This is a genomic window from Rathayibacter sp. AY1D9, from assembly GCF_002932395.1.
GTDB lineage: Bacteria > Actinomycetota > Actinomycetes > Actinomycetales > Microbacteriaceae > Rathayibacter.
The window spans coordinates 54134-105151 of record NZ_PSVQ01000005.1; the positions used below are offsets into that span (position 1 = coordinate 54134).

Below are 51018 nucleotides of genomic sequence, written 5' to 3' on the forward strand. Positions count from 1 at the left end.
CGTCAGGTTGCTTAGCGTCCATGGTCGCATTACAGGCCGCCACCACTCTATTTAGCTCAACGGTGATGTCGGTTGGTGCTAGCAACATGCATTCCGTAAGTTGCACCTTTAGGGTCATCATCAGCTGCATTCGGGACGCGGTCAGCTCGTTGGATTGCTTGATAGTTGCGAGCACGTTGGTCGAATTGGAGATGAGCCGGAGACTGACAGTTCTGTCGAAGATCTGTTCAGTGGTGGACAGCAGCTCTGTGACGAGACGTACGGTGTCTCGCTCGAAACGCAGCGCGTCCTCACGAGCGCTGTTTCGCTCGTACACCTGGCGCTCGTCTGCGCGCGCGAAACGACGGTTGATCACCGTTGTGAGGAGTGTAACGGCGAACGTGACGGTCGCAGTCAACAGGATCGTAATCAGCTGAGCAAAGTCAGTCACAGTCGCAAGCTCCAAGAATCGGACAAGGTAGATAAGTGCTTAGTCAGTTGCGGATACACTCGGACTCCACATGGATGTGCCAGCGGCATCGATGTGCAGGATGGTGCGAATTGTGGAGATGAATTGTCCCTGCGCTGCGCCCACGGCGTCAGAGATGGCTTGCTCTGTCTCCGGAGTTGCCCTCATCAAAGACTGCGTAGCGTCACCGAGCTTTTCGGCTGCGACATATAAGGCATCGGGGGCGTAAATCATCATGGCGGCTCTTGCGTTACCAAGAATTATGAGTTGTTCTACGAGTTTGAGCAGGCTGTCGTGCTCGTCAGGGCCAGGCTCGTCGACAATCTTCATCCGGGATCGAGCGATCCACCGCCCAGCAGAAAGCGCTTCGTTCGAAGCAGCGAGCGTCTCGATGCCCATCTGTCGGATGTCGGCGATCCATCGAAGCTCATCTGCTCGGTCGTGCTCGACCTTGGCATCCTCTTTCGCACTTCTACGGTCGCGCTCATAGACAACGTCGGCTCGGCGGTTGTTGCGCCAACTGAGGAACAGAGCCGTCCCTAGACCGATTAGTGCACCACCTGCTACCGGCGTTATTGCGGTGAGGAACTCCCAGAATGAGCTGTCCCAGAAAGCGTCGATCGTGAGTCCCCTTTGTGTGTTCAATGTCGGGTCAATGTGTTTTATTAGGAGGTAGATGGAATTTGATTCTCACGGCAACTTAGCTCAGTCTCTCCTGGCCGCCGTGCCAGTGGAACGAGTGACGGGCACTGCCTTCAAGGTCTCGCCCGGCGACGGCCAGCTCTTCGCTCCCAACATGCCTGTGACCCTAGCGCCGTACGGCAAGGACCCGAGCTACGACAACGCTGAGATCGCACGGATCACTTCAGTCAGCTGCGACAGCCTTGTACTCGAACGTGGGACAGAGGGTTCAATCCCGAAGATCGTGCAGGTTGGGTGGGTCATCGCAGGAACCGTGACAGCAGGCACCCTCGAGGCGATCGAAGACGCGGTACTTACGAAGGCGGACCAGACGTACGTCGACGAGCTCGTTGATGGGCTCGATCTACGCGGCGACGTGCGCACAGTCGCCGGCCGCACAGGCAACGTCGTCCTCTCCAAGGCCGACGTCGGCCTCAACCTGGTCGACAACACGTCTGACGCAGCGAAGCCCGTTTCCGCGCCCGTACAGACGGCTCTGAACGCGAAGTACAACGCGAGCAACCCGGCTGGGTATGTAGACGCGTTCCAAGCCGCTGCATCCGCGCCCGTACAGACGGTCGCGGGCAGGCAGGGCGCCGTCACCCTCGCGAAGGGTGACGTGGGGCTCGGCAACGTGGACAACACCAGCGACGCGAGCAAGCCGGTGTCAGTGGCGACGAGCAGCGCACTGGCGCTCAAGGCTCCTCTGGCATCACCGGCGTTTACCGGGACACCCACCGGCATCACGAAGGCGCACGTCGGTCTCGGGAGCGTCGACAACACCAGCGATGCGGCGAAACCGGTCAGCACAGCGCAGGCGACGGCGATCGAAGTACGACGAACGGTCACCCGGACAGTCGACTCAGCGGGCGCGGACGTCATCGTCACGGGCGCTGCTGACCAGACGCCCGTCAACGCCGCCATCGCCGCCTTGTCATCAACAGGGGGAGAGGTCCTCGTCCGAAGGACCCTCTACTTGACCGCGCCGATCGTGGTGAACGTGTCGAACGTGAAGCTCCGTCTGATGACGGGAGCACGAATCATCGCAGCCACTAGCTTCTCGGGCGGCCTGATCGAGCTGAACGGGCAAGTCGGCGGCCTGGTCAACGTCGTGATCGAGGGAGATCAACAGTCTCTCGATTGCGGCGGGTTCGCGAACGTCCAGGCGATCGTGATCAAGGGCGGCACCTACAGCCCGACGACGTTCGTGGACAACGTATTGATCCGTGGACTCAAGTTCACCAATGGCGGGACCAACGCAGGGAACGTCGGCCACGTGACGGTTTACAGCGGGAGATCCATAACGGGTGGTCAAGATCGCGGCGCGGTTGCGAACCTGACCTTTCGCGAAGTCGATTTTGGCGGCGCCTCGAAGTACCACGTGTTTGTGCAGGGGAACTCCGTCCGCGGCCTGTATTTCTACAGCTGTCGCTTCCACGATGGCCTGACGCCTTTTAGCTTCGGATGGAATCAGCCGGCGAAACGAAACGACTCCTTGTCTGGCGTCCGCTCTAATCGTGATCTCCTTTTTCACGAGTGCGAATGGTTCTCGATGAACAGTTCGAGTGTCACCGGTTTCACCATCAACGACGTGGCTCGAACAGGCTGGCGTAACATGCGCTTCGTGGGTGGCAGAGCGCAGGGCCACGGCATTGATTTCTCTTCGGCACCCATCCCAGCCAACCAGGAGTTCTTCGCGAACGTTCACAGTGCCTTGAATCTACAGTTCATGGGGTTCAGCTGGGTCGATGTTAAGACGATCTTCTCGATTGGCCAATCAAACAATGGCAACTACTACCAAGCAGATCCGACCGTTGCGCTTCAGATCAAAAATTGCTTCATGTATCACTGCTACAACTTCATGGACGAAGATGCAGCAATCGCAGTTGACATCGACGGCCTATATGTCTACGAGATGTACCTGAACCTTAACTTGGGCTATTCGCGCCATTCTCCTACTCGACTGCGCAACGCATTTATCTACAACCCAGTGGTGAAACTGACAGCGGCGCCGGAAGTCGCGAGTATAGAGACTGCGGCAATCTACCTGACGCCTGACAATCACGAGATCTCCAACGTGATCATCAAGGACGATCGGCTCCTGCCAAACCCGACACTTGCCCCGGTGCTTTCGGCCGTCACTTTGAGTGGTGCCCCTGGAGGAACCTTTTTCTTTGCTTACAGCTGGACGAACGATACTGGCGAGACGGTGATAAGCAGTCTGTCTAGCCTCACGGTTGCCTCCGGACAGACGGTAAAGGTCACACACCCATACTCCTCGACCTATAGCCCGCCATCAGGTGCGAAGCATGTACGGATATACGGCCGTCTCACGTCCAGTGTGACCGCTCAGGACACGATCCCGGTTCCGTGGCACCTCGAGTACGAGTCGGACGTTGCAACCACTGGTGCTGCGCTGAACTGGAACCTCCCACTGTCCGGGTTGGTCGCGGGCGTAGACGCACCTCTCGCGAACACGACCACGACGCGGGTGAAGGCTGGGATCTGGGAAGTGAGCGGAGGCAACACGACGGGAATCGCTTCGCGCTACTTCAGCAACGCCTTCTACGGCATCGCTGGGGCGAAGGAGATCGTCGAGGTTGCTGGATACTCACGCAAGCGCTGGGACAACATCAGCAACCCGACACTCATCGCAGGCGACGACGTCTTCCTCGATTTCGACTACAACTCGCCCACTTTCAAGGGCGCGATCGCGACCGCCGTCGCGGCTCGCTCCGCTGCCACCACCCTCGACGCCACTCACTGCTCAGTCGAGCTGAACACGACCGCCACCCAGACCCTGCCAGCCCTCGCGACCTGCCAGGGCCGCATGTACGAGTTCGTCAACATCAACGCCGCCGCCGCGACGATCAAGGGCAACGGCTCCGAGCTGATCGGCAACGTGACAACGGCCAACACCTACACGCTGCCGTCCGGCGCAACGGTGACGCTGAAGGCGTTTCCGAGCGCGTGGCGAGTCGTCTAGCCCGCTACGGTGGGCCCATGGTCGATGGGGGAAGTGCCGCTGACTGGATCGCGGCCGTTGGTACAGCAGGCGCACTGCTGTGGGGTGTTTATATCTATCGAGGCAGTCAGAAGTCTGCTGAGCGAGAGCAGGCGGATCAAGTCTTCTTCAACGTAGGGGTTCCCGAGAAGGACATGAGCGCAGTCGACCTGAGCGTTTTCAATGCATCGTCGCAAAGGATCACCAATCCATTCTTCTTGAAGGTCTCCTCTAAGTCGCTCAAGTGGCGCGTCGGAATCCATAAGCCACTCGGGGCGCAGTTCATCGGGTACCCGGAATGGCGCCAAAAGCGTGATGAAGTAATACAAAGCATGCCAGAGCATTCTCGACCGGCCCCAGTAGCTATCGAAAAGCCAAGGACATTCTGGCCCAACTATCGCGGCTCGACCCGATTCCGCGGCCGCTCGGTCAGTGACTATCGTGACGATTCGGCGGTCGTCTTTAAAGATGTACGCGGTCGATTCTGGATCCGTCATTTCATGCTCGAGCAGCCGATCCGTCTTACACGCGCTCAAGCTGAGCATTTGTTGCCGGACCCGGACCTTAGCTGACGAACTCAGTCGAATCGGGCGCGAAGTTCTTTGTGCCTCGCTCGCATCGCCTTCCAGTACGGCCCATCGTGCGCGAACACATCGTTCAGCGGCGGCATCAGGTCGCCCACGATCAGCCGCTCATGCGCTCCCGGCTCTGGAGTGTCGTGCCACGTCACGTGCAGGTTGTTGCCCATCCAAAAGTTGAGGAGCGAATCGCCCTCTGCTGTGAGCCCGAACTTCTGCCCTGGCCCGGGCACGATCTGATCCCGTAGCTCCAACTCGTCGACGAGCAGCGCGACGAGTGACCGCCTCAGCGTGGAAATCCGCGTCGTCTTGAGGTGCATCCCTCCACCACGCACCGCGAGCGTCGTCCTGGCGATGCCGACGTAGAGCGGCCGGCTCGTGACGACGTCGGGGAAGCCTGTGGGCCAGAACTGCGTCGGCGCTCCGTCGAGATCCCACCAGGCGTAGATGCTGGGGGAGCGCAGGTCCCGCAGCGCATCGGGAACTGCAGGGACGGCGCCGAGGAGAGCGTCACGCTGGTCGGTCCAGTCCATGCGAGCAGTGTAGAGGCCGCTACGGTGGCGAGGTGGATGAGTTGCTTGCGGGAATCGGTAGAATGCTCGGCTCGATGGAACTGGGTACGTTGGGAGAGTGGGTAAGTGGGATGATCGCTGGCGCAGCACTGCTCGTTGCGGTGACGACTCAAAGGCGTCAATCCCTCGAATCCGCACGCGAAGAAGCTGGGTCGCTTCTCGCAGATCTTCAGGTGGTTTCCTACGATGGCGATCCGTTCAACGGTGTCGTGGTGTTGGGTGCGAAAATCACGAACGACTCAACAAGAAGCAAACGCTCAGTGCAGCTTGTCGTCGGTTCCATGATGTTGGACGAGCCATGGAATCCGATTGGTCTTCGCCCACATACGGACTATCTGAGAGGCTATGACGTCGTTTCGCGGACCTCGGACGACCGGGGTGACGGAGTGCGTGCGCACGTCCGGCTGGTTGAGGGCAATGCAAAAATTGCGATGGTTGTTTTCACGCGCGAAGTTTTTGGTCGAGACATTTACCTGCTGTTCACCGACTCGAAGAATCGGCGTTGGAGACGCGATCTCCTAACGGGTGGGTTGCGACCGGCGATAGCGAGCGATGAGGAGCAGTATGCGCGCCAAGCGTTGGTCTCGACTCGACGTCCCTTCGGTTTTCTGAAGCGTCGGCAGAACTAGGCGATCGCCTTGCAATATTCGTGCTCATTGCCTATAACTAGAAACATAGGTTCACCTTGGAAGAAAACTCGCGGATTGGTAATGGCTCATGATGGGTTCTTTCGCATTCGGCTCATTTAGCTTCGCGTCCTTCCGCTGCTTCACAGCCACGCGCGCTCTCGCGGAGCACACGCTAAGCATCACCCTGCTCCGAGACACGCCCGCGCTAACCGTAATCAGGTCCTCGTGACCGAAGGCACCACATGGCAACAACCCTCAAGATCCAGTCATTCGTCGAAAGCAACATCCGGGAACGTGGAGAGCTAGCCGCTGCCGCTCCAGTCGGTGCAACCTCGCTCACGGTCCGCAGCACCGAAGGGTTCCTGCCCGGCCACACCATCTACGTCGGAGCGCTCAGCCGTGAGGGTTGCGAGCGCGTGGTCATCGCCAACGCGACTGATCCGACCGTCCTCACCCTGCTTACGCCGCTGACGCTGAACCACTCCCAGTTTGAGCCCGTCACGTCCGTCGTTGGTGACCTGATCCACATCTACCGCGCGGCCAACATCGACGGCTCCGTGCCGGCCGATGATTTCTTTACCGTCCTCGCCACGCGAAATATCGATCCTGACCAGCTCTCGAGCTACTACACGGACGCTGGAGGCTCCAGTGCGTTTTGGTATCGATCGACCTACTACAACGCAACCACGAACGACGAGACGGCCCTTTCCAACTCGGATCCCGTGCGCGGCGATGACTTCGGCCACTACGCGACCATCGCAGCGATCCGCAGCGAGGCAGGCTTCGGCCAGGCTCACAACCTCAGTGACCTTGGCCAGCTCGTGCTCATCCTGGGTCTCGTCACCACCGCGGCCGGAACCTTCGCCGCGCTCGGGAAGCAGGGAGAGAAGCTGGACACGGTGGTCCGTCAGACCAACGGGCAGCTCCACTCGAAGGAGCAGAAGATCGCGGAGTTGCAGGCAGCCCTGGACGAGGCGCACAAGCAGATGCCCCCGACCTCCTCAGGGCGTCACTCCGCCGAGGCCTGACCCTCCGGCTCCACGGGTGGCAGATTCTTCAAGAAATCTGCGTAGGCCTGTGCCGCTGTCTTTGCCTCGCTCAACCAGGCTTTGGCTTGCAGCTTGAACTCGATGTAGATGGCAACGTCAGGGGTGTTATCGGGGCGGGCAGAGGAGGCGACCTTGCTGATCATGAGCCCCATCGGGCTCGAACTCCCTTGCAAGAGGGACACGAGCTTGAAGTCGAGCGACGCAAGCTGAAGCACCTGGTCAATTCTCTCGTAGCCGGTGTGCCTACCCGTGTAGACCGACTGTGCGACCTGCTGGAACTCGATCATCAGGTCACGGATGCGCTCGCGCTCCTGCCTCTTGCGGTCGGACCGGTCCCGCAGCCACGGGAAGATGACGGTCCCTACGAAACTGCCGAGGAAGCCGACGATGGTCCCTCCGACAGCGATCAGGGCAATGAGGACGGTCTCGTTCATGCGGCGACCCTAGACCACCCTCAGGAAGCCTGACGCGCCCACGCATACAACCGCCATTTTGTCAGCGCAACCGCCTCATCGCCGCCTCCACCGCGGGCACCGTCGTCGTCGAGGCCGGCGCCCGCTCCGGCTCCCTCAACACCGCCGGCCACGCCGCCGCCCTGGGCCGCCCCCTCGGCGCGGTCCCGGGCCCGGTCACCAGCGCCTCCTCCGCCGGCTGCCACCGGCTCCTCCGCGAGTACGCGGCGACCTGCGTCACCTCGCCGGCGGATGTGCTCGAACTGCTCGCCGTCGGCGACACCGACGGATCGTGCCGAGCGCTGACCGCGGCTGAGGCGCGAGTCCTGGCCGTCGTCGAATCCGAAGGAGGCTGTGACGCCGCAACCGTCGCCCGGCTCTCCGGGGATTCGCTCGACTCGGCACTGTCGGCGCTGGGTGCGCTCCTCGCAGACGGACGCGTCCACCGTTCCGAGGACGGGGACTGGGAGCGGGCACCCGGGTGAGCGGCCCCGCCGCCGCGGCGCTGTCGGCGGTCCGCCCTACGCTGAAGGGGCATCGGCGAGGGGAGCGGCATGGACGCCACGGCAGCAGGACACGGCGGAGAGCGCCCGCAGCTCGGGCACTTCCGCGCCGCCGACAGGGTCATCGCGCATCTGAGCGACACGCACCTGCTGGCCGACGGCGCTCCGCTCTACGGGAAGGTCGACACGGTCGCCCGCCTCGCGCAGGCGGTCGGCCGGCTGGCCGAGCGCGGCGGACGCCTGGACGCGATCGTGGTGACCGGGGACGTCGCGGACCGCGGCGAGGAGGACGCCTACCGGCGTGTGCGCGAGCAGCTCGACCCCGTGGGCGAGCGGTTAGGCTGCCCGATCGTCTGGGTGATGGGCAACCACGACGAGCGCGGAGCGTTCCGGCGGGTGCTCCTCGAGCAGGACCCGGCGGGCGCGGGACCCGTGGACCAGGTCGTCGACCTCGGCGGGCTCCGGCTCATCGCGCTCGACAGCGCGGTGCCCGGCTTCCACCACGGCGACCTCACCGACGCCCAGCTGGCCTGGCTGAAGGACGAGCTCGCCGCACCGGCCCCGCTGGGGACGATCCTCGCCCTGCACCACCCTCCGCTGCCCACGCCGCTCGGCGCGATGACCGTGCTCGAGCTGCGGGGGATCGACCGCCTCGAGGAGGTGGTGCGCGGAACCGACGTCCGCGCGATCCTCGGCGGCCACCTGCACTACCCCACGGCTGCGACCTTCGCGGGCGTGCCCGTGCTCGTCGCCGGCGCCACCAGCTACACGATGGACCTCGGAGCGCCCGAGCGGGAGCTCGCCGGCGTCGACGGAGCGCAGAGCCTCTCGCTCGTCCACGTCCACCCGGAGACGGTGGCCGCCTCGTTCGTGCCGACGGCACCGGCCCCGATCGCGACGCGGTTCGGCACCGACCTGATCGAGCGGCTCGAGGGGCTCGACGAGCAGGGGCGCATCGACCTCTGGTCGCGGATGCCGGACGGATCATGACCGGCGAGACGCTCGCCGACTCGGTCGAGCACTTCCTCCGGTACGTCCTCGACGAGCGGTCCCTCTCGCCCGCCACCGCGAAGGGCTACCGCTCCGACCTGGTGCGCCTGATCGCCCACACGGAGGAGAAGGGGCGGCTCCTCACCGCCGAGCTCGACCTCGAGCTGCTGCGCGACTGGCTCTGGCGAGAGTCGGAGTCGGGGATCGCCCGCGCGACCCTCGCCCGGCGCACCGCGGCCGTCCGCTCCTTCTCCTCCTGGGCGCAGCGGACCGAGCGGCTCCCCGTCGACGTCGCCGCACGCCTCAAGACGCCCAAGTCGGGACGGACACTGCCGCGGGTCCTCACGCTCCCGCAGGCGGAACAGGTGCTCGACACGGTCGCGGCGCGAGGCGCGACCGAGGACCCGGTGGCGCTGCGGGACCTCGCGATCGTCGAGCTGCTCTACGCCTCCGGCATCCGCGTCTCCGAGCTGGTCGCCGTCGACCTGGGCGACGTCGATCTCGGCAGGCTCACCGTGCTCGTCACCGGCAAGGGCGCCAAGCAGCGGGTCGTCCCGTTCGGCGTCCCCGCGAAGGAGGCGCTCGTCGACTACCTGGAGCGCGCCCGACCCTCTCTCGCCACCGGCGACGGGAGCGGGGCCCTGCTGCTGGGACGGCGGGGCGCGCGCCTCACCCCGCGCACGGTCTACGGCGTGGTGGCGAGGCTCCTCGACGGCGGGCAGGGCTCCGGACCGACCGGTCCGCACACCCTCCGCCACACCGCGGCGACCCATCTGCTCGACGGGGGAGCCGACCTCCGCGCCGTCCAGGAGCTGCTCGGCCACGCGAGCCTGGGCACCACGCAGATCTACACCCACGTCTCGACCGAGCGGATCCGCGACGCCTACCGCCTCGCCCACCCCCGCGCCTGACCGGACGCGCGAGTCGCTGGACGCACCCTTCCGCGCCACTCGCTGAACCCCCTGCGCCACGTCGTCCATCGGCAGAAGCACCGCCCGGGGGATCCCGCCGAAGAACCGCATCGGCGAGACGTAGTCGCCACCCTCGCGGACGCCGAGGTGCACGCACCTCCCGTCGCAGTGGCCGCCCGCACCCACTGCTCCGACGGGCTGGCCCGCGGTGAGGACCTGCCCCGCCGTCACCGATCCGTCGACCGGCTCGACCGTCGAGACCAGACCGTCCGCGTGCACGATGCTCACCACGGACCGGTCGACCACCCTGCCCGAGAACGACACGGTACCCGCAGCGACGGCGACCACGGGCTGCCCGGCCGCTGCGGCGAGGTCGATCCCGCGGTGCCCGGGGGCGTAGCGGTGCGCTGGCGCGCCCCACGGCTCCACGACGGAGAAGCCCGCGACGGGGGAGGTCCACCGCGGGTCGGACCGGCCGGGGGACGAGGTGCCGGAGGGCGAGGCGCCGAGAGGCGCCCCGACGAGCAGAGCGGCGAGGGCGAACACGCCCGGGCGCAGGAGTCGGGATCGGAGCATGCGGCCACCCTCCTGGAGCCGGTCCGAGACCGGTGGTCGGCCGAGCGGATCAGGGGAGGAGAGCGCGACGGGCCCGGCTGTGGAGGGAGGACATCGGCCGGGGGAGAGCGCAACCCGTCCCGGCGGTGCCGCGGCGAGGAGTAACGTGCCGGTGATCCGGCTCGGGAGCGGCACCCCGCCCCCACCGGCGGCGAGAATCGGAGACGACCATGACCAGCGGACGATCTGACACGACCAGCGGGAGAGCGGACATCCCGAACCCCTCGGCGGCGAAGCTGAAGAGGAAGGTGATCGGCCTCGCGATCGCGGCGGCGGTCGGCGGCTTCCTCTTCGGCTTCGACTCGTCGGTGGTGAACGGTGCCGTGGAGGCGGTGCAGGGCGAGTTCCAGCTCTCGGCCGCCCTGATCGGCTTCGCCGTCGCCTCCGCGCTGCTCGGCTGCGCACTCGGCGCGTACCTCGCTGGGCGCCTGGCCGACCGCTGGGGCCGCATCAAGGTCATGCTGCTCGGCGCCGGGCTCTTCTTCATCTCCTCCATCGGCGCCGGCGCGGCGTTCGCGGTCTGGGACCTCGTGCTCTGGCGCGTGGTCGGCGGCCTCGGCATCGGCATCGCCTCCGTGATCGCTCCGACCTACATCTCGGAGATCGCGCCCAAGGCCATCCGCGGAGCCCTCGCGTCGCTGCAGCAGCTGGCGATCACGCTCGGCATCTTCGCCGCACTGCTCTCGGACACCCTCATCGCGAACGGCGCGGACGGCGCCTCCGAGCCCTTCTGGTTCGGCGTCGCCGCCTGGCGCTGGATGTTCATCGCCTGCGCCGTGCCGGCCGTCATCTACGGCCTCCTGGCCCTGACCCTGCCGGAGTCGCCCCGCTACCTCGCGACCCGCGGCCGCTCCGAGGACGCCCGCGCGGTGCTCGCGACGGTCACGCCGCGCGACGAGGTCGACGAGGCGCTCGCGGACATCCAGAAGAAGATCGACGAGGACTCCGAGAACGCGAAGCGCTCCAGCCTCCGCGGCCCCGCCCTCGGCCTGCTCCCCGTGGTCTGGGTCGGCATCCTGCTGTCGGTGTTCCAGCAGTTCGTGGGCATCAACGTGATCTTCTACTACTCCACCTCGCTCTGGAGCGCGGTCGGATTCGACGAGTCCAACTCCTTCGCGATCTCGGTCTTCACCTCGGTCGTGAACGTCGTCGTCACCTTCGTGGCGATCTTCCTGGTCGACAAGGTCGGCCGGAAGCCGCTGCTGCTGGTCGGCTCGGCCGGCATGGCCGTCTCGCTCGCGCTGATGGCCATCGCCTTCAGCCAGTCGACGATCAGCGGAGAGGACGTCTCGCTGCCCGGCGCGTGGGGGCCGATCGCCCTCGTCTCGGCGAACGCGTTCGTCGTCTTCTTCGGTGCGACCTGGGGCCCGCTCGTGTGGGTCCTCCTCGGCGAGATCTTCCCGAACCGGATCCGGGCGGCCGCCCTCGGCCTGGCGGCCTCGGCCCAGTGGATCGCGAACTTCGCCATCACGGTGACCTTCCCGATCCTCTCGCAGGACGTGTCGCTCACCCTGGCCTACGGCCTCTACGCCGCCTTCGCGGCGATCTCGTTCGTCTTCGTCTTCATGTTCGTGCCCGAGACCAAGGGCCGCTCGCTGGAGGAGATGGACACCCTGCACATCCGCACCGTGATGAAGTCGGCGCGCAAGTAGCACCGGCCTCCCGCGCCCCGACGGCCGCCCTCCCGCAGCAGCGGGGGAGGCGGCCGTCCTGGTGCTAGACTCCACGGAGCACCTCGCTCGTCGGGGTGACTACGCGCGCCCATTCGGCCTCCGCTCCCCACGGTCCCTCTCCGCTCACGCGGCCGGGGCGGGAGTGCGCCGGGCGCCAGGGCGACGTGCCGACCGGCCGTCGCAGACAACCGAACGGGAGTTCGGCGCCGTCGTGCGCCCAGGCCCCGAGACAAGGAGAACGACTCATGGCAGTCGTCACCATGCGCCAGCTGCTCGACAGCGGCGTCCACTTCGGGCACCAGACCCGTCGCTGGAACCCGAAGATGAAGCGCTTCATCCTGACCGAGCGCTCGGGCAGCTACATCATCGACCTCCAGCAGTCGCTGGCCTACATCGACAAGACCTACGACTTCGTCAAGGAGACGGTCGCCCACGGCGGCACCATCCTCTTCGTCGGCACCAAGAAGCAGGCGCAGAACGCGATCTCGGAGCAGGCGACCCGCGTCGGCCAGCCCTACGTGAACCAGCGCTGGCTCGGCGGCCTCCTGACCAACTTCCAGACGGTCTCGAAGCGCCTCGCCCGCATGAAGGAGCTGGAGGAGCTCGACTTCGACGACACGTCGAAGAGCGGCTTCACCAAGAAGGAGCTCCTCATCAAGAAGCGCGAGCTCGACAAGCTGCACAAGTCGCTCGGCGGCATCCGCAACCTCTCGAAGACGCCGTCGGCCCTCTGGGTCGTCGACACCAAGAAGGAGCACCTCGCGATCGACGAGGCCAAGAAGCTGGGCATCCCGGTCATCGGCATCCTCGACACGAACTGCGACCCGGACGAGGTCCAGTACCCGATCCCGGGCAACGACGACGCGATCCGCTCGGTGAGCCTGCTCACCCGCATCGTCGCCGACGCCGCGGCCGAGGGCCTCATCCAGCGCCACCAGAAGCCCGAGGCCGAGGGCAACGTCTCCGCCGTCGAGCCGCTGGCCGAGTGGGAGCAGGAGCTGCTCTCCACCGGTGCGCCCGCCGCCGACGTGCAGGAGCCGAACGAGCAGGCCGGCGCGGAGACCGAGAAGGTCGCCGACGCCGAGGCCGAGACCGCCGACGAGGCCGTCGTCGAGGCCGAGACCCCCGCCGCGGAGGAGGCCCCCGAGGCCGACGTCGCCGCGACCTCGACCGACGAGACCGCCACCGCCTGACACCCCGTTCCGTGACGGGGGTCGGACGCCGCACCCGCGGTCGTCCGGCCCCCGCTCGGTCGGTGCACGTTCACCACGAGTAAGAACCGCCGTCACCTCGGCGTGCTGGGCTCCTCCCGTGAGCCCGCCGCGAGTGACGGCGCCACAGGGTTTCCGAACCAAGAGGAGTTCCGAGAACATGGCAAATTTCAGCCTCGCTGACGTCAAGACGCTGCGCGAGCAGCTCGGTACCGGCATGGTCGACACGAAGAACGCGCTGGTCGAGGCCGACGGCGACCTGGACAAGGCGGTCGAGATCCTCCGCCTCAAGGGCGCCAAGGGCAACGCGAAGCGCGCCGACCGCTCGACGAGCGAGGGCCTCGTCGCCGCCGCCGAGAAGGACGGCGTCGCCACGATGATCGAGCTCGCCTGCGAGACCGACTTCGTCGCCAAGGGCACGAAGTTCATCGCCCTCGCCGACGCCGTGCTCACCGCGGTGGTCGCCGCCGGCTCCACCACGGTCGAGGCGGCCCTCGCGGCCCCCGCCGACGGCAAGACCGTCGCCGACCTCATCAACGACGAGGCCGCGATCCTCGGCGAGAAGGTGGAGCTGCGCCGCGTGGCCTCCGTCTCGGGCGAGCACTTCGCGATCTACCTCCACAAGACGAACAAGGACCTGCCCCCGCAGGTCGGCGTGGTCGTCGGCTACGCGGGTGAGGACGCCGAGACCGCGCGCTCCGTCGCCCAGCACATCTCGTTCGCGAACCCGTCCTACCTCTCGCGCGAGGACGTGCCGCAGTCCGAGGTCGACAACGAGCGCCGCATCGTCGAGGAGATCTCGCGCGGCGAGGGCAAGCCCGAGGCCGCCCTGCCGAAGATCATCGAGGGACGCGTGAACGCGTACTTCAAGCAGGTCGCCCTGCTCGACCAGGACTACGCGAAGGACAACAAGCTGTCCGTCAGCAAGGTCCTGAGCGACGCGGGCCTGACCGTGTCGGGCTTCGCCCGTTTCAAGGTCGGCGCCTAACAGCACTGCAGGAGGGAGTCCGGGTCGTTCAGTCGACCCGGGCTCCCTTCGCTCTGCCCGGGGCGGTCCCGGGCGTGGTCGCGGGGCCCGCTCCGCGCGGGATAGGTTTGTACGGGTCTACGGGAGGAAACGTCCATGACGGAGACGGATGCGATGACGACGGGCAAGCGCCGCAGGGTGCTTCTGAAGCTGTCGGGGGAGGCGTTCGGAGCCGGCACGCTCGGCGTGAACCCTGACGTGATCAGCGCCCTGGCGCGCGAGATCGCCGATGCCGCGACCGAGGTGGAGATCTCGGTGGTCGTCGGCGGCGGCAACTTCTTCCGCGGAGCCGAGCTCTCGCAGCGCGGCATGGACCGCGGCCGGGCCGACTACATGGGCATGCTGGGCACGGTGATGAACGCCCTCGCCCTCCAGGACTTCCTCGAGCAGGCGGGCGCCGAGACGCGCGTGCAGTCAGCGATCGCGATGACGCAGGTCGCGGAGCCCTACATCCCCCGCCGGGCGATCCGGCACATGGAGAAGGGCCGCGTCGTCATCTTCGGCGCCGGCGCCGGACTCCCGTACTTCTCGACCGACACGGTCGCCGCGCAGCGCGCGCTCGAGACGCACGCCGACGTGGTCCTCGTCGCCAAGAACGGCGTGGACGGCGTGTACGACGCCGACCCGCGGACGAACCCCGACGCGAAGAAGCTCGACGCGCTGACCTACCAGGAGGCGCTCCAGCGGGGCCTCAAGGTGGTCGACTCCACCGCGTTCAGCCTCTGCATGGACAACGGCATGCCGATGCAGGTCTTCGGCATGGAGCCCTCGGGCAACGTCGCGAAGGCCATCCGCGGCGCCGAGCTCGGCACGCTCGTCTCGAACTAGACTGACCACTTCCCTCTCTTAAGGAGCTCCCTGTGATCTCGGATGTACTGGCCGACGCGAAGACCAAGATGGGCAAGGCCGTCGAGGTCGCCAAGGAGGACTTCTCCACGGTCCGCACCGGACGCGCGAACCCCGGCATGTTCCAGAAGGTGCTGGTGAGCTACTACGGCACCCCGACGCCGCTGTCGCAGCTCGCCTCGATGCAGAACCAGGAGGCCCGCACGCTCGTCCTGACGCCCTACGACAAGGGCTCGCTGCGCGACATCGAGCAGGCCATCCGGGACATGCCGAACCTCGGCGCGAACCCGACCAACGACGGCACGATCATCCGCGTGACCCTGCCGGAGCTCACCGCCGAGCGCCGCAAGGAGTTCGTCAAGATCGTCCGCACCAAGGCCGAGGACGCCAAGATCGCGGTGCGCAACATCCGCCGCAAGGGCAAGGACGACCTCGACGCGCTGAAGGGCGACATCGGCGACGACGAGCTCGCCCGCGGCGAGAAGGAGCTCGAGGCGCTCACGAAGCAGCACGTCGACGCGATCGACGAGGCGCTCAAGCGCAAGGAATCCGAACTGCTCGAGGTGTAGCGGTGCCCGAGATCCCCGAAGGACCCGAGGGCGGCGAGAAGAGACCGTCTCCGCACGTCCCGGGTGCCCGGGGATCCCGGATGGTCACCCGCGACGCGCTGCGTGCGCGCGCCCAGCAGGGCCGGGCCGACGTCGAGCGCCAGCTCGAGGCGACCCGTGCCCAGCTCGAGGCGACGAACGACCGTCTCACCGCGCGCTCGGGCCGGAACCTCGTGTCGGCGACCGCGATCGGACTCCTCGGCGGCGGCGCGATGGTCGTCAGCCTCCTCCTGGTCAAGGAGCTCTTCATGGTGCTCGCGGGGGTGGTGGTGCTGCTCGCGGCGCTGGAGCTCTCGAACGCCCTGCGCCACGCCGGTCGCGACATCCCGCGCATCCCGACCGGGATCGTGGCGGTCGTCGCCGTGCCGGCCGCCTACTACGGCGGCCTCGGCGCCGCGTGGGCCACGGTCCTCGGCGGATCCGTCCTCGTCGGCCTCTGGCGGCTGGGGGAGCAGCTCTTCCGGCGCACCGCCTCCAGCCGGAGGGACCTCGCCCTCGACATCGGCCTCGGCGCGTTCGTCCAGGGCTACACGACCTTCCTCGGCGCCTTCGCGATCCGTCTCGTCGCCGAGCCCGGCGGCCAGCTCTGGGCGTTCGCGTTCCTGGTGCTCGTGATCGTCGTCGACACCGGCGCCTACGCGAGCGGACTCACCTGGGGCAAGCACCCGATGGCACCGCGGATCAGCCCGAAGAAGACCTGGGAGGGGTTCGCCGGTGCGGCCGTCGCGGGGATCGTCGTCGGCGTCCTGCTCGCCCTGCTGATGCTCGGCCAGCCCTGGTGGGTCGGTGCGGTGTTCGGGGCCGTGGTGCTGCTCACCGCGACGCTCGGCGACCTCGCCGAGTCGCTGATCAAGCGCGACATCGGCATCAAGGACATGAGCTCCTGGCTGCCCGGCCACGGAGGAGTCCTCGACCGGCTGGACTCGATCCTGCCGTCGGCCGCAGCAGCCTACGTGCTGTACTTCCTCTTCGCCCACTGAGCGCACGCCTCACCGGGGCGTGCCGATTCCGCTCCCGGCGCGCGGCTTGGCATGATGTCGGGATGACCGCTCCCTTCCCCCGAGCCCGCGAGTCCCGTCCCGGCTACGACACGGCCGAGGTCGACTCCTTCCTCGCGTCGGCGCGCGAGGCCTACTCGCAGCTCTCCGGGGGACCGGCGGACCTCCGCGCCGCCGACCTGCGCCACACCGCGTTCACCCTGCGCAAGGGCGGCTACTCCGCGCCCCACGTCGATGCGGCGCTCGAGCGCCTCGAGGACGCCTTCGCCCTGCGGGAGCGCCAGTACGCGATCGCGGCCCGGGGCGAGGAGGCGTGGCTCGCGGACGCGCGGTCGACCGCCCAGGAGATCGTGAACCGGCTGGCCCGCGCTCCCCGAGAGCGGTTCACCCGGGCCGGCGCTCTCACGACGGGCTACAACATCCGCCAGGTCGACGCCTTCGCCGACCGGATCTCCGGTTACTTCCGCGACGGATCGGTGCTGACCGTGGACGACGTGCGGACCGTCTCCTTCGCCCCGCAGCGCGGCGGGTACGCCGAGGCGCAGGTCGACCTGCTGCTCGACACGGTCGTCGATGTGATGCTGGCGGTCCGCTGACCGGAGCCGGATCTGCTGGCCGATCAGGTCATCGTCCGTTATGCTTTCGTAATCGTGGCTCAGCATCCTCAGACCTCCGTCGCCCACACGCCCGCGAACCGCACCAGCGGTCGCCCGGCGGTCCCGCACCAGACCCCGGTGCGGCGCTCCTGGGCTCGGATCCCGGTGACGGTGCTGGCCTTCACGGCGTCGATCGCGTTCGCCATGGTGAACGTCGTCGATCCGTCCAGCGGCGCGGTCGCCTCCCCCTACTACCAGGCCCCGGCGCGCTTCAACGGCGACTCCGCGCAGCGGCTCGTCGTCGCGGACGCCGTCGAGCGGACCGTCCAGCGCGACTCGTTCGGCGCCGAGGCGAAGCCGACGCCCACTCCGACCCCGACGCCCACTCCGACCGAGACTCAGACCGCTTCCGCGACCGTCGACGAGGAGGAGTCGGGCTCCGCCGAGGCCGAGACCGCCGCTCCCGTCCAGCGCGCCGCCGCTCCGGATCCCGGATCCGCGAAGGCGATCGCGTACGACATGATCGTGCAGCGCGGCTGGGCCGACAGCGAGTACGACTGCCTCGTCCTCCTCTGGAACCGCGAGTCCGGCTGGAACGTCTACGCCGAGAACAAGTCCAGCGGTGCCTACGGCATCCCGCAGGCACTCCCCGGCAGCAAGATGGCGTCGGCCGGCTCCGACTGGGCGACCAACGCGAGCACCCAGATCACCTGGGGCCTCGGCTACATCTCCGGCCGCTACGGCTCGCCCTGCGGCGCCTGGGCCCACTCCGAGTCGGTCGGCTGGTACTGATCGTTCTCCTCCGCTCGGCACAGCGTCCGACGGGCTGAGGCTCTCGCTACCCTGGTGCCGTGGATTACGCGCTGCTCGGGGTCGTCGGGATCATCACGGTCGTCACCGTCGCGCGGTTCTCGAGCCGCCTTGGAATCGCCGCACCGCTGCTCCTGGTCGTCATCGGGATCGGCGCGTCCTACCTCCCCGGGGTCCCGGACATCGAGGTCGAGCCTGAGCTGATCCTCGCGGGCGTGCTGCCGCCGCTGCTGTACTCGGCCGCGATCCAGGTGCCCCTCACCGACTTCCGGCGGAACCTGCGCTCGATCTTCGGGCTCTCGGTCCTCCTGGTCGTCGTGACCGCCCTCGTGGTCGGCGGCTTCCTCTACCTCGTGTTCCCCGATCTGAGCCTGCCCGCGGCGATCGCTCTGGGCGCCGTCGTGAGCCCGACCGACGCGGTGGCCGCGACCTCGATCGGCAAGAAGCTCGGACTCCCGCCCCGCCTGGTGACGGTGCTCGAGGGCGAGAGCCTCGTGAACGACGCGTCGGCGCTGGTGCTGCTGCGCGCCGCGACGGCTGCGGCGGCCGTGGTCGGCGCCTCCGTCACGACCGACGCGATCGACGTGGGCGAGGTGGGGGTCCTCTTCGTCTACTCCGTCCTGATGGCGATCGTCCTCGGACTGGTGATGGGCGTGCTCACCGTCTTCGTGCGCTCGAAGCTGCGGGACCCGGTGCTCGACACCGCCGTGTCCTTCGCCGTGCCGTTCCTGGCCTACATCCCGGCCGAGGAGCTGGGCGCGTCCGGGGTGCTCGCCGTCGTGGTCACCGGGATCTACACGGGGCACAACAGCGCGCGCTTCCTCTCGCCGCAGTCGCGGATCAGCGAGCGGGTGAACTGGCGGACGGCGCAGTTCCTGCTCGAGAACGGCGTCTTCCTGCTCATGGGCGCCGAGATCAAGGCGATCGTCTCCGGGGTCGTGGACCCGGGCGAGTTCGGAGTGGGCACCGCGGTGCTGCTGGGTCTGGCCACCGTGGTCATCCTGATCGTGCTGCGGGCCCTCTTCGTGTGGCCGCTGCTCCTGTGGCTGCGCAGCTCCGGTCGGCGGGCGGAGCGGATCAACCGGCGGCTGGCGGTGGGCCTCATGCGACTGCGCAACAGCGCCACCAGCGATGAGCGCTTCCGGCGGCGGCAGGTGAGAGCGGAGCGGCTCTACCTCCGGCGCGAGACCGACCTGGCCGCGACCGCGAGCGAGGCGTTCGGCTGGCGCGGCGGAGTCGTCCTGTCCTGGTCCGGGATGCGCGGCGTGGTCACGCTCGCCGCGGCCCAGTCGCTGCCGGACGAGACTCCCTACCGCTCCCAGCTGATCCTGATCGCCTTCACCGTCGCCGTCGTGACGCTGCTCCTGCAGGGTGCGACGCTCCCCGCGCTGATCCGGCTCACCGGCATCCAGGGCACCGACGGAGAGGCCGACCGCCGCGAGCTCGCGACGCTGCTCGACGAGGTCGCGGCCACGGGCATCCAGACCCTCCCCGAGGCGGTGGCGGAGCTGCCCGACGGCGAGGCGGGCGAGCGCGTCCTCGAGCGCGTGCGCCGCGACACTCTGACCCGCTCGCAGGTGGCGTGGGAACAGGTCGGCCGCGCGGAGGATGCGCCCCTCGGCCCGCACGCGCAGTACCTGCGGCTGCGCCGAGCGGTCCTGCTCGCCGAGCGGGAGGCACTGCTGGACGCCCGGGGGCGCGGGGTCTACTCCTCGCGGACGCTGCGGCGGGCGCAGCTGATGCTCGACGCCGAGGAGACCCGGCTCGAGATGGACGACAGCTCCCACTGACGGGAGGGGCCCGGCGGCGGCCTCCTAGACTGGGGAGATGCCGCGCAGCAACAGACCCCGGGGCGGCCGCCGTGACGACGACGACGAGCAGCGCGACCTCTCGCAGATGCTCGCCGGCTTCCGGCGCACCGAGTCCCACGCCGGTCGGGAGTGGAACGTCCAGCCCGTCTCCGCAGCGCGGGCCGTGAAGAACTACCTCTGCCCGGGCTGCGGGCTCACCATCGACATCGGCCAGCCGCACCTGGTCACCTGGCGGGCCGACGGCGCGCTCGGCGACGCGGCCGACCTGGCCGGCCGCCGCCACTGGCACACGCACTGCTGGAGAATCCGAGGAGCACGATGACCCACGAGATCCGCGGAGGCGTCGTCCTCCCCGCCCGCCGCGAGGACGTCGAGCTGCACACCTCCGACGGCCTGACCCTGGTGGGGGAGCTCGCGCTGCCCCTGGAGCACGAGCCGGTCGCGACCCTGGTCACCCTGCATCCGCTGCCCACCCACGGCGGCTTCATGGACTCGCACATCCTGCGGAAGGCCGCCGCCCGGCTGCCCGCGCTCGCCGACCTGGCGGTCCTCCGCTTCAACACCCGCGGCACCGCGTCGCCGCGCGGCACGAGCGAGGGCGCGTTCGGACACGGCATCGAGGAGCGCGCCGACGTCGCCGCAGCCCTGGCCCTCGTCGCGGACCGCGGACTGCCGCACCCCTGGCTGGTCGGCTGGTCCTTCGGCACCGAGCTCGCGCTGAAGTGGGGGAGGGAGCACCCCGTCGAGGGAGCGATCCTGCTCTCGCCGCCGCTGCACCGCACGAGCGCGGAGGAGGTCGCCGCCTGGGGCGAGGACGGCCGCCCGCTCGTGGCGCTCGTCCCGGAGTTCGACGACTACCTGCGGCCGGAGGCGGCCGCCGAGCGCTTCGCGAGCGTGCCGCAGCTGGACCTCGTGGCCGTGGAGGGCGGGAAGCACCTCTGGGTCGGCGAGGCGCAGACCCGCCGGGTCCTCGACGAGATCGTGCGCGTGGTCGCGCCCGCCTCGTCCCCGCTGCCGACGGAGTGGGCGGGCGAGCTCGGCTGAGCCCGCCCGTGCGGCGGCCGCTTAGCGGCCGGACGAGCCGCCGTCGGAGCCGCTGCCGTCGGACGAGCCGCCGTCGGAGCCGCTGCCGTCGGAGTCGTCGCCGTCGCTGTCGTCCGCGAGTCCGTCGATGTGGCCGATGAGCCCGCGCAGTCCCGACACGTAGCCGGCGATCGCGTCGCGCTCGGTGCGGATCTCGTCGAGGCGCCGCTCGGCGGTGTCCATCAGCTCGCGGCTGCGGCGCTCCGCGTCCGCGACGAGCTTCTGCGCCTGGTCGCGCGCGTCGTCGAGGAGGGCGTCGGAGTCGTCCTGGGTCTTCCGGCGCAGTCGCGTCGTGTCGTCGAGGGCGTCGCTGCGGAGGGCGTCCGCCTCGAGGCGCTTGTCGTTCGCGCGTCGGATGGCGTCGGCGAGCTGCAGGTTCGACTCGTCGAGGTAGCGCTGGGTCTGCGCGACGGCCTCCTGGTGGCGGAGCAGGTCGTCGCGGTCGGCCTCCTCGCGGCGCGCGGCGAGCTCGACCACCAGGTCGATCCGGGCCTGCTCGACCTCGCGCGAGAGCGCAGCGGCCTCGTCGGCGGACGCGGCGCGCAGGCCCGCCAGCTCGGCGTCGAGCACGGCGACGGCCTCGGCGCGCTCCTGGGTGAGCCGGGTGCGCTGGTCGGCGATCTCGCGCGCGCCCTCGGCGCGGACTGCGGCGACCTCGGCGTCGAGCGCGGCGCGGGTCGAGAGCACCTCGGCCTCGACTGCCGCGCGCGCCTGGGCGACCTCGGCCTCGACGGCCGCCCGGAGCCGGTCCACCTCGGAGGCGACCTCGGCCCGCAGGAGCTCGTTGGCCTGGGCGAGGCGGGCGGCCTCGGCGCGGGCGACCTCGATCTCGCGGGCGGCGACTGCGCGCATCTCCGCGGCCTCGCGCTCGGCCTCGGAGCGGATCGCGGCGGCCTCGCGCTTCGCGGTGGCGCGGGTCTCGGCGGCCTCGGTCGCCACGGTGCCGCGGATCGCGGCGGCCTCGCGGACGGCGTCCTGGGTCATCACGTCGCGGTCGTCGGCGGCCTTGCCGAGCGTCGCCGCGGCCTGCGCCTCGGACTCGTCGCGGGTCCGGTCCGCACGGCGGCGCGCCTCGGTCACCAGGCGCTCGGCCTCGTCGCGCGCTTCCTGGAGGATGCGGTCGCCGTCGTCGCGGGTGGAGCGGCGGAGGGCGGAGGCGTCGTTCTCGGCCTGGGCGATGATCCGCTCGGACTGCTCCTCGGCCACGCGCAGGGTGTGCTCGAGCTTGGCGCCCAGGCCGGCGTAGGTGGGAGTGCCGACCTGCTGCAGCTCCTTCTCGAGGCCCTCGATCCGGGAGGACAGGCGCTTCACCTCGCGGCCGCTCTCGGCCGCCTGGGTGTTCGAGTGGATGAGCTCGCGGCGCAGGCCCTGGACGGCCTTGTCGACCTCGTCCCGGTCGTAGCCACGGAACACCTGGGTGAATTCGGCCTCGTCGTTCGCCACGTCGTCTCCTTCAGAGCAGGACCGCGGTGGGGCTCGCGGCACTCGGAAAGTGTATTCAGCGCGGAGGCCGCGGCCGGGGCGACACCCGCACCGCGCGCCGCCCGGGCCGCACTCTCGGCTTCTCCCGGGCATCGGAGCGAGGGCATCGGCTATCGTGGACTGTCTTTGTCTGTTGCCGTCGCGCCCCGGTCCGGCTGCGTACCCCGAGCCGGCCCCGGCCGTCACCCCGATCCGGCAACGCAGGAGGAGTACTTTCGTGCGGTTCGTCTTCGCCATCATCGCCACCGTCATCGCTGCCGCGATGATCGTGCTCGGCATCGGTCAGCGGACGGTCTGGGCTCCTCCGGAGTCCCTCACCGCCGAGACCGCGCTCGACTCCTCCGCTCCCTACGCGGTGATCGACGGCAGCACCCTGGGCGCCAACCCGGGACGCCAGACGATCACGGTCGAGGGCAGCGGCGACCTCGTCGTCGCCTACGCCCGGACCTCCGACGTGCTGGGCTGGGTGGGCGGCTCGAGCTACGACGCCATCGGCTACGAGCGCGCCGACGACACCCTCACCTCCGCGGAGGAGACGGGCGAGCGCGTCCAGCTCTCCTCCGACGTCGAGACCGCCGACGCGGCGGTCGTCGATCCGCGCGGCTCCGACCTCTGGCTCGAGGAGTTCGAGGGGAGCGGCAGCGTGACCCTGGCGCTCGACGTGCCGGAGGACGTCTCCATCCTCATCGCGAGCGACGGCACCGCGCCGGCAGCCGACTCCGTGCGCGTCAGCTGGCCCGTGGACACCGCGACGCCCCTCGCCGGCCCGCTGCTGCTCGGAGGAGCCGTGTTCCTCCTCCTCGGCCTCGTCCTCTACATCTGGGCCTTCGTCCACCTGCGCCGCCAGCACGGCCCGCGCCGGAAGGGACCGCAGGGCCGGATCCCCCGCGGTGCCCGCCGTCCCCGGCCGCGTGCCGGGATCCAGGCCTCCACGGCGTCGCCGGCGCCCTCGCGCCGCCGGGCGGCCCTGGTGCTGCCCGTCGTCCTCGGGACGACGGTCCTCCTCTCCGGCTGCAGCTCCGACTACTGGCCGGATCTCGCCGCGGGCGCGAGCGAGGCGCCGACCGCGTCCGCCACGGCGACCGCGGGGGCAGAGCCGGTCTCGGCCGAGCCGACCCCCGTGGTCACCACGCAGCAGGCGGAGGCCGTCGTCGCCGAGGTCGCCGATGTCGCGTCGCGCGCCGACGCCGCCCGGGACGCCGGGATCCTCGCCGAGCGCTTCCAGGGCGAGGCGCTCACCGAGCGCACCACCAACTACGACGTCGTCGCCAAGGGCGGGACGATCGACCCGCCGCAGACGATCCCGGCCTCCCCGGTGAGCCTGGTGCTCCCGCAGGACACGGAGTCGTGGCCGCGCCTGGTGACCGCCGTCGTGCAGAACTCGATGGACTCCACCCAGGCCCCGATCGCGCTGATGATGAGCCAGGCGAGCCCGCGCGTCGACTACAAGGTCGACTACGCCATCTCGCTCGAGGCCAACGCGCGCATCCCCGACGTCGCGCCCGTCACCGTCGGCACGTCGATCGTGGCGCCCGACTCGCGCCTGATGAAGCTCGCCCCGCAGACCGTCGGCTCCGCGTACGCGGACGTGCTCGCCAACGGCGACTCGAGCCAGTACGCCGAGCTCTTCGCGGCCGACGGCGACACCCTCCGGGGGCAGGTCGGCGTCGACAAGAAGAACGCCGACCGCGAGGCGCTGCCGGACACCGCCTCGATCGAGTTCTCGAACGCCGCCGGCACGTCGCCGACGATCGCGCTCGCGACGAACGACTCGGGGGCCCTCGTCGCGGCGAGCATCGCCGAGACGTCGACCGTCCGCCCCACTGCCGAGGGCTCGACCGTCTCGACCTCCGGCGCCTCGCAGACCCTGCTGGGCACGGACAAGTCGACGACCGGCATCGAGACCACCTACGGATACCAACTGCTGTTCTACGTACCGCCCGTCGGATCGGAGGAGAAGATCGTGATGCTCGGATGGAGCCAGGGACTCGTCTCGGTGGTGCAGCTGCCGTGAGCACCGTCCCGCCCCTGCCCGGAAACCTCCGCGGCGCCGTCGACCTCTCGTCGCTGGTGAACCGCCGCACCCCGCCCGCCGCCTCCGCCGGCGCCCCGGCCGCGCCCACCGCTCCCGGAGGCGCGCCCGGCGCGAATCCGCTGCTGCTGACCGCCGGCGACGCCGAGTTCGACCAGGTGGTCCAGCTCTCGTCGCGCGTGCCGGTGATCGTCGACCTGCGCGGCTCCTGGTCGGACCAGAGCCAGAGCATGACCGCGCTGCTCGAGAAGGTCGTCGTCTCGTACGCCGGCGCGTTCGTGCTCGTCGGGGTCGATGTGGAGTCGAGCCCGCAGCTGGCGCAGGCGTTCCAGGTGCAGTCCGTGCCGACGGTCGCCGCGATCATCGGCGGCCGCCCGGTGCCCCTGTTCAGCGGCCTCGTCGCCGAGGAGCAGCTGCGCGACCTGCTCGAGCAGGTCCTCCAGCTCGCCGCTCAGAACGGTGTGACGGGCACGGTGCCGGTGGAGGGAGTCGCTCCCGCCGAGGGCGGCGAGCCCGAGCCCGAGCCGCTGCCGCCGCACCACCAGGAGGCCTACGACGCGATCGACCGGGGCGATTACGCCGCGGCGATCACCGAGTACGAGACCGCCATCGCGCAGAACCCGCGCGACGACCTCGCCGTCGCCGGTCTCGCGCAGGTGCGGCTGCTGGCCCGCCTCCAGGGCCGCACGCTCGACGACATCCGCTCGACCGCCGCAGCCGAGCCGTCGAACCTCGACGCGCAGCTCGCCGTCGCCGACCTGGACGTCTCTGGCGGCCACGTCGAGGACGCCTTCGACCGGCTGCTCTCGATGTTCCCGCGCCTCGACGCCGAGGGGAAGGCCGCCGTCCGGGCTCGTCTCCTGGAGCTCTTCGAGATCGTCGGTCAGACCGACCCGCGCGTCAACAAGGCTCGGGCCCGGCTCACCGGCCTGCTCTACTGACGCCGGCCGGAACGCCGAGAGGCCGCCCGCTCGCGACGATCGTCGCGGCGGGCGGCCTCTTCCGTGCGGGGACCGATCAGTCGGCGGGTCGCAGGTAGAGCACGGCCAGCGGGGGCAGGACCAGCTCGGCGGAAGCCGGGCGGCCGGCCCACGGCTCCTCGCGAGCCTCGACCGCTCCGAAGTTCCCGACTCCGCTGCCGCCGTAGATCTCGGCGTCCGTGTTGACGAGCTCCTCCCAGCGGCCGGCCGTGGGCAGGCTCACGCGGTAGCCGTGCACGGGCGAGCCCGAGAAGTTGGCGATGACGGCGATCGGGCGACCCTCGCTGTCCTTGCGCAGGAACGAGACGACGTTGGCCGCCGCCGCGCCGCCGTCGATCCACTCGAAGCCCGACTGCTCGTGGTCGAGCTCCCAGAACGACGGCGAGTCGCGGTACACGCGGTTCAGCTGACCGACGAGGCTCCAGAGACCGCGGTGGCTCGGCTGATCGAGGATCCACCAGTCCAGACCCCGCTCTTCGCTCCACTCGGAGTACTGGCCGAACTCCTGGCCCATGAAGAGCAGCTGCTTACCGGGGTGGGCCCACATGAAGGCGAGGTAGGCGCGCACGTTCGCGAGCTGCTGCCAGTGGTCGCCCGGCATCTTCTGGATCAGCGAGCCCTTGCCGTGCACGACCTCGTCGTGGCTGATCGGCAGGACGAACTTCTCGCTGAAGGCGTAGACGAACGAGAAGGTGATCTCGCCCAGGTGGTACTGGCGCCAGAGCGGGTCGTTCGCCATGTAGTCGAGCGAGTCGTGCATCCAGCCCATGTTCCACTTGAGCCCGAAGCCGAGGCCGCCGGAGCTGGTGGGCTGGGTGACGCCGGGCCAGCTCGTCGACTCCTCGGCGATCATCATGATGCCGGGGTGCAGCTTGTAGGCCGTGGCGTTGACCTCCTGGAGGAAGCTGATCGCCTCGAGGTGCTCGCGTCCGCCGTACTGGTTCGGCAGCCACTCGCCCTCCTTGCGGGAGTAGTCGAGGTAGAGCATCGAGGCGACGGCGTCCACTCGCAGGGCGTCGACGTGGAACTCCTCGAGCCAGAACAGGGCGTTCGCGACGAGGAAGTTGCGCACCTGGGTGTGCCCGAAGTCGAAGACGTAGGTGCCCCAGTCCATCTGCTCGCCGCGGCGCCAGTCCGGGTGCTCGTAGAGCGGCTCGCCGTCGAAGCGGGCGAGGGCGAAGTCGTCCTTGGGGAAGTGCCCGGGCACCCAGTCGACGATGACGCCGATGCCGGCCTGGTGCAGACGGTCGATCAGGTACTTGAGGTCGTCGGCCGTGCCGAAGCGGCTCGAGGCGGCGTAGTAGCCGGTGACCTGGTAGCCCCAGGAGCCGCCGAACGGGTGCTCGGCGAGCGGCATGAACTCCACGTGAGTGAAGCCGAGCTCGGTGACGTACTCGATCAGCGGGTCCGCGAGGTCGCGGTAGCTCAGTCCCGGACGCCAGGAGCCGAGGTGCATCTCGTAGACGCTGAGCGGCTGCGTGTGCGGATCGACCGAGGCTCGCTTCTCCATCCAGCCGGAGTCGCCCCACTGGTGGTGCGAGACGGGGACCTTGGACGCCGTCGCGGGCGGCACCTCCGTGGCGCGGGCCATCGGGTCGGCCTTGCGGACCCAGTGGCCGTCACGCGAGAGCAGGTCGAACTTGTAGGAGGCTCCGGGCTCGACGCCCGGGACGAAGATCTCCCAGACCCCGGTCGTCCCGAGGTTGCGGAGGGAGTGGCCCTCGCCGTTCCAGTCGTTGAAGTCGCCGACGACCCGAGCGGCCTGGGCGTGCGGGGCCCACACGGCGAAGCTCGTGCCCCAGACCCCCTCGTGCTCGCGGTGACGGGCGCCGAGCGCCTCCCAGAGGCGCTCGTGGCGGCCCTCGCCGATGAGGTAGAGGTCGAAATCACCGACCGTCTTCGAGAAGCGGTAGGGGTCCTCCGCGGTCCACTCGCCGCCGCCGCCGTAGCGGGCCTCGACGGTGTACGCCTGCGGACCGAGGACGTGGAAGCCCTGCCAGATCCCGTCGCTGAGGTGGCTGAGCTCGACGCGGGCGCCGGTGGCGAGCACCAGGGCGACCTTCTCGGCGAGCGGGCGGCGCACGCGGACGACCGTCACCGGGTCGGAGACGCCGGGGGCCGCGACGAGGTGCTGGCCCAGGACGTCGTGGGGGAGCGCGTTGCTGCCGGTGGCGAGCTGCTGCAGCACCCACTCCGGGATGTCGGGCAGCGCGATCGCAGCGGTGCCGTCGACGGGGCCCGAAGCGGAGGCGGGGTCCGCGGTCGTCTCGGCGGGGCCGGCGGTCGTCTCAAAGGGCGCGGCGCTGTCGGCTGCGACCGAATCGGCGGCGTCCGTGTCGTCGGGCAGGTCGCCCTCGGCCCCGCTGCCGACCGGAGCGGACTCCGCGTCGTCGGCGTCGGGCTCGACGGTCACGGCGTCGTCGGCCGCGACCGGCTGAGGCGCCTCCGGGACCGTCTCGACCGCGTAGCTGCGCGCGTTCTCGCCCTCCGCTCCGGGGTGCTGTCGAGCGTCGAGCGCCGCGTCGGCGATGTGCGCGCCGTGGCCGGAGGTGGTCGCCGAGCTGGTGCCCGTCGTGGGGACCGTCTCGGCGTGCGCGCCGAGGCCCGCCTCCTCGGCCGGGCTCGTGCCCTCGGGGGTGGTTCCGCTCATCGCTCGTCCGCCTTCACGCTCAGGATGTGCACGGGCTCGACGAACGAGTCGAGCCGCACGTAGTCGTCGCTGCCCCAGGTCCAGACGGCGCCGGTGATCAGGTCCTCGACCTCGAAGGTCGCGCTCCAGTCGAGCCCGATCGCGGGCAGGTCGAGGTGGACCGTGGTCTCGCGGGCCGAATGCGGGTCGGTGTTGACGACGACGATGATCGTGTCGTCGGTCCCGGTGCCCGTGAACGCGGCCTGCAGGTGCTTGGAGTAGACGAGGATCGCGTCGTCGTCGCTGCCGTGCACGTGCAGGTTCCGCAGCTGCCCGAGCGCGGGGTGCGAGCGCCGGATCTCGTTGAGGCGCGTGATGTACGGCGCCAGCGAGCGGCCCGACTCCTCGGCGCCGGCCCAGTCGCGCGTCTTGTACTCGTACTTCTCGTTGTCGATGTTCTCCTCGGCGCCGGGGCGAGCGACGTTCTCGACCAGTTCGTAGCCGGCGTAGACCCCCCACAGCGGCGACGCGGTCGCGGCCAGGGCCGCCCGCACCTTGTACGCCGAGCGGCCGCCGTACTGGAGGTACTCGGTGAGGATGTCCGGAGTGTTCACGAAGAGGTTCGGCCGCATGTAGTCGGCCGTCTCGTGGGAGATGCTCGTGAAGAACTCGCCGAGCTCCTCCTTGGTGTTGCGCCAGGTGAAGTACGAGTACGACTGCTGGAAGCCGACCTTGCCGAGTGCGCGCATGATCGCGGGGCGGGTGAACGCCTCCGCGAGGAAGACGACCTCGGGGTGCTCGGCGTTGACCTCGTGGATGATCCACTCCCAGAAGTCGAGCGGCTTCGTGTGGGGGTTGTCGACGCGGAAGATGCGCACGCCCAGGTCGATCCAGTGCCGCAGGACCCGCAGCGACTCCTGACGGATGCCCTCGGGGTCGTTGTCGAAGTTGATCGGGTAGATGTCCTGGTACTTCTTCGGCGGGTTCTCGGCGTAGGCGATCGAGCCGTCGGGGAGCGTCGTGAACCACTCGGGGTGGCTGGTGACCCAGGGGTGGTCGGGCGAGGCCTGCAGGGCGAAGTCGAGGGCGAGCTCGAGGCCCGCGGCCTCGACCGCGGCGTGGAAGGCGCGGAAGTCGTCCTCGGTGCCGAGGTCCGGGTGGATCGCGTCGTGGCCGCCCTCGGCCGAGCCGATCGCCCACGGCGAGCCGGGGTCGTTCTCGCCAGCGTCGAGCGTGTTGTTCGGGCCCTTGCGGAAGGAGCGGCCGATGGGGTGGATCGGCGGCAGGTAGAGCACGTCGAAGCCCATCGCCGCCACGGCGGGGAGGCGGTCGATCGCGGTGCGGAAGGATCCGCTGGTCACGGTCCCGTCCTCGTGGCGCACGGCGCCCTCGGAGCGGGGGAAGAACTCGTACCAGGCGCCGACGCCGGCGCGGGTGCGCTCGACGTGGACGGTGCGCGGCTCGGAGACGCTGGTGAGGCTCATCACCGGGCGGGCATCGAGCGCGCCGTGGACGGTGGGATCGGTCGCCGCGGCGAGGCGCTCCTCGGCGCTCAGCGTGGTGTCGCCGACGCGGGCGGCGGTGTCGGAGAGCAGGCTGCGCTCGCCCTCGGGCCGCGAGGAGTCGTCGGCGCCGCTGCGCAGCAGGCCCTCGCCGATGGCGAAGGTGACGTCGATGTCCAGGCCGGCCGGGATCTTGACCTCGGCCGTGTGCTGCCAGGTCGCCCAGTCGTCGGCGTAGGCGCGGATGCGGTAGCTCCAGTCGCCCTCCTCGTCGAGGGCCACGAGGCGCCCGAAGCGGTCGGTGCCGGTCGCGAGGAGCGACATGCGGTGCTCCGACTCGGCCCCGGACGGCGAGCGCAGCAGGAGGTCGACGCCGATGAGGTCGTGCCCCTCGCGGAAGGCCGTGGCAGCGAAGGGGACGACCTCGCCGACGAACGCCTTCGCGGGCCAGCGGTCGTCCTCGAGCCGCGGCTGCGGGTCGATGATCGGCAGGCGCTCGGCCCGGACGCGGTAGCCGCTCCCGGTCGTCGCGGTCGCCGGCGACGCGTGGGGTGCGTCCGCGGTCACCGGGGCGGCCGGTGCACTGTCGGCCGCGGGGGGAGCAGGAGTCGCCTCGGGGGCGGCGGCGGGCGCCGGAGCGGCCGTCTCGGGAGGCGCCGACGCCTCCTGGGGTGCGCGTCCGCGACCCGCTCGCCGTGCGTCCTTGCCGTTCTGAGCCTTGCCGAAAGGTATCTGAGCCACGTCACGACAGTAGCGACCGGCGGCGGCTCGCACACGACGGTTGCGCCCGCGCTCGGGCCTGTGCAAACGGACCCGGGGAGCGCGTGCCGGAGGGTGGCGGCGGGTCCGCGTCCCGCCGATCCGCGGTGGTCGGGGTCCGCTAGGGTGACCGAGCGCGACCGCCCCGGTGCTCCGCGACCGGGCGCTCCGGGGTCCGCAGAGAGTCGAGGGGTGCCGTGAAGGCGATCCGCCGCTTCATCGTCCGCTCCGTCCTCCCGCCCGAGCTCTCGGCTCTGGGCGATCTGGCGGGCAATCTCCGCTGGGCCTGGCACGAGCCCGCCCGGCGCTTGTTCGAGCGGGTCGATCCGGAGCTGTGGCGGCGCGGGGGAGCGGACCCCACCGCTCTGCTCGGAGCAGTGAGCCCCGAGCGCCTCGCCGAGCTGGCGGGGGACCAGGGCTTCGTCGACGAGGCGTGGCGCCTCCGCGACGAGCTGGAGCGCTACCGCACCGAGCCGCGGTGGTACCAGTCGCTGCCGGAGTCCGCCCCGCGCTCGATCGCCTACTTCTCGCCGGAGTTCGGCATCGCGGCGGCGCTGCCCCAGTACTCCGGCGGACTCGGCATCCTCGCCGGCGACCACCTGAAGGCCTCCTCGGACCTGGGCGCGCCGCTCACCGGCGTGGGCCTCTTCTACCGGTCGGGCTACTTCTCGCAGAAGCTCTCCGCCGACGGATGGCAGCTCGAGTCCTACCCCTCTCTCGATCCGGACGGGCTGCCGCTGCGCGTCGTCCGTCTCGCCGACGGCTCGCCCGCCCGCATCGTGCTGGCGCTCCCCGAGGGACGCGCGCTCTACGCCCGGGTCTGGCGCGCGGAGGTCGGCCGGGTGACCCTCCTCCTGCTCGACACCGACATCCCCGAGAACGAGGACTCGCTCCGCTCCGTCACCGACCGCCTCTACGGCGGCGGGGGCGAGCACCGCCTGCTGCAGGAGCTGCTGCTGGGCATCGGCGGGGTCCGCGCGCTCGAGCTCTGGGCCGAGGTCTCGGGCGGCGTCCTCCCGGAGGTGTTCCACACCAACGAGGGGCACGCCGGCTTCCAGGGGCTCGAGCGCATCTCCGGCCTGATCGGCGCGGGCCTGGACTTCGACCAGGCTCTCCAGGTGGTGCGGGCGAGCACGGTCTTCACCACGCACACTCCGGTTCCGGCGGGCATCGACCGCTTCGACCGCGGGATGATCGAGGAGTACTTCTCCACGGAGCTGCTCCCGGGCGTGCAGGTCGAGGACGTGCTCGCGCTGGGCGCCGAGCCGGGAGACTCCGGGACGGCGTTCAACATGGCGTACATGGGCCTGCGGCTCGCGCAGCGCTCCAACGGCGTCTCGACGCTGCACGGCGAGGTCAGCCGCTCGATGTTCTCGAGCCTCTGGCCCGGCTTCGAGACGGCGGAGGTGCCGATCGGCTCGGTGACGAACGGCGTCCACGCGGCCACCTGGACCGATCCGATCCTCCGGCGGCTCGCGGAGGAGCGGCTCGGCACCGACGACACGACGCGGGCCGACTGGGCCTCGGGTGCGCTCGGCGACACCGAGCTGTGGGCCGCGCGCCGGGCGATGCGGGAGCAGCTGGTGCGGGACGCCCGCCGCCGGGCCGCCCGCTCCTGGCGCGAGCAGAACCCGGGCGGCCTCCCGCCGGCCTGGCTCGACGAGCTGCTGGACCCGGACGTGCTCACCATCGGCTTCGCGCGGCGGGTGCCGACCTACAAGCGGCTGACCCTGATGCTCCACGACCCCGAGCGTCTGCGGGCGCTGCTCACCCACCCGCAGCACCCGATCCAGATCGTCATCGCGGGCAAGTCCCACCCGGCCGACGAGGAGGGGAAGCGCCTGATCCAGCGGCTCGTCCGCTTCGCGCAGGAGCCGGACGTGCGCCGCAGGATCGTCTTCCTGCCGGACTACGACATCGCGATGGCGCAGCTGCTCTACCCGGGCACCGACGTCTGGCTCAACAACCCGCTGCGCCCGCTCGAGGCGTGCGGCACCTCGGGGATGAAGGCGGCGCTCAACGGCTCGCTCAACCTCTCGATCCTCGACGGCTGGTGGAACGAGTACTTCGACGGCGAGAACGGCTGGGCGATCCCCTCCTCCGACCGCGCGCTCGACCCGGAGGCCCGCGACACGCTCGAGGCCGAGGCGCTCTACGAGCTGCTCGAGACCGAGGTCGTGCCGCGCTATTACGAGCGTGACCAGGACGGCGTGCCCCGGCGGTGGGTGCGGTCGATCCGGCACACCCTCGCGACCCTCTCGCCCGAGCTCTCCGCCGAGCGGATGGTGCGCCAGTACGTCGAGGCGCTCTACTCGCCGGCCGCCGAGGCCGGGCGCGCCGTCGCCGCCGATCACTTCGAGCCGGCCAAGGAGCTGGCGAGCTGGAAGCGGCGGGTCCGCGCCGGCTGGCCCGGAGTCGCGGTCGCGTCCGTCGAATCCGGCGGGATCGACGCGGTGCCCCAGCGCGGGGACCGGCTCGCCGTGCGGGCGGGCGTGCGCCTGGGCGAGCTCTCGCCGGCGGACGTCTCGGTCGAGGTCGTGTACGGGACGACGGCCGCTGACGGCTCGCTCGCCGAGGTCCGCCACCACGAGCTCGAGGTGGTCGAGGAGTCGGGTGCCGTAGTGCCGGCCGACGCGGTCGGGCGCGTGCCCTACGCCGGAGTGGTCACCCTCGACCGCAGCGGCTCCTTCGGCTACACCGTCCGCGTCGTGCCCCGGCATCCCCTCCTGGCCCGCTCCGCCGAGCTGGGCCTGGCCGCCGCCGCCGGCTGACCCCGCCCGGTCCCTCTCCGCGAGATGCCGCTCCGGTGCGCCTTCCTCGGCGTCTCGCGGACCGGAGTGGGATCTCGCGGGAGGAGGACGGCGCATCGAGCGAAACGGCGCCCGGAGGAGGACGGCGAGGGATCGGGGGTCAGCGCGCGATGTCGGCGAGGAGGGCGGCCGTCGCGGCGACGAGGTCGGCGGGGGTGAGCTCGATGTCGAAGCCCCGGCGCCCGCCCGACACGAGCACCGTGTCGTGGAGCTCGACGGTCTCGTCGATCACGGTGCGGTGCCGCGTCCTCTGCCCGAGCGGCGAGATGCCGCCGAGCACGTAGCCGGTCCGGCGCTGGGCCAGCGCCGGGTCGGCCATCGCCGCCCGCCTGCCTCCGACCGCGGCCGCGAGCTCCTTCAGCCCGAGCGAGCCGGTGACGGGCACGACGCCCACCACGAGCTCGCCGTCGACGTCGACCATCAGGGTCTTGAACACGCGCTCCGGCTCGACGCCGAGCGCCTCGGCCGCCTCGAGCCCGTAGCGCGTCGTGGCCGGGTCGTGCCGGTACTGGCGGGGAGTGAAGGGGACGCCCGCCGCCGTCAGCGCGACGGTCGCCGGGGTCCCCGGCCCGCTCCTCGCCATCAGGCGTCCTGCTCGGCCGCCGGCCCGTGCGCGGCGAAGAGCTGCATCGAGGTTCCGGCCACGCGGATGACCTGCCCCGGCTCGAACGACTCGCCGTGCTCCAGCGGCTCCGGCTCCTCGCTGTTCCAGAGGCGCGTGTAGCCGGCGACCCCCTCGTCCTCGGCGAGCACGACCGTGGTGTCCTGCTCGACGCCGTGCACCACCAGCAGGACACGGTCCGGCTCGCCCTCGACCGGCGTCGAGGCCGCGAGGTACTGCAGCGTCCGGTTGGCGGCGGAGGTCCAGTCGTGCTCGCTCATCCCGCGCCCGTGGGCGTCGAACCACGTCATGGTCGTGGCGCCCGGCTCGCTCGCGTCGCCGCTGCCGTAGCGGGAGGGACGCAGCGCCGGGTGCTCGCGCCGCAGGCGCAGCAGGGTGCGCGTGTGCGCGCGCAGCGCGAGCTGCCAGTCGGCCAGGCCCTCCCAGCGCACCCAGGTCAGGTCCGAGTCCTGGCAGTAGGCGTTGTTGTTGCCGCGCTGGCTGCGCCCGGTCTCGTCGCCCGCCGTGATCATCGGCACGCCGGCCGACAGCAGCAGGGTGCCGAGGAGGTTCCGCATCGCCTTCCGCCGCGCCAGCGTGATCCGCTCGTCGGTGGTGGGGCCCTCGAAGCCGTGGTTGAAGGAGCGGTTGGTGTCGGCTCCGTCGCGGTTCGACTCGCCGTTGCCGATGTTGTGCTTGACGTTGTACGAGACGAGGTCCGCCAGCGTGAAGCCGTCGTGCGCAGTGACGAAGTTGACCGAAGCGAGGGGTCCCCGCTCCGCCGAGAAGGTGTTGGAGGAGCCCGAGAGCCGGGTCGCGAAGCCGCCGATGCCGACGGGGGCCGTGCCGGCGCGGCGGGCGTAGTCGATGTCCGAGAGCCAGAAATTGCGGGCGCGGTCGCGGTAGCGGTCGTTCCACTCCGACCACCCGGCCGGGAAGTTCCCCGTCTGCCAGCCGCCCATTCCCACGTCCCAGGGCTCGGCGATCATCTTCACGCCGGCCAGCGCCGGATCCTCGACCGCGGCCCGCAGCAGCGGGTGGTCGCTCCGGAAGTGCGCGATCTCGTCCCGGCCGAGGGTCGCGGCCAGGTCGAGCCGGAAGCCGTCGATCCCGACCTCGCCCGACCAGTAGCGCATCGAGTCCAGCGCGAGGCGCTGCGCCGCCGGCCGGCCGAAGTCGATCGTGTTCCCGCAGCCCGTGACGTCCACGTAGTGGCCCTCGGGCGTCTGGCGGTACCAGCCGGCGTCGTCGATCCCGCGCAGGCTCGACATCGGCCCGCCCGGCCCCTCCTCGGCGGTGTGGTTGTAGACCACGTCCAGGATCACCTCGAGGCCGGCCTCGTGCAGGAGCTTCACCATCCCCTTGAACTCCCGGAGCACCGCGGACGGTCCGCCGCGCTGCGCGGTGGAGGAGGCGTACGCGGCGTGCGGGGCGAAGAAGTTCAGCGTGTTGTAGCCCCAGTAGTTGGTCAGCCCCTGCCGCAGCAGGCGCTGCTCCGACACGAACGCGTGCACGGGCAGCAGCTCGACCGCCGTCACGCCCAGATCGAGCAGCGCCGAGACCGTCGACTCGTGCGCCAGGCCGGCGTAGGTGCCGCGCAGCTCCACGGGCAGCGCCGGGTTCAGCCGGGTCAGCCCCTTCACATGCGCCTCGTAGATCACGGTGCGGTCCATCGGGGTGCCGGGCCGGGAGGAGGAGCCCCAGTCGAACGCGTCGTCCACGACGACCGAGCGCCACTCGTTCTCCGCCACCCGGTGCAGGCCGCGGGAGTACGGCTCCAGCAGGGCCCGGCGGGGGTCGAAGCGGTGCCGGGAGCCCGTCGGCCCGTCGACGCGCAGGGCGTAGCGGCGGCCGGGGGCCAGCAGATCGGAGCGCGCGGACCAGACCGCGGCGTCGTCGCGCGCCAGCGGGACCGTGCGGGTCACCCAGGTCGGATCCTTCTCGTCGTACAGCAGCAGATCGACGGCGCTCGCGCTCTCGGACCAGACCCGCAGCTCACCGCCCTGATCGTCCACGGTCACGCCGAGCCGGGCCAGGGGATCGTGAGAGGTCATGCGACTTACAGTAGTGACGGGCACCGGCTCCCTCCGTGCCCCCGACGCGGGACGAAGGGCTGCTGTGATCTACCTCGACCACGCCGCGACCACCCCGCTGCGCGCCTCGGCGCTCGCCGCGTTCGCGGAGGCGTCCGCCCACGGCGGCAATCCCTCCTCCGTCCACGGCTCCGGCCAGGAGGCGCGCCGCCGGCTGGAGGACGCCCGGTCGGCGCTCGCCGGGGTGCTCGGCTGCGAGCCGATCGAGGTGATCCTCACCGCCGGCGGCACCGAGGCGGTCAACCTCGGGATCAAGGGCCTCTACTGGCAGCGCCGGAGCGAGGATCCGGCCCGCGTCCGGGTCCTGGTCGCCGAGGGGGAGCACCACGCGACGCTCGACTCCGCCGCCTGGCTCGCCGAGCACGAGGGCGCCGTCCTCGAGTGGCTGCCGCTCGACGACGAGGGCACCCTGCGGCCGGAGGCGCTCGCCGCGGCGCTGGAGGAGGACCCCGGCTCGGTCGCCCTGGTCACGGTGCTCTGGGTCAACAACGAGATCGGGACGATCAATCCGATCGCCGAGCTGGCGGCGGTGTGCGCCCGCGCCGGCGTCCCCCTCCACGTCGACGCGGTCGCCGCCCTCGGACACGTGCCGCTGCGGATCGCCGAGATCCGCCGCGCCTCCGGCTCCGGGCGCGGCGCGGGACTGGCCGCCGTCAGCGTCTCGGGTCACAAGGTCGGCGGGCCGATCGCGACCGGTGCGCTCGTGCTCGCCCGCGACGCCCGCGTGGTCCCGGTGCTGCACGGAGGCGGACAGCAGCGGGGCGTCCGCTCCGGCACCCAGGACGTGCCCGGCGCCGCGGCCTTCGCCGCCGCCGCGGTCGAGGCGGACGCCGAGCTGTCGGCGGAGGCGCAGCGCCTGGCCGCCCTGCGCGCCCGGCTCGTCGCGGGCGTCCTCGCCGCCGTGCCGGGGGCGACCCTGACCGGGCCCGCCCTCGACTCCGGACGCCGGGTCGCCAACAACGCGCACCTCGCCTTCCCCGGTGCGCAGGGCGACTCCCTCCTCTTCCTCCTCGACACCGCGGGCGTCTCCGTCTCGACCGGATCCGCCTGCACGGCGGGGATCCCGGAGCCCTCGCACGTGGTCCTCGCGCTCGGCCGCAGCGAGGACGAGGCCCGCGGAGTGCTCCGGATGACGCTCGGCCACACCTCGACCGACGCGGACGTCGACGCCCTCCTGGCCGCGCTGCCCGGCGCCTACGCCCGCGCCGCCCGAGCCGGACTGTCGAGCCGCGCGGTGCTGCCCGCCTGACCCCCTGCCGGCCGCGCCCGCGGGAAACGTAGACTCGCACGGTGAAGGTTCTGGCGGCGATGAGCGGTGGAGTGGACTCGGCGGTGGCCGCGGCCCGCGCGGTGGAGGCGGGGCACGACGTGGTGGGCGTGCACCTCGCCCTGAGCAGGATGCCCGGCACGCTTCGCACGGGCAGCCGGGGGTGCTGCACGATCGAGGACTCGATGGACGCGCAGCGTGCCGCGAACGTCCTCGGCATCCCGTACTACGTGTGGGACTTCTCCGAGCGGTTCAAGCTGGACGTCGTCGACGACTTCGTCGCCGAGTACTCGGCGGGCCGCACCCCGAACCCCTGCATGCGCTGCAACGAGCGGATCAAGTTCGCCGCCCTGCTCGAGAAGGCTCTCGACCTCGGCTTCGACGCGGTCTGCACCGGCCACTACGCCTCCCTCCGCACCGCTGCCGACGGCTCCCCGGAGCTCCACCGCGCGAGCGACGAGGCGAAGGACCAGTCCTACGTCCTCGGCGTGCTGACGGAGCAGCAGCTGCGGCACTCGATGTTCCCGCTCGGCTCCACGCCGTCCAAGGCGATCGTGCGCGCGGAGGCGGCGGAGCGGGGCCTCAGCGTCGCGAGCAAGCCCGACAGCTACGACATCTGCTTCATCCCCGACGGCGACACCCGCGGCTGGCTCGCCGAGCGCGTCGCCCCCGAGACCGGAGCGGTCGTCGATCGGGACGGCGCGGTGGTCGGCTCCCACGAGGGCGCTCACGGGTACACGGTGGGCCAGCGCCGGGGCCTGCACCTCGGCGTCCCCGCGCCCGACGGTCGGCCGCGCTTCGTCCTGGAGGTGCGGCCGGTGAGCAACGAGGTCGTGGTCGGTCCGCGCGAGGCGCTGCGCATCGGCGAGATCGCCGGCGAGCGGTTCACCTGGGCGGGCGCCGCTCCCGAGGACGCGGACGCGCCCTTCCGCTGCGACGTCCAGATCCGCGCCCACGCCGACCCGGTCCCCGCCTCCGCGGTGGTGTCGCACGTCGATGGCAGGGTGGAGCTCGTGATCACTCCGGACTCGCCGCTCGACGGCGTCGCCCCCGGCCAGACGGCCGTCGTCTACCTCGGCACCCGCGTGCTGGGCCAGTGCACGATCGACCGCACGGTCGCGGCCGACGCCGCGGTGCTCCGGTGAGCGCCGTCGAGCCCGCCGGCCGCGTCGAGGAGCTGCGGGCGCGGATCCGTTCGGCGAGCGACGACTACTACGCGGCCGACTCCTCGCCGCTGTCCGACGCCGAGTACGACGCCCTGGTGCGCGAGCTCGCCGCGCTCGAGGCCGAGCACCCCGCGCTCGCCGCCGAGGACTCGCCGACGCGGACCGTCGGCGGGGTCGTCGGAGCGGGCCTCGCCCCGATCGACCACGCCGAGCGGATGCTCTCCCTCGACAACGTGTTCTCGCCCGAGGAGCTGCGCGAGTGGTGCGAGAAGACGGTGGCCTCGGCCGACCGCCCCGTCGCCTGGCTCACGGAGCTCAAGATCGACGGGCTCGCGATCTCCCTCCACTACGAGAACGGCCGCCTCGTCACGGCGGCGACCCGCGGCGACGGCCGCACCGGCGAGGACGTCACCGTCAACGCCCTCCGCGTCGCGGGCATCCCCGAGCGCCTCTCCGGTGAGGGCCACCCGGCACTCGTCGAGGTCCGCGGCGAGGTCTTCATCCCCGTGGCCGCCTTCGCCGAGCTGAACGCCCTCCAGGAGACGCTGCGCGACGAGGCGGTCGAGGAGGCGCGGACCCGCTGGTCGTCCCGCCCGCCCGCCACCCGAGGCGTCTTCGAGGAGGAGAAGGCGCGCACGAGCGCACTGCGGCGATTCCCGACCTTCGCCAACCCGCGGAACGCGGCGAGCGGCGGCCTCCGCCAGCAGCTCGACAAGAAGTCGGGTCTCGACCTGCGCGCCGGCGAGGCGCGCGTCGGCTCCCTCGCGCTCTACGTGCACGGCATCGGCGCCTGGCCGGACCCGCCGGTCGCGACCCAGTCCGAGGTCTACGGGCTCCTCTCCTCCTGGGGACTGCCGGTCAGCGGCCACAACCGCGTCTCGGCCTCGGTGGAGGAGGTGCTCGCCTTCGTCGACCGCTACGGCCGCGAGCGGCACTCGGTCGAGCACGAGATCGACGGCGTGGTCGTGAAGGTGGACGAGCTCGAGCTGCACGACGAGCTCGGCGCCACCAGCCGGGCGCCGCGCTGGGCGATCGCCTACAAGTACCCGCCCGAGGAGGTCCACACGAAGCTCCTCGACATCGTCGTGAGCGTCGGGCGCACCGGCCGCGCGACGCCGTTCGCCCAGATGACCAAGGTGAAGGTCGCGGGGTCCGAGGTGCGCCAGGCCACGCTGCACAACGCCGACGTGGTCAAGGCCAAGGGCGTGCTCATCGGCGACACGGTCGTGCTGCGGAAGGCCGGGGACGTCATCCCCGAGGTGCTCGGCCCGGTGGTGGAGCTCCGCGACGGCTCCGAGCGCGAGTTCGTGATGCCGACGCAGTGCCCCGAGTGCGGCACCACGCTCGCTCCGGCCAAGGAGGGCGACGTCGACCTGCGCTGCCCCAACGCGGAGTCCTGCCCCGCGCAGGTCCGCGGGCGCGTCGAGCACATCGGCAGCCGCGGCGCGCTCGACATCGAGGCGCTCGGCGAGGTCAGCGCCGCCGCCCTGACCCAGCCCCTGGTGCCCGCCGAGCCGCCGCTGCGGACCGAGGCCGGGCTGTTCGAGCTCACGGTGGCCGATCTCTTCCCGATCGAGGTCGTCGTCCGCGACTCCGAGACGGGTCTGCAGAAGCTCGACGCGAAGGGCGATCCGAAGGTCGTCACGCCCTTCAAGCGCAAGCGGCAGCTCGCCAAGGACGGCGCCTTCGACCCGGAGGCGGGAGCCTTCGCGGGGGACGCCGCCTCCGTGCCCTCCACCAACGCCCTCCGGCTGATCGAGAACATCGAGCGGGCGAAGACCAAGGAGCTGTGGCGCCTGCTGGTCTCGCTCAGCATCCGGCACGTCGGCCCGGTCGCCGCGCGCGCGCTGGCGGGCTACTTCGGCTCGCTCGACGCGATCCGCGTGGCGAGCCGCGACGAGCTCGCCGCGGTCGACGGGGTGGGCGGGATCATCGCCGACGCCCTGATCGCCTGGTTCGAGGTCGACTGGCACGTCGAGATCGTCGACCGCTGGGCCGCGGCCGGAGTGCGCTTCGCCACGCCCGGCCACCCCGGTCCCGGTGCCGCGGACGCCGCCGGCGGGGTGCTCGCGGGTCTCACGGTCGTGGCGACCGGCAGCCTGGAGGGGTACTCCCGCGAGGGGGCGCAGGAGGCCATCCTCGCGGCCGGCGGCAAGGCCGGCTCGAGCGTCTCCAAGAAGACCGACTACGTCGCCGCCGGTCCCGGCGCCGGCAGCAAGCTCGGCAAGGCCGAGGCCCTGGGGCTCCGGATCATCACCGCGGCCGAGTTCCACCTCCTGGTGACGGAGGGACCGGACGCGATCGCGCTGCCGGAGGAGGCGTCCGCCGACGCTCCGGAGGAGGCCGCTGCCGGCCCGGACGGGGACGTCGCCGGCGCATCGCGCTCCGACGCCTCGCCGGAGGACGACGCCGTGCCGGAGACCGACGCCGTCCCGGACGCGGCCGCCCCGAGCACGGAGGAGCCGACCGGGCCCGATGCCTGACGCGGGCGGCGGGGAGCGGCGTGCGTTCCTGCGCCGCTCCCTCGCCGACGCAGCGTCGCTCGCGCTCGACGCCGCGGCTCGGCCCACCGCCGCCGAGCGCCGGACCGCCGAGGCGCTGGGCCGGATCGACCACGTGGTCGTGCTCTCCTTCGCCGGCCGCAGCCGCGACCAGGTCCTCGGCGCGCTCGACGATCCGGACGGCCCGGTGTTCACCGGTGATACGGACGCCGTGATGACCGCGCCCGGCCCGGACGATCCTCCGGGCGCGCGCTTCGCCCCCGAGATGCTGCCGGTGCACGCGCTCCTCGCCACGGCCTTCGCGCGGGCCGACCACTGGCGCGCCGACGGCCGCGATCCGCTGCCGGCGGCCCTGCGCGCGGCCCGGGAGACCGGCACAGGCTGGGCTCTCGCGGTCGACGAGCGGCAGGGCGTCTCGACCACGCTCCTCGCCGATCCGGAGTGGCCCCACCGCGATCCGGGCGCCGCCGGCTCCCGCGGCGGGCGCCTCCTTCCCATCGACGCGCTGGCCGCCGAGGCCGCAGCCGGCACCCTGCCTCCGCTCGTCCTGGTCGAGCCGCGGTCCCTCGTCGATCCGGCCGACTTCGCCGACGCCGCAGCCGCCGGCACCGATCGATCCGCTGATGCGCGCCTCGCGGAGCAGCTGCTGCACGTCGTGTTCGACGCCGTCCGCGACGGGGAGCGGGCGGGGCGGCGGATGCTGCTCCTCGCCACCGCGCGGGGGAGCGCAGGGCGGCCCGGCACGGTGCCGGCGCTCGTGCTCGCCTCGGCCGTCCCCTCGGGTGCACGGATCGGCGTGCCGCTCGGTCCGGAGACTCCCGCGCAGCTCGTCCGCGCCCGGGCGGGCGTGCGCCGAGCGCTCGTCGATCCGCAGGTCCGAGAGCTGGCCGCACTCCTCAGCGGTCCCGACCGCCCCCTCGCGCGCTGGCCCCGCACGGCGCCGGCGTTCGCGCCGCCCGCGCCGATCGGGCGGCGCCTCCGCGACGCGGCCCGCCGCGCGCACGTCGACCCCGAGCCGGAGGCCGGACTGCTCGCCCGCGTTCGAGCCGCCGTCCCGGGCGCGTCGCTACACTCCGAGCAGGCGCAGGCGGCGCAGGAGAGGCGGCGGAGATGACCAGCGAGCGGACTCCCTCGGAGCACGACGACGGAGCTCCCCGCTCCCGCTCGCGCCGCCGCTTCCTGGCCGGCACCGCCGCCGCCGGAGTCGGAGCCGGAGCCCTCGCCGGCGGCGCGATCGGCGCGGCCGTCGCCTCCGGCCCCCGCCGCGAGGAGGAGCCGCGACTGCCCGCCCGCACGGAGCCGGGATTCGACCACGTCGTCGTGATCATGTTCGAGAACCGCTCCTTCGACAACGTCCTCGGCCGCCTCTACGGACCGGACGACCTGCCCGCGGGCGAGAGCTTCGAGGGCCTCCTCCCCGACGAGCGGACGAACACCAGCGCCGGGGGACTGACCGTCGGCACGCACGTCTACGAGGGCGCCACCGACTCCGTGATGCGCCAGCCCGACCCGGACCCGGGCGAGGAGTACCCGCACGTCAACACTCAGCTCTTCGGCACGGTGGATCCGCCCGAGAACGCCGGCCGCACCGTCGGCGCCATGACCGCGCCCTTCAACGCGCCCGCCGACGCCTCCGCCCCGACGATGAGCGGCTTCCTCGAGGACTACGTCCAGCACCTGAGGGTGATGAAGAAGGGGCAGGAGCCCACGGCGGAGGAGGTGCGGACGATCATGGGCGGCTTCTCGCCGGAGATGCTGCCCGTCTTCTCCACCCTCGCCCGCGAGTTCGCCGTCTTCGACCAGTGGTTCTGCGCCGTCCCCTCCCAGACCTTCTGCAACCGGTCCTTCCTGCACGCGTCGACCTCGCACGGCTTCGTCACCAACAAGCAGGGCGGCGGCTACGAGAAGTGGCTCGCGGACGACCTGGCCGACGCGCCGACGGTGTTCAACCGCCTCGAGGAGGCGGGGAGGACCTGGCGCGTCTACTTCGACGCGCTGCAGGTGGTCTCCTACACCGGGTTCCTGCACGCGCCGGTGCTCGAGAAGTACTGGAAGACCCACTTCTCGACGATGGACCGGTTCTACGCCGACGTGGAGAACGGCGAGCTGCCCGACTACGCCTTCCTCGAGCCGCGGCTCGTCTTCGACCACAACGACATGCACCCGCCGACCGGCGTCCTGCACGAGGACGAGGTCGACGGCACGCCCGTCTACGACAGCGCGCTGTCCGACGTCCGCGCCGGCGAGCTGCTGCTGCACCAGGTGTACTCGGCGATCCGGGAGAGCGCGAGCACGACCGGCTCGAACGCGGTGAACACCCTCCTGCTGGCGACCTTCGACGAGCACGGCGGCCTCTACGACCACGTCCCCCCGCCGTCGGCGACTCCGCCGGGCGACGGCCGCGAGGGCGAGATGGGCTTCGCCTTCGACCGGCTCGGCTGCCGCGTGCCGGCGATCGCGGTCTCGGCGTACACGAGGGCCGGCACGATCGTGCACGACGAGCTGCACCACGGCGCCGTGATCCGGACCCTCAGCGCCCTGCACGGCCTCGAGCCGCTGACCGCTCGCGACGCCTCCGCCCCCGACCTCTTCGGGGTGCTGACCCTCGACGAGCCGCGGCAGATCGGCGACTGGCCGACCACGGTGCCGCAGTACCTGCCTCCGAACCCCGAGGCGGCGCCCGCGCATCCGGCGCACGTGAACCGCGACAAGCCGCTGAGCCCGCCCGCCGTCGGCCTGATGGGCCTGCTGCTGGCCCGGTACGGCGAGCCCGGCGAGGACCTGCCGACCACCTACGAGGGCGCGTACAACGCACTCCTGAAGCACGGCGCCAGCCTCTTCGGCGGCTCCTGACGGGCGGGCGGCACGGGCGGAGGCGGTGCGGGCGCGCCGAGTAGACTGGCGGCCGGAAATCCCCCCGAACCACCAGACGGAGACGCATGTCCGAGATCACGGCCGACACGGTCGCCCATCTGGCCCAGCTGGCCAGGATCGACCTCACTTCCGACGAGATCGGGAGCCTCACCAGGGAGCTCGGCCAGATCGTCGACTCCGTGCGCGCGGTCCAGGCCGTCGCCACGCCCGAGGTGCCGGCGACCAGCCACCCGATCCCGCTCGAGAACGTCTTCCGACCCGACGTGGTCGGCGAGACCCTCACGCTCGAGCAGGCGCTCTCCGGCGCGCCCGAGCACGACGGCAGCCGCTTCCAGGTCTCCGCGATCCTGGGGGAGGAGCAGTGAGCGCGCACGGCGACGAGCTCGTCCGCCTCAGCGCGTCCGCCCTCTCCGAGAAGCTGGCCGACGGCTCGGTCTCCTCGGTCGAGGCCACCCGCGCCCACCTCGAGCGCATCGACGCGGTCGACGGAGCGGTCCACGCCTTCCTCCACGTCGCGCGCGAGGGCGCGGTCGCGTCCGCCGAGGCGATCGACCGCCGGCGCGCCGACGGCGAGTCGCTGCACCCCCTCGCCGGAGTGCCTCTCGCGGTCAAGGACGTCATCGTCACGAACGACATGCCGACCACGAGCGGCTCCCGCATCCTCGAGGGCTGGCGCCCGCCCTACGACGCGACCGTCATGCGCAAGGTCCGCGAGGCCGGGCTGGTCCCGATCGGCAAGACCAACATGGACGAGTTCGCGATGGGCTCGACCACCGAGCGCAGCGCCTACGGCCCCACCCACAACCCGTGGGACCTCGACCGCATCCCCGGCGGCTCCGGCGGCGGGTCCGCCGCGGCCGTCGCGAGCTACGAGGCGCCCCTGGCCCTCGGCTCCGACACCGGGGGATCGATCCGCCAGCCCGCGCACGTGACCGGCACCGTCGGCGTGAAGCCGACCTACGGCGGCGTGTCCCGCTACGGAGCGATCGCGCTCGCCTCGAGCCTCGACCAGATCGGCCCCGTCTCCCGGACGGTCCTCGACTCCGCGCTGCTGCACGACGTCATCGCGGGCCACGACCCGCGCGACTCGACGTCGCTGCGCGACTCCTGGCCCTCCTTCGCCGACGCGGTGCGCCGCGCCGACGTGACGGGCCTCCGGATCGGCGTGGTCAAGGAGCTCGACGGCGGCGAGGGCTTCCAGCCCGGCGTGCTGGCGCGCTTCCACGAGGCGCTCGAGATCCTGCAGGGCGCCGGAGTCGAGGTCGTCGAGGTGAGCCTCCCGAGCGTCGAGCACGCGGTCGCCGCCTACTACCTGATCCTCCCCGCGGAGGCCTCCAGCAACCTCGCCAAGTTCGACTCGGTCCGGTTCGGCCTCCGGGTCACGCCGGAGGGCGGCGGCACGGTCGAGCAGGTCATGTCCGCGACCCGCGAGCAGGGCTTCGGCCCCGAGGTCAAGCGCCGGATCATCCTCGGCACCTACGCGCTCTCGGCCGGCTACTACGACGCCTACTACGGCAGCGCGCAGAAGGTCCGGACCCTGGTGCAGCGGGACTTCGACGCGGCCTTCGCGGACGTCGACGTGATCGCCTCGCCGACGGCACCGACGACCGCCTACCGCCTCGGCGAGAAGCTCGACGACCCGCTGGCGATGTACCGCGGCGACGTCGCGACCATCCCGGCGAACCTGGCCGGCATCCCCGGCATCTCCGTCCCCGCCGGCCTCGCCGACGAGGACGGGCTGCCCGTCGGCATCCAGTTCCTCGCTCCCGCCCGGGAGGACGTGCGCCTCTACACCGTGGGCGCCGCGCTCGAGGCGCTGCTCGAGGAGAAGTGGGGCCGCCCGCTCCTCGCGCAGGCCCCCGACCTGACCCACTCCGTGCTCTCCGCGACCGAGGAAGGTGCCGTCTGATGGCCTCCGCGCACACGTCCGCTCCCGAGCTGATGGACTACGACGAGGTCTTCGAGACCTTCGAGCCGGTGCTCGGCTTCGAGGTGCACGTCGAACTCAACACGAAGACCAAGATGTTCTCGGACGCGCCGAACGAGTTCGGGTCCGAGCCCAACACGAACGTGACCCCGGTCGACCTCGGCCTCCCGGGCTCGCTGCCGGTCGTGAACGAGCAGGCCGTCCGCTACTCGATCAGCCTCGGCCTCGCCCTGGGCTGCTCGATCGCCCCGTCCAGCCGCTTCGCGCGCAAGAACTACTTCTATCCGGACCTGGCGAAGAACTACCAGATCTCGCAGTTCGACGAGCCGATCGCCTTCGAGGGCTCGGTCGAGATCGAGCTGGCCGACGGCTCGCTCGTGCAGATCCCGATCGAGCGCGCGCACATGGAGGAGGACGCCGGCAAGCTCACGCACGTCGGCGGCGCCACCGGCCGCATCCAGGGCGCCGAGTACTCGCTCGTGGACTACAACCGCGCGGGGGTCCCGCTCGTCGAGATCGTCACGAAGCCGATCTACGGCGCGGGGAAGAGCGCGCCCGAGTACGCGAAGGCCTACGTCGCGACGATCCGCGACATCGTGCTGGCGCTCGGCATCTCGGACGCCAAGATGGAGCGCGGCAACCTGCGCTGCGACGCGAACGTCTCGCTCCGCCCGATCGGCCAGGAGAAGCTCGGCACCCGCACCGAGACCAAGAACGTCAACTCGCTCCGCTCGGTCGAGCGCGCCGTCCGCTACGAGATCCAGCGCCAGGCGGCGATCCTCGCCGCGGGTGGCACGATCACGCAGGAGACGCGCCACTGGCACGAGGACACCGGCCGCACCTCCGCGGGCCGGCCCAAGAGCGACGCCGACGACTACCGCTACTTCCCGGAGCCCGACCTGCTCCCGGTCAAGCCGAGCCCCGAGCTGATCGAGGAGCTGCGCGCCGCGCTCCCCGAGAAGCCCGCCGACCGCCGTCGCCGCCTCAAGCAGGAGTGGGGCTTCACCGACCTCGAGTTCCAGGACGTCGCCAACAGCGGCCTGCTGGTCGAGATCACCGAGACCGTCTCCGCGGGAGCCGCTCCGCAGGCGGCCCGCAAGTGGTGGACCGGGGAGATCGCGCGCCTCGCGAACGCGGCGGGCGAGGACCCGGCCTCCCTGGTCACCCCGGCCCAGGTCGCCGAGCTCGCTGGTCTGATCGAGAGCGGCACGCTGACCGACCGCCTCGCCCGCGAGGTCCTCCAGGGCGTCATCGCCGGAGAGGGCACCCCGCAGGAGGTCGTCGACGCCCGTGGACTCGCAGTCGTCTCGGACGACGGAGCGCTCATCGAGGCGATCGACGCGGCACTGGCCTCGCAGCCCGACGTGCTCGCGAAGATCCGCGACGGCAAGGTGCAGGCCGCCGGTGCCGTGATCGGTGCCGTGATGAAGGCCATGAAGGGGCAGGCCGACGCCGCCCGCGTCCGCGAGCTCGTCCTGGACCGCGCGGCCGGCTGAGCCGGTGCGCGGGGAGGTGCGGTCATGAGCGGTGGAACCGGCGACGCGCCCCTTCCCGCGCGGCTCGAGCTGCCGGCGGGCGCCCTCCTGCGTCCTCTCGTCTCGAGCGATGCGGACCTCCTGCACGCGGTGATCGGCGAGCAGCGACCGTGGCTCGCGGCTCTCCTCCGCGGGGACGATCCGGCCGCCCTGCCGTCGGCGTCCCTCGGCGACGACGTGCGCGGTCTCCTGCGCCTCGAGGAGGAGTCGCGTGCGGGCAGAGCGCACGCGTTCCTGCTCGTCGGCCCGGACCGCACCGAGGCGCTGGGCGCTCTGAGCGTCCGGCCCGGCGGCGGCGACTCCGCCGAGGCCTCCTGGTGGGTCGTCCCCGCCGTCCGGGGCTCGCGGCTCGAGGAGGAGCTCGACGCCTACGCGCGCCGCTGGCTCCAGCAGCACTGGCCTTTCGACACGGTCACCACGCCCGACAACCACCCCGACGATCCCGCCTCCCTGGCCGGGGCGAACATCGTGGCGCTCGTGCCCGCCGCGCCGGAGCGCACCGCCCTCCCCGACACCGACGCCGCCTCGGCGGCGCTCCTCTGGGCGGAGTACCGCTCCGCGCATCCGGGAGTCGACGAGGCGCTCCCGCCGGTCGAGGCGTTCGGCGACAGCACGGCGATGGCGGACGAGCTGCTGGGCCTCGTGCGGCGCGGAGTGAAGACGGCCACGGCGTCCCTCGCCGAGGAGGGGGCGCCCGTCGCGGGTGACCACTGGATCGTCTGCGACGGCGCGGGAGCGGCGCGTGTCGTCCTCGTGACGGACGACGTGCGGACCGGTCCGCTCGACTCCGTCGACGACGCGTTCGCCTGGGCCGAGGGCGAGGGGGACCGCACGCGCGCCTCCTGGCTCGACGGCCACCGCCGCTACTTCGCCCGCGTCTCACCGGGCGGCATCGGCGACGTGGTCTTCGAGCGCTTCCACGTGGTCTGGCCGGAGGCCGACGCCGAGCGCGCGGCCGCCTTCGCCCGCTCGGTCGGAGCGTTCCGGCCCGAGGAGCTCGACGGGACTCCCTCGCAGACCTAGGGGGTTTCCCGGATGCCCCGCTCAGGCGCCCTGCGCCAGAGTGGAGTCATGGCTACTCTCGTGCGCCCCCGTCGGGGCAGGATCATCGCCGGCGTCTGTGCCGGTCTCGCCCGCCGATTCGGCTGGAGCCCCTTCGTGGTGCGTCTCCTGTTCGTGCTCTCGTGCCTCCTCCCGGGGCCGCAGATCATCGCCTACCTCGTGATGTGGGTGGTCATCCCGAAGCAGAAGTGACCGAGGCCCCCGCTCCGAGCAGCCTCTGAGAGAACGCTCAGCACCCGGAGCGACGAGGGGCCTACGGTGGCGGTGTGCGTCCGTCGGGCGCCGAGGAGGAGATCATGGGATTCCTGGACCGACTGCTGGGCCGCGACGAGCAGCCCGAGAGCGCACGCCGCTCGACGTACGCGCCGCCGCAGGCCGCGGACCGCAGGCCCGAGTACGGCTCCCCTCCGGCGACGTCTCCGCGCACCGACGATGAGCGTGCCATCGAGCGCTACCGCTATCTCCTCCGCACCGCGCCGCCCGAGGCGATCGAGCAGGTGCACCGCGAGGCCTTCGAGCAGCTGACCCCGGAGAAGCGCCAGCAGGTCTTCCGAGAGCTCAGCGAGGGGGCCCCTGTCGGCGACGCGCCGAAGGACGACGATCCCCGCACGCTCGCCCAGTCCGCCACGAGGAGCGAGCTGCGCCAGCCCGGATTCATGGAGCGGCGCTTCTCCGGCGGCGGAGGCATGGGCTTCGGCGGCGTCCTCGCCTCCTCGATGCTCGGCACGATCGCCGGGTTCGCGATCGGCTCGGCCATCGCGGGCGCGTTCCTCCCCGACGCGGGAGGCGACTACGCCGGCGGTGACGGCGGGGGAGACGCCTCGGCCGACGGCGGAGCGGATGCGGGAGGTGCGGACGCCTCCGGTGCGGACGCCGGAGACGGCGGCGGCTGGGGCGACTCCGGCAGCGGCGACTTCGGTGGCGGAGGCGACTTCGGCGGGGGCGGCGACTTCGGAGGCGGCGACTTCGGCTTCTAGCCTCGTTGCAGAGGGCCCCCGATCACGGACAGTGGTCGGGGGCCCTCGCTCGTTCCGGGCTAGTCCTCGTCGGTCAGCATGGCCTTCACCTGGCGGCGGAGGACCTTGCCGATCATGCTCCGCGGCAGCTCGTCGACGACGGTGATCCGCTTGGGAACCTTGTAGGGGGTCAGCGCCTCCCGGACGGCCTTGCGGGCGGCTGCGACGTCGAGCTGCGCGCCCGGCTCCAGGACGACCGCCGCCGCCACGGACTCGCCGCTGCGCGGATCGGGCAGGCCGACCACCGCCACCTCCTTGATCTCGGGCAGGCGGAGCAGCACCTCCTCCACCTCGGACGGCGAGACGTTGAAGCCGCCCGTGATCACGAGCTCCTTGATCCGGTCGACGATGCGCACGAAGCCGTCCTCGTCGATCGTCGCGATGTCGCCGGTGCGGAACCAGCCGTCGCCGGTGAAGGTCGCCGCCGTCTCGTCGGGCTTGCGGTGGTAGCCCCGGAACACCTGCGGACCGCGCACGACCAGCTCGCCCTGCTCGCCGGTCGCCACCTCCGTGTCGGGATCCTCGGGGTCGACGATCCGCACGTCGGTGCCGGGCAGCGGAAGCCCGACCGTCCCGGCGCGTCGCGTCGGACCGACCGGGTTGGCCATCAGGACCGGAGAGGTCTCCGAGAGGCCGTAGCCCTCGACGAGCGTGCCTCCGGTCAGCGCCTCGAACGACTCGACCAGCGCCGGGTCGAGCGGCATCGCGCCGGAGATGGCGATCTCGATGCCGCGGAGGGAGACGCCCCGCTGCTGCGCGCTGCGCGCCAGGCGCTCCGCGATCGGCGGAACGGCCGGGAGGAAGGTGGCGGGGTGCTTCTTGACGACCTTCAGCACCAGCTCCGGGTCGAACTTCGGGAACAGCACCAGGCGCGCGCCCATGCTCATCGCGAAGGTGAGGCAGAGCGTCAGCCCGTAGGCGTGGAACATGGGGAGCACCGCGTAGACCACGCAGTCGCCGCGGCGGACCGTCGGCACCCAGGCGCGCGACTGGGCGGCGTTCGCCGTCAGGTTCGCGTGGGTCAGCTCGGCGCCCTTGGGCGTGCCGGTCGTGCCGCTCGTGTACTGGATGACCGCGAGGTCCTCCGCGACCGGGCGCGGGTGCGCTGGGTCGATCCGCCGGCGCAGCAGCGTCTCCCACTCGATCGCGCCGCGGACCGGCCCGGTCAGCGCGGCGCGCGACTCCCGGGCCTTCTTCAGCGGCAGGCGGAGGGCTGCGCGCATCGAGGCGGGCATCGCGCGGGTGAGATCGACGGCGACGACGGTCTCGACGCCGAGGTCGGCCGGGAGGTCCTGCACCGTCGGCACGACGCGGTTCCAGGCGATCGCGACACGAGCGCCGTGGTCCTCGAACTGGTGGCGCAGCTCGCGCGGGGTGTAGAGCGGGTTGTGCTCGACCACCACGGCGCCGAGCCGGAGGACGGCGTAGAAGGCGACGACGTGCTGCGGGCAGTTCGGGAGGACGAGGGCGACAGGATCGCCCGCGCGGACGCCCAGGCGGCGGAGGCCCTCTGCGGCCCGCTCCACCTCGTCGGCGAGCTGGGAGTAGCTGGTCGAACGGCCGAAGAACTCGAGCGCGACCTGGTGGGGATAGCGCTCGGCCGACTCGGTGACGATGTCGACGAGCGAGCCGGTCGGGAGCTCGAGCTCCGTCGGCACGCCGGGCGCGTAGCTGCGGATCCAGGGGC

The 51018-nt window shown here is 71.2% G+C and carries 42 protein-coding genes and 1 pseudogene (1 of these 43 running past the window's edge); 33 read left to right on the forward strand and 10 right to left on the reverse strand.

What is annotated here, in order from left to right; all coding sequences use genetic code 11:
- On the reverse strand, positions 1 to 430 hold the 5' portion of the coding sequence (locus tag C5C50_RS04260; RefSeq protein WP_104272918.1) for a hypothetical protein. Its footprint begins 116 nt before the window's first position; the window shows 430 of its 546 coding nt (coding positions 1–430); its start codon is at positions 428 to 430; its stop codon lies beyond the left edge, outside the window.
- Between the two features lie 285 nt (positions 431 to 715).
- Here C5C50_RS04260 and C5C50_RS16650 point away from each other — a divergent pair, with 285 nt between their 5' ends.
- The 3 genes from C5C50_RS16650 to C5C50_RS16655 all read left to right on the forward strand — a co-directional run bounded on the left by C5C50_RS16650 (position 716) and on the right by C5C50_RS16655 (position 4705).
- Positions 716 to 991 carry a hypothetical protein gene (locus C5C50_RS16650; protein WP_146085857.1) on the forward strand — a complete coding sequence of 92 codons (276 nt, stop codon included), beginning with the start codon at positions 716 to 718 and terminating at the stop codon, positions 989 to 991.
- A gap of 133 nt (positions 992 to 1124) precedes the next feature.
- Complete coding sequence (locus C5C50_RS17160) at positions 1125 to 4115, forward strand: hypothetical protein (RefSeq protein ID WP_146085858.1); 2991 nt, start codon at positions 1125 to 1127, stop codon at positions 4113 to 4115.
- Between the two features lie 17 nt (positions 4116 to 4132).
- Entirely contained in the window at positions 4133 to 4705 is a 573-nt protein-coding gene (locus C5C50_RS16655) for a hypothetical protein (protein ID WP_146085859.1), read from the forward strand.
- A 5-nt stretch (positions 4706 to 4710) separates the two neighbouring features.
- On the opposite strand, the gene C5C50_RS04270 is transcribed toward C5C50_RS16655, so the two are convergent.
- Positions 4711 to 5244 carry a GIY-YIG nuclease family protein gene (locus tag C5C50_RS04270; protein ID WP_104272920.1) on the reverse strand — a complete coding sequence of 178 codons (534 nt, stop codon included), beginning with the start codon at positions 5242 to 5244 and terminating at the stop codon, positions 4711 to 4713.
- 32 nt (positions 5245 to 5276) lie between these two features.
- Between C5C50_RS04270 and C5C50_RS16660 the strand changes: the two genes are divergently transcribed.
- Both C5C50_RS16660 and C5C50_RS04275 read left to right on the forward strand, forming a co-directional pair.
- The gene (locus C5C50_RS16660; RefSeq protein ID WP_146085860.1) at positions 5277 to 5912 is read left to right on the forward strand and encodes a hypothetical protein; all 636 of its coding nucleotides are present in this window, start codon (positions 5277 to 5279) and stop codon (positions 5910 to 5912) included.
- 242 nt (positions 5913 to 6154) lie between these two features.
- Complete coding sequence (locus tag C5C50_RS04275) at positions 6155 to 6940, forward strand: hypothetical protein (RefSeq protein WP_104272921.1); 786 nt, start codon at positions 6155 to 6157, stop codon at positions 6938 to 6940.
- Here C5C50_RS04275 and C5C50_RS04280 read toward each other — a convergent pair.
- The gene (locus tag C5C50_RS04280) at positions 6922 to 7395 is read right to left on the reverse strand and encodes a hypothetical protein (RefSeq protein ID WP_104272922.1); all 474 of its coding nucleotides are present in this window, start codon (positions 7393 to 7395) and stop codon (positions 6922 to 6924) included. The two genes, C5C50_RS04275 and C5C50_RS04280, sit on opposite strands and share 19 nt — an antisense overlap.
- A 44-nt stretch (positions 7396 to 7439) precedes the next feature.
- Here C5C50_RS04280 and C5C50_RS17250 point away from each other — a divergent pair, with 44 nt between their 5' ends.
- From C5C50_RS17250 to C5C50_RS04295, 3 genes are all read left to right on the forward strand, one after another.
- A complete protein-coding gene (locus tag C5C50_RS17250; RefSeq protein ID WP_258067646.1) occupies positions 7440 to 7898 on the forward strand; it encodes a DNA-protecting protein DprA in 459 nt (152 codons plus the stop codon).
- Between the two features lie 69 nt (positions 7899 to 7967).
- Positions 7968 to 8906 carry a phosphodiesterase gene (locus C5C50_RS04290; protein ID WP_104272923.1) on the forward strand — a complete coding sequence of 313 codons (939 nt, stop codon included), beginning with the start codon at positions 7968 to 7970 and terminating at the stop codon, positions 8904 to 8906.
- Positions 8903 to 9817, forward strand: a complete 915-nt coding sequence (locus C5C50_RS04295) for a tyrosine recombinase XerC (protein ID WP_104272924.1) — start codon at positions 8903 to 8905, stop codon at positions 9815 to 9817. Before C5C50_RS04290 ends, C5C50_RS04295 begins: the two co-directional genes overlap by 4 nt.
- 123 nt (positions 9818 to 9940) lie before the next feature.
- Here C5C50_RS04295 and C5C50_RS17460 read toward each other — a convergent pair.
- Positions 9941 to 10393: pseudogene (locus C5C50_RS17460) on the reverse strand (murein hydrolase activator EnvC family protein); the annotation flags it as partial.
- 209 nt (positions 10394 to 10602) lie between these two features.
- Here C5C50_RS17460 and C5C50_RS04305 point away from each other — a divergent pair.
- The 11 genes from C5C50_RS04305 to C5C50_RS04355 all read left to right on the forward strand — a co-directional run bounded on the left by C5C50_RS04305 (position 10603) and on the right by C5C50_RS04355 (position 21056).
- Complete coding sequence (locus tag C5C50_RS04305; RefSeq protein WP_104223897.1) at positions 10603 to 12084, forward strand: sugar porter family MFS transporter; 1482 nt, start codon at positions 10603 to 10605, stop codon at positions 12082 to 12084.
- A gap of 266 nt (positions 12085 to 12350) precedes the next feature.
- Positions 12351 to 13298, forward strand: coding sequence for a 30S ribosomal protein S2 (gene rpsB, locus C5C50_RS04310; protein ID WP_104272925.1), 948 nt, complete (start codon positions 12351 to 12353; stop codon positions 13296 to 13298).
- 178 nt (positions 13299 to 13476) lie between these two features.
- Positions 13477 to 14304: a translation elongation factor Ts gene (gene tsf, locus C5C50_RS04315; RefSeq protein WP_104272926.1), complete on the forward strand. Its 828-nt coding sequence runs from the start codon at positions 13477 to 13479 to the stop codon at positions 14302 to 14304.
- Between the two features lie 153 nt (positions 14305 to 14457).
- Positions 14458 to 15171, forward strand: a complete 714-nt coding sequence (gene pyrH / locus C5C50_RS04320) for a UMP kinase (protein ID WP_374952923.1) — start codon at positions 14458 to 14460, stop codon at positions 15169 to 15171.
- A gap of 32 nt (positions 15172 to 15203) precedes the next feature.
- On the forward strand, positions 15204 to 15758 hold the full coding sequence (gene frr / locus C5C50_RS04325) for a ribosome recycling factor (RefSeq protein WP_104232499.1): 555 nt from the start codon (positions 15204 to 15206) through the stop codon (positions 15756 to 15758).
- An 80-nt stretch (positions 15759 to 15838) separates the two neighbouring features.
- Entirely contained in the window at positions 15839 to 16777 is a 939-nt protein-coding gene (locus tag C5C50_RS04330; protein ID WP_104272927.1) for a phosphatidate cytidylyltransferase, read from the forward strand.
- Positions 16778 to 16839: 62 nt separating this feature from the next.
- Complete coding sequence (locus C5C50_RS04335) at positions 16840 to 17391, forward strand: DivIVA domain-containing protein (RefSeq protein ID WP_104226865.1); 552 nt, start codon at positions 16840 to 16842, stop codon at positions 17389 to 17391.
- A 54-nt stretch (positions 17392 to 17445) separates the two neighbouring features.
- Positions 17446 to 18183 carry a lytic transglycosylase domain-containing protein gene (locus tag C5C50_RS04340; protein WP_244229431.1) on the forward strand — a complete coding sequence of 246 codons (738 nt, stop codon included), beginning with the start codon at positions 17446 to 17448 and terminating at the stop codon, positions 18181 to 18183.
- A 59-nt stretch (positions 18184 to 18242) separates the two neighbouring features.
- Complete coding sequence (locus tag C5C50_RS04345) at positions 18243 to 19991, forward strand: sodium:proton antiporter (RefSeq protein ID WP_104272928.1); 1749 nt, start codon at positions 18243 to 18245, stop codon at positions 19989 to 19991.
- A gap of 37 nt (positions 19992 to 20028) precedes the next feature.
- Positions 20029 to 20334 (forward strand): hypothetical protein, encoded by a 306-nt coding sequence (locus tag C5C50_RS04350; RefSeq protein WP_181027199.1) that lies wholly within the window; start codon positions 20029 to 20031, stop codon positions 20332 to 20334.
- Positions 20331 to 21056 carry an alpha/beta hydrolase gene (locus C5C50_RS04355; protein ID WP_104260591.1) on the forward strand — a complete coding sequence of 242 codons (726 nt, stop codon included), beginning with the start codon at positions 20331 to 20333 and terminating at the stop codon, positions 21054 to 21056. Before C5C50_RS04350 ends, C5C50_RS04355 begins: the two co-directional genes overlap by 4 nt.
- Before the next feature lie 21 nt (positions 21057 to 21077).
- On the opposite strand, the gene C5C50_RS04360 is transcribed toward C5C50_RS04355, so the two are convergent.
- Entirely contained in the window at positions 21078 to 22538 is a 1461-nt protein-coding gene (locus C5C50_RS04360; RefSeq protein WP_104272929.1) for a DivIVA domain-containing protein, read from the reverse strand.
- A gap of 256 nt (positions 22539 to 22794) precedes the next feature.
- Between C5C50_RS04360 and C5C50_RS04365 the strand changes: the two genes are divergently transcribed.
- Both C5C50_RS04365 and C5C50_RS04370 read left to right on the forward strand, forming a co-directional pair.
- Complete coding sequence (locus C5C50_RS04365; protein ID WP_104272930.1) at positions 22795 to 24591, forward strand: hypothetical protein; 1797 nt, start codon at positions 22795 to 22797, stop codon at positions 24589 to 24591.
- Entirely contained in the window at positions 24588 to 25550 is a 963-nt protein-coding gene (locus C5C50_RS04370) for a tetratricopeptide repeat protein (protein WP_104272931.1), read from the forward strand. Before C5C50_RS04365 ends, C5C50_RS04370 begins: the two co-directional genes overlap by 4 nt.
- Positions 25551 to 25626: 76 nt before the next feature.
- Here the strand turns inward: C5C50_RS04370 and glgB are convergent, their stop codons facing one another.
- Both glgB and C5C50_RS04380 read right to left on the reverse strand, forming a co-directional pair.
- Positions 25627 to 28239: a 1,4-alpha-glucan branching protein GlgB gene (gene glgB / locus C5C50_RS04375; protein WP_104272932.1), complete on the reverse strand. Its 2613-nt coding sequence runs from the start codon at positions 28237 to 28239 to the stop codon at positions 25627 to 25629.
- Positions 28236 to 30206, reverse strand: a complete 1971-nt coding sequence (locus C5C50_RS04380; protein ID WP_258067648.1) for an alpha-1,4-glucan--maltose-1-phosphate maltosyltransferase — start codon at positions 30204 to 30206, stop codon at positions 28236 to 28238. The genes glgB and C5C50_RS04380 overlap by 4 nt, the downstream gene beginning before the upstream one ends.
- A 470-nt stretch (positions 30207 to 30676) precedes the next feature.
- Here C5C50_RS04380 and glgP point away from each other — a divergent pair, with 470 nt between their 5' ends.
- The gene (gene glgP, locus C5C50_RS04385; RefSeq protein ID WP_104272933.1) at positions 30677 to 33250 is read left to right on the forward strand and encodes an alpha-glucan family phosphorylase; all 2574 of its coding nucleotides are present in this window, start codon (positions 30677 to 30679) and stop codon (positions 33248 to 33250) included.
- A 139-nt stretch (positions 33251 to 33389) separates the two neighbouring features.
- Here the strand turns inward: glgP and ybaK are convergent, their stop codons facing one another.
- Both ybaK and glgX read right to left on the reverse strand, forming a co-directional pair.
- Positions 33390 to 33872: a Cys-tRNA(Pro) deacylase gene (gene ybaK, locus C5C50_RS04390; protein WP_104267267.1), complete on the reverse strand. Its 483-nt coding sequence runs from the start codon at positions 33870 to 33872 to the stop codon at positions 33390 to 33392.
- A complete protein-coding gene (gene glgX / locus C5C50_RS04395; RefSeq protein ID WP_104272934.1) occupies positions 33872 to 35944 on the reverse strand; it encodes a glycogen debranching protein GlgX in 2073 nt (690 codons plus the stop codon). Before glgX ends, ybaK begins: the two co-directional genes overlap by 1 nt.
- Between glgX and C5C50_RS04400 the strand changes: the two genes are divergently transcribed.
- The 11 genes from C5C50_RS04400 (at position 35943) to C5C50_RS04450 (ending at position 49292) form a co-directional block, all read left to right on the forward strand.
- Entirely contained in the window at positions 35943 to 37232 is a 1290-nt protein-coding gene (locus C5C50_RS04400) for a cysteine desulfurase family protein (protein ID WP_104272935.1), read from the forward strand. The two genes, glgX and C5C50_RS04400, sit on opposite strands and share 2 nt — an antisense overlap.
- 41 nt (positions 37233 to 37273) lie before the next feature.
- The gene (mnmA, locus tag C5C50_RS04405; RefSeq protein WP_181028759.1) at positions 37274 to 38395 is read left to right on the forward strand and encodes a tRNA 2-thiouridine(34) synthase MnmA; all 1122 of its coding nucleotides are present in this window, start codon (positions 37274 to 37276) and stop codon (positions 38393 to 38395) included.
- Complete coding sequence (gene ligA, locus C5C50_RS04410) at positions 38392 to 40899, forward strand: NAD-dependent DNA ligase LigA (protein ID WP_104272936.1); 2508 nt, start codon at positions 38392 to 38394, stop codon at positions 40897 to 40899. Before mnmA ends, ligA begins: the two co-directional genes overlap by 4 nt.
- Positions 40892 to 42031 (forward strand): hypothetical protein, encoded by a 1140-nt coding sequence (locus C5C50_RS04415; RefSeq protein WP_104272937.1) that lies wholly within the window; start codon positions 40892 to 40894, stop codon positions 42029 to 42031. Before ligA ends, C5C50_RS04415 begins: the two co-directional genes overlap by 8 nt.
- Positions 42028 to 43770: an alkaline phosphatase family protein gene (locus tag C5C50_RS04420; protein ID WP_104272938.1), complete on the forward strand. Its 1743-nt coding sequence runs from the start codon at positions 42028 to 42030 to the stop codon at positions 43768 to 43770. Before C5C50_RS04415 ends, C5C50_RS04420 begins: the two co-directional genes overlap by 4 nt.
- A gap of 86 nt (positions 43771 to 43856) precedes the next feature.
- Positions 43857 to 44156 (forward strand): Asp-tRNA(Asn)/Glu-tRNA(Gln) amidotransferase subunit GatC, encoded by a 300-nt coding sequence (gene gatC / locus C5C50_RS04425; RefSeq protein WP_104226848.1) that lies wholly within the window; start codon positions 43857 to 43859, stop codon positions 44154 to 44156.
- Entirely contained in the window at positions 44153 to 45700 is a 1548-nt protein-coding gene (gatA, locus tag C5C50_RS04430) for an Asp-tRNA(Asn)/Glu-tRNA(Gln) amidotransferase subunit GatA (protein ID WP_104272939.1), read from the forward strand. The genes gatC and gatA overlap by 4 nt, the downstream gene beginning before the upstream one ends.
- Positions 45700 to 47214: an Asp-tRNA(Asn)/Glu-tRNA(Gln) amidotransferase subunit GatB gene (gatB, locus tag C5C50_RS04435; protein WP_104272940.1), complete on the forward strand. Its 1515-nt coding sequence runs from the start codon at positions 45700 to 45702 to the stop codon at positions 47212 to 47214. The genes gatA and gatB overlap by 1 nt, the downstream gene beginning before the upstream one ends.
- 24 nt (positions 47215 to 47238) lie before the next feature.
- Positions 47239 to 48276: an ASCH domain-containing protein gene (locus tag C5C50_RS04440; RefSeq protein ID WP_104272941.1), complete on the forward strand. Its 1038-nt coding sequence runs from the start codon at positions 47239 to 47241 to the stop codon at positions 48274 to 48276.
- 48 nt (positions 48277 to 48324) lie between these two features.
- Positions 48325 to 48507 carry a PspC domain-containing protein gene (locus C5C50_RS04445; RefSeq protein WP_104223873.1) on the forward strand — a complete coding sequence of 61 codons (183 nt, stop codon included), beginning with the start codon at positions 48325 to 48327 and terminating at the stop codon, positions 48505 to 48507.
- 104 nt (positions 48508 to 48611) lie between these two features.
- The gene (locus C5C50_RS04450) at positions 48612 to 49292 is read left to right on the forward strand and encodes a hypothetical protein (RefSeq protein WP_104272945.1); all 681 of its coding nucleotides are present in this window, start codon (positions 48612 to 48614) and stop codon (positions 49290 to 49292) included.
- A 59-nt stretch (positions 49293 to 49351) separates the two neighbouring features.
- Here the strand turns inward: C5C50_RS04450 and C5C50_RS04455 are convergent.
- Positions 49352 to 51018, reverse strand: a 1667-nt coding sequence (locus tag C5C50_RS04455; RefSeq protein WP_104272946.1) for a long-chain-fatty-acid--CoA ligase, incomplete at its 5' end; no start/stop codon positions are given.

Excerpts from the sequence above, each read along its gene's own strand:
- C5C50_RS04350 (WP_181027199.1), top strand. The coding sequence starts at position 20,029 with ATGCCGCGCAGCAACAGACCCCGGGGCGGCCGCCGTGACGACGACGAC.
- C5C50_RS04305 (WP_104223897.1), top strand. The coding sequence starts at position 10,603 with ATGACCAGCGGACGATCTGACACGACCAGCGGGAGAGCGGACATCCCG.
- C5C50_RS04330 (WP_104272927.1), top strand. The coding sequence starts at position 15,839 with ATGGTCACCCGCGACGCGCTGCGTGCGCGCGCCCAGCAGGGCCGGGCC.
- ybaK (WP_104267267.1), bottom strand. The coding sequence starts at position 33,872 with ATGGCGAGGAGCGGGCCGGGGACCCCGGCGACCGTCGCGCTGACGGCG.
- pyrH (WP_374952923.1), top strand. The coding sequence starts at position 14,458 with ATGACGACGGGCAAGCGCCGCAGGGTGCTTCTGAAGCTGTCGGGGGAG.
- tsf (WP_104272926.1), top strand. The coding sequence starts at position 13,477 with ATGGCAAATTTCAGCCTCGCTGACGTCAAGACGCTGCGCGAGCAGCTC.
- rpsB (WP_104272925.1), top strand. The coding sequence starts at position 12,351 with ATGGCAGTCGTCACCATGCGCCAGCTGCTCGACAGCGGCGTCCACTTC.
- C5C50_RS04355 (WP_104260591.1), top strand. The coding sequence starts at position 20,331 with ATGACCCACGAGATCCGCGGAGGCGTCGTCCTCCCCGCCCGCCGCGAG.
- C5C50_RS04450 (WP_104272945.1), top strand. The coding sequence starts at position 48,612 with ATGGGATTCCTGGACCGACTGCTGGGCCGCGACGAGCAGCCCGAGAGC.
- gatC (WP_104226848.1), top strand. The coding sequence starts at position 43,857 with ATGTCCGAGATCACGGCCGACACGGTCGCCCATCTGGCCCAGCTGGCC.
- gatB (WP_104272940.1), top strand. The coding sequence starts at position 45,700 with ATGGCCTCCGCGCACACGTCCGCTCCCGAGCTGATGGACTACGACGAG.
- glgB (WP_104272932.1), bottom strand. The coding sequence starts at position 28,239 with ATGAGCGGAACCACCCCCGAGGGCACGAGCCCGGCCGAGGAGGCGGGC.
- C5C50_RS04440 (WP_104272941.1), top strand. The coding sequence starts at position 47,239 with ATGAGCGGTGGAACCGGCGACGCGCCCCTTCCCGCGCGGCTCGAGCTG.
- glgX (WP_104272934.1), bottom strand. The coding sequence starts at position 35,944 with ATGACCTCTCACGATCCCCTGGCCCGGCTCGGCGTGACCGTGGACGAT.
- C5C50_RS16655 (WP_146085859.1), top strand. The coding sequence starts at position 4,133 with ATGGTCGATGGGGGAAGTGCCGCTGACTGGATCGCGGCCGTTGGTACA.
- C5C50_RS04275 (WP_104272921.1), top strand. The coding sequence starts at position 6,155 with ATGGCAACAACCCTCAAGATCCAGTCATTCGTCGAAAGCAACATCCGG.
- C5C50_RS04270 (WP_104272920.1), bottom strand. The coding sequence starts at position 5,244 with ATGGACTGGACCGACCAGCGTGACGCTCTCCTCGGCGCCGTCCCTGCA.
- C5C50_RS04335 (WP_104226865.1), top strand. The coding sequence starts at position 16,840 with ATGACCGCTCCCTTCCCCCGAGCCCGCGAGTCCCGTCCCGGCTACGAC.
- C5C50_RS17160 (WP_146085858.1), top strand. The coding sequence starts at position 1,125 with ATGGAATTTGATTCTCACGGCAACTTAGCTCAGTCTCTCCTGGCCGCC.
- C5C50_RS04290 (WP_104272923.1), top strand. The coding sequence starts at position 7,968 with ATGGACGCCACGGCAGCAGGACACGGCGGAGAGCGCCCGCAGCTCGGG.
- C5C50_RS04420 (WP_104272938.1), top strand. The coding sequence starts at position 42,028 with ATGACCAGCGAGCGGACTCCCTCGGAGCACGACGACGGAGCTCCCCGC.
- C5C50_RS04400 (WP_104272935.1), top strand. The coding sequence starts at position 35,943 with ATGCGACTTACAGTAGTGACGGGCACCGGCTCCCTCCGTGCCCCCGAC.
- C5C50_RS04280 (WP_104272922.1), bottom strand. The coding sequence starts at position 7,395 with ATGAACGAGACCGTCCTCATTGCCCTGATCGCTGTCGGAGGGACCATC.
- C5C50_RS04295 (WP_104272924.1), top strand. The coding sequence starts at position 8,903 with ATGACCGGCGAGACGCTCGCCGACTCGGTCGAGCACTTCCTCCGGTAC.
- C5C50_RS04445 (WP_104223873.1), top strand. The coding sequence starts at position 48,325 with ATGGCTACTCTCGTGCGCCCCCGTCGGGGCAGGATCATCGCCGGCGTC.
- C5C50_RS04415 (WP_104272937.1), top strand. The coding sequence starts at position 40,892 with ATGCCTGACGCGGGCGGCGGGGAGCGGCGTGCGTTCCTGCGCCGCTCC.